58 protein-coding genes and 1 pseudogene (2 of these 59 only partly in view) are annotated in these 55,116 nt (G+C 70.1%); 35 read left to right on the forward strand and 24 right to left on the reverse strand.

Annotated elements, in window-relative coordinates:
- From FHX82_RS17775 to FHX82_RS17820, 10 genes are all read left to right on the forward strand, one after another.
- Window positions 1-115 carry the 3' end of a Zn-ribbon domain-containing OB-fold protein gene (locus tag FHX82_RS17775; RefSeq protein WP_145932905.1) on the forward strand. Its footprint begins 302 nt before the window's first position, so only the last 115 of its 417 coding nucleotides appear in the window; its start codon lies beyond the left edge, outside the window; its stop codon occupies window positions 113-115.
- Window positions 112-1,266 (forward strand): thiolase family protein, encoded by a 1,155-nt coding sequence (locus FHX82_RS17780; RefSeq protein WP_145932904.1) that lies wholly within the window; start codon window positions 112-114, stop codon window positions 1,264-1,266. The genes FHX82_RS17775 and FHX82_RS17780 overlap by 4 nt, the downstream gene beginning before the upstream one ends.
- Window positions 1,263-1,778, forward strand: coding sequence for a hypothetical protein (locus FHX82_RS17785; RefSeq protein ID WP_145932903.1), 516 nt, complete (start codon window positions 1,263-1,265; stop codon window positions 1,776-1,778). The genes FHX82_RS17780 and FHX82_RS17785 overlap by 4 nt, the downstream gene beginning before the upstream one ends.
- Entirely contained in the window at window positions 1,775-2,500 is a 726-nt protein-coding gene (locus FHX82_RS17790) for an SDR family NAD(P)-dependent oxidoreductase (RefSeq protein WP_145932902.1), read from the forward strand. Before FHX82_RS17785 ends, FHX82_RS17790 begins: the two co-directional genes overlap by 4 nt.
- Window positions 2,501-2,511: 11 nt before the next feature.
- Window positions 2,512-3,531 (forward strand): CaiB/BaiF CoA transferase family protein, encoded by a 1,020-nt coding sequence (locus FHX82_RS17795; RefSeq protein ID WP_145932901.1) that lies wholly within the window; start codon window positions 2,512-2,514, stop codon window positions 3,529-3,531.
- A gap of 47 nt (window positions 3,532-3,578) precedes the next feature.
- A complete protein-coding gene (locus FHX82_RS17800) occupies window positions 3,579-4,241 on the forward strand; it encodes a GntR family transcriptional regulator (RefSeq protein WP_229881077.1) in 663 nt (220 codons plus the stop codon).
- 84 nt (window positions 4,242-4,325) lie between these two features.
- The gene (locus FHX82_RS17805; protein WP_145932899.1) at window positions 4,326-5,474 is read left to right on the forward strand and encodes a thiolase family protein; all 1,149 of its coding nucleotides are present in this window, start codon (window positions 4,326-4,328) and stop codon (window positions 5,472-5,474) included.
- The gene (locus FHX82_RS17810) at window positions 5,471-5,845 is read left to right on the forward strand and encodes a Zn-ribbon domain-containing OB-fold protein (RefSeq protein WP_229881074.1); all 375 of its coding nucleotides are present in this window, start codon (window positions 5,471-5,473) and stop codon (window positions 5,843-5,845) included. Before FHX82_RS17805 ends, FHX82_RS17810 begins: the two co-directional genes overlap by 4 nt.
- A gap of 10 nt (window positions 5,846-5,855) precedes the next feature.
- Window positions 5,856-7,424: a class I adenylate-forming enzyme family protein gene (locus FHX82_RS17815; protein WP_145932898.1), complete on the forward strand. Its 1,569-nt coding sequence runs from the start codon at window positions 5,856-5,858 to the stop codon at window positions 7,422-7,424.
- The gene (locus tag FHX82_RS17820; protein ID WP_145932897.1) at window positions 7,417-8,289 is read left to right on the forward strand and encodes an SMP-30/gluconolactonase/LRE family protein; all 873 of its coding nucleotides are present in this window, start codon (window positions 7,417-7,419) and stop codon (window positions 8,287-8,289) included. The genes FHX82_RS17815 and FHX82_RS17820 overlap by 8 nt, the downstream gene beginning before the upstream one ends.
- Window positions 8,290-8,478: 189 nt before the next feature.
- Here the strand turns inward: FHX82_RS17820 and FHX82_RS17825 are convergent, their stop codons facing one another.
- Genes FHX82_RS17825 through FHX82_RS17845 form a run of 5 tightly spaced genes read right to left on the reverse strand, consistent with a single transcriptional unit; the run spans window position 8,479 to window position 13,693 of the window.
- Window positions 8,479-10,008 (reverse strand): long-chain-fatty-acid--CoA ligase, encoded by a 1,530-nt coding sequence (locus FHX82_RS17825; RefSeq protein ID WP_308431596.1) that lies wholly within the window; start codon window positions 10,006-10,008, stop codon window positions 8,479-8,481.
- 37 nt (window positions 10,009-10,045) lie between these two features.
- A complete protein-coding gene (locus FHX82_RS17830; protein WP_145932896.1) occupies window positions 10,046-10,894 on the reverse strand; it encodes an isocitrate lyase/PEP mutase family protein in 849 nt (282 codons plus the stop codon).
- 20 nt (window positions 10,895-10,914) lie between these two features.
- A complete protein-coding gene (gene leuD / locus FHX82_RS17835) occupies window positions 10,915-11,499 on the reverse strand; it encodes a 3-isopropylmalate dehydratase small subunit (RefSeq protein ID WP_145932895.1) in 585 nt (194 codons plus the stop codon).
- The gene (gene leuC, locus FHX82_RS17840) at window positions 11,496-12,896 is read right to left on the reverse strand and encodes a 3-isopropylmalate dehydratase large subunit (RefSeq protein ID WP_145932894.1); all 1,401 of its coding nucleotides are present in this window, start codon (window positions 12,894-12,896) and stop codon (window positions 11,496-11,498) included. The genes leuD and leuC overlap by 4 nt, the downstream gene beginning before the upstream one ends.
- 2 nt (window positions 12,897-12,898) lie before the next feature.
- Complete coding sequence (locus FHX82_RS17845; RefSeq protein ID WP_145932893.1) at window positions 12,899-13,693, reverse strand: IclR family transcriptional regulator; 795 nt, start codon at window positions 13,691-13,693, stop codon at window positions 12,899-12,901.
- A 224-nt stretch (window positions 13,694-13,917) separates the two neighbouring features.
- On the opposite strand from FHX82_RS17845, the gene FHX82_RS17850 reads away from it, so the two are divergent.
- From FHX82_RS17850 to FHX82_RS17860, 3 genes are all read left to right on the forward strand, one after another.
- Window positions 13,918-14,649 carry a Sua5/YciO/YrdC/YwlC family protein gene (locus FHX82_RS17850; RefSeq protein ID WP_145932892.1) on the forward strand — a complete coding sequence of 244 codons (732 nt, stop codon included), beginning with the start codon at window positions 13,918-13,920 and terminating at the stop codon, window positions 14,647-14,649.
- A 74-nt stretch (window positions 14,650-14,723) separates the two neighbouring features.
- The gene (locus FHX82_RS17855) at window positions 14,724-16,100 is read left to right on the forward strand and encodes an MFS transporter (RefSeq protein ID WP_145932891.1); all 1,377 of its coding nucleotides are present in this window, start codon (window positions 14,724-14,726) and stop codon (window positions 16,098-16,100) included.
- A 34-nt stretch (window positions 16,101-16,134) separates the two neighbouring features.
- Window positions 16,135-16,953, forward strand: a complete 819-nt coding sequence (locus FHX82_RS17860; protein ID WP_145932890.1) for an alpha/beta fold hydrolase — start codon at window positions 16,135-16,137, stop codon at window positions 16,951-16,953.
- A gap of 47 nt (window positions 16,954-17,000) precedes the next feature.
- On the opposite strand, the gene FHX82_RS17865 is transcribed toward FHX82_RS17860, so the two are convergent.
- A complete protein-coding gene (locus tag FHX82_RS17865) occupies window positions 17,001-17,351 on the reverse strand; it encodes a MerR family transcriptional regulator (protein WP_145932889.1) in 351 nt (116 codons plus the stop codon).
- A gap of 90 nt (window positions 17,352-17,441) precedes the next feature.
- On the opposite strand from FHX82_RS17865, the gene FHX82_RS17870 reads away from it, so the two are divergent.
- Window positions 17,442-18,341: an NAD-dependent epimerase/dehydratase family protein gene (locus tag FHX82_RS17870; RefSeq protein ID WP_145932888.1), complete on the forward strand. Its 900-nt coding sequence runs from the start codon at window positions 17,442-17,444 to the stop codon at window positions 18,339-18,341.
- A gap of 38 nt (window positions 18,342-18,379) precedes the next feature.
- On the opposite strand, the gene FHX82_RS17875 is transcribed toward FHX82_RS17870, so the two are convergent.
- Genes FHX82_RS17875 through FHX82_RS17895 form a run of 5 tightly spaced genes read right to left on the reverse strand, consistent with a single transcriptional unit; the run spans window position 18,380 to window position 23,457 of the window.
- Window positions 18,380-19,258, reverse strand: a complete 879-nt coding sequence (locus FHX82_RS17875; protein WP_221216146.1) for a LysR substrate-binding domain-containing protein — start codon at window positions 19,256-19,258, stop codon at window positions 18,380-18,382.
- A gap of 5 nt (window positions 19,259-19,263) precedes the next feature.
- Window positions 19,264-20,634, reverse strand: a complete 1,371-nt coding sequence (locus FHX82_RS17880) for an MFS transporter (protein WP_145932887.1) — start codon at window positions 20,632-20,634, stop codon at window positions 19,264-19,266.
- Between the two features lie 21 nt (window positions 20,635-20,655).
- Complete coding sequence (locus FHX82_RS17885; RefSeq protein ID WP_145932886.1) at window positions 20,656-21,444, reverse strand: enoyl-CoA hydratase-related protein; 789 nt, start codon at window positions 21,442-21,444, stop codon at window positions 20,656-20,658.
- 11 nt (window positions 21,445-21,455) lie between these two features.
- Window positions 21,456-22,238, reverse strand: a complete 783-nt coding sequence (locus tag FHX82_RS17890) for an enoyl-CoA hydratase-related protein (RefSeq protein WP_221216147.1) — start codon at window positions 22,236-22,238, stop codon at window positions 21,456-21,458.
- A gap of 10 nt (window positions 22,239-22,248) precedes the next feature.
- Window positions 22,249-23,457: a CaiB/BaiF CoA transferase family protein gene (locus FHX82_RS17895; RefSeq protein WP_183176687.1), complete on the reverse strand. Its 1,209-nt coding sequence runs from the start codon at window positions 23,455-23,457 to the stop codon at window positions 22,249-22,251.
- Between the two features lie 196 nt (window positions 23,458-23,653).
- On the opposite strand from FHX82_RS17895, the gene FHX82_RS17900 reads away from it, so the two are divergent.
- The 5 genes from FHX82_RS17900 to FHX82_RS17920 all read left to right on the forward strand — a co-directional run bounded on the left by FHX82_RS17900 (window position 23,654) and on the right by FHX82_RS17920 (window position 28,607).
- Window positions 23,654-24,511: an oxidoreductase gene (locus FHX82_RS17900; RefSeq protein ID WP_145932885.1), complete on the forward strand. Its 858-nt coding sequence runs from the start codon at window positions 23,654-23,656 to the stop codon at window positions 24,509-24,511.
- 6 nt (window positions 24,512-24,517) lie between these two features.
- A complete protein-coding gene (locus FHX82_RS17905) occupies window positions 24,518-25,120 on the forward strand; it encodes a TetR/AcrR family transcriptional regulator (RefSeq protein WP_145932884.1) in 603 nt (200 codons plus the stop codon).
- Window positions 25,121-25,328: 208 nt separating this feature from the next.
- Window positions 25,329-26,363 carry a terpene synthase family protein gene (locus tag FHX82_RS17910; protein WP_145932883.1) on the forward strand — a complete coding sequence of 345 codons (1,035 nt, stop codon included), beginning with the start codon at window positions 25,329-25,331 and terminating at the stop codon, window positions 26,361-26,363.
- A 13-nt stretch (window positions 26,364-26,376) separates the two neighbouring features.
- Window positions 26,377-27,732, forward strand: coding sequence for a cytochrome P450 (locus tag FHX82_RS17915; RefSeq protein WP_145932882.1), 1,356 nt, complete (start codon window positions 26,377-26,379; stop codon window positions 27,730-27,732).
- Window positions 27,729-28,607, forward strand: coding sequence for an SAM-dependent methyltransferase (locus FHX82_RS17920; RefSeq protein ID WP_229881071.1), 879 nt, complete (start codon window positions 27,729-27,731; stop codon window positions 28,605-28,607). The genes FHX82_RS17915 and FHX82_RS17920 overlap by 4 nt, the downstream gene beginning before the upstream one ends.
- A 114-nt stretch (window positions 28,608-28,721) precedes the next feature.
- Here the strand turns inward: FHX82_RS17920 and FHX82_RS17925 are convergent, their stop codons facing one another.
- Complete coding sequence (locus tag FHX82_RS17925) at window positions 28,722-29,525, reverse strand: SDR family oxidoreductase (RefSeq protein ID WP_145932881.1); 804 nt, start codon at window positions 29,523-29,525, stop codon at window positions 28,722-28,724.
- 158 nt (window positions 29,526-29,683) lie between these two features.
- Here FHX82_RS17925 and FHX82_RS17930 point away from each other — a divergent pair, with 158 nt between their 5' ends.
- Both FHX82_RS17930 and FHX82_RS17935 read left to right on the forward strand, forming a co-directional pair.
- Window positions 29,684-30,691, forward strand: coding sequence for an NAD-dependent epimerase/dehydratase family protein (locus FHX82_RS17930; protein ID WP_221216149.1), 1,008 nt, complete (start codon window positions 29,684-29,686; stop codon window positions 30,689-30,691).
- A 148-nt stretch (window positions 30,692-30,839) separates the two neighbouring features.
- Window positions 30,840-31,037, forward strand: a complete 198-nt coding sequence (locus tag FHX82_RS17935) for an MFS transporter (protein WP_145932880.1) — start codon at window positions 30,840-30,842, stop codon at window positions 31,035-31,037.
- A gap of 5 nt (window positions 31,038-31,042) precedes the next feature.
- On the opposite strand, the gene FHX82_RS17940 is transcribed toward FHX82_RS17935, so the two are convergent.
- Window positions 31,043-31,798 (reverse strand): MBL fold metallo-hydrolase, encoded by a 756-nt coding sequence (locus tag FHX82_RS17940; protein ID WP_145932879.1) that lies wholly within the window; start codon window positions 31,796-31,798, stop codon window positions 31,043-31,045.
- A 26-nt stretch (window positions 31,799-31,824) separates the two neighbouring features.
- The gene (locus tag FHX82_RS17945; RefSeq protein ID WP_183176688.1) at window positions 31,825-32,619 is read right to left on the reverse strand and encodes an alpha/beta fold hydrolase; all 795 of its coding nucleotides are present in this window, start codon (window positions 32,617-32,619) and stop codon (window positions 31,825-31,827) included.
- 99 nt (window positions 32,620-32,718) lie between these two features.
- Between FHX82_RS17945 and FHX82_RS17950 the strand changes: the two genes are divergently transcribed.
- The gene (locus FHX82_RS17950) at window positions 32,719-33,132 is read left to right on the forward strand and encodes a MarR family winged helix-turn-helix transcriptional regulator (protein WP_183176689.1); all 414 of its coding nucleotides are present in this window, start codon (window positions 32,719-32,721) and stop codon (window positions 33,130-33,132) included.
- Here the strand turns inward: FHX82_RS17950 and FHX82_RS38000 are convergent.
- The 3 genes and pseudogenes from FHX82_RS38000 to FHX82_RS17960 form a co-directional block, all read right to left on the reverse strand.
- Window positions 33,110-33,388 carry a tryptophan synthase subunit alpha gene (locus tag FHX82_RS38000; RefSeq protein ID WP_375791762.1) on the reverse strand — a complete coding sequence of 93 codons (279 nt, stop codon included), beginning with the start codon at window positions 33,386-33,388 and terminating at the stop codon, window positions 33,110-33,112. The two genes, FHX82_RS17950 and FHX82_RS38000, sit on opposite strands and share 23 nt — an antisense overlap.
- Window positions 33,389-33,399: 11 nt before the next feature.
- A pseudogene (locus FHX82_RS38005) lies at window positions 33,400-33,690 on the reverse strand (tryptophan synthase subunit alpha); the annotation flags it as partial.
- 7 nt (window positions 33,691-33,697) lie between these two features.
- Window positions 33,698-34,294, reverse strand: a complete 597-nt coding sequence (locus FHX82_RS17960; RefSeq protein WP_145933808.1) for a TetR/AcrR family transcriptional regulator — start codon at window positions 34,292-34,294, stop codon at window positions 33,698-33,700.
- A 90-nt stretch (window positions 34,295-34,384) separates the two neighbouring features.
- On the opposite strand from FHX82_RS17960, the gene FHX82_RS17965 reads away from it, so the two are divergent.
- Both FHX82_RS17965 and FHX82_RS17970 read left to right on the forward strand, forming a co-directional pair.
- On the forward strand, window positions 34,385-35,611 hold the full coding sequence (locus FHX82_RS17965; protein ID WP_145933807.1) for a metal-dependent hydrolase family protein: 1,227 nt from the start codon (window positions 34,385-34,387) through the stop codon (window positions 35,609-35,611).
- Window positions 35,608-36,462, forward strand: coding sequence for an alpha/beta hydrolase (locus FHX82_RS17970; RefSeq protein ID WP_145933806.1), 855 nt, complete (start codon window positions 35,608-35,610; stop codon window positions 36,460-36,462). The genes FHX82_RS17965 and FHX82_RS17970 overlap by 4 nt, the downstream gene beginning before the upstream one ends.
- A 539-nt stretch (window positions 36,463-37,001) precedes the next feature.
- On the opposite strand, the gene FHX82_RS17975 is transcribed toward FHX82_RS17970, so the two are convergent.
- Window positions 37,002-37,382 (reverse strand): winged helix-turn-helix transcriptional regulator, encoded by a 381-nt coding sequence (locus FHX82_RS17975; protein ID WP_145933805.1) that lies wholly within the window; start codon window positions 37,380-37,382, stop codon window positions 37,002-37,004.
- 225 nt (window positions 37,383-37,607) lie between these two features.
- On the opposite strand from FHX82_RS17975, the gene FHX82_RS17980 reads away from it, so the two are divergent.
- Window positions 37,608-38,672: an NADPH:quinone reductase gene (locus FHX82_RS17980; protein WP_260172205.1), complete on the forward strand. Its 1,065-nt coding sequence runs from the start codon at window positions 37,608-37,610 to the stop codon at window positions 38,670-38,672.
- A gap of 113 nt (window positions 38,673-38,785) precedes the next feature.
- On the opposite strand, the gene FHX82_RS17985 is transcribed toward FHX82_RS17980, so the two are convergent.
- Together FHX82_RS17985 and FHX82_RS17990 are read right to left on the reverse strand one after the other, a co-directional pair.
- Window positions 38,786-39,241 carry an HAD hydrolase-like protein gene (locus tag FHX82_RS17985; protein ID WP_260172206.1) on the reverse strand — a complete coding sequence of 152 codons (456 nt, stop codon included), beginning with the start codon at window positions 39,239-39,241 and terminating at the stop codon, window positions 38,786-38,788.
- 151 nt (window positions 39,242-39,392) lie between these two features.
- Window positions 39,393-39,899: a nuclear transport factor 2 family protein gene (locus FHX82_RS17990; protein WP_145933803.1), complete on the reverse strand. Its 507-nt coding sequence runs from the start codon at window positions 39,897-39,899 to the stop codon at window positions 39,393-39,395.
- A gap of 158 nt (window positions 39,900-40,057) precedes the next feature.
- Between FHX82_RS17990 and FHX82_RS17995 the strand changes: the two genes are divergently transcribed.
- A complete protein-coding gene (locus FHX82_RS17995) occupies window positions 40,058-41,371 on the forward strand; it encodes an MFS transporter (protein ID WP_145933802.1) in 1,314 nt (437 codons plus the stop codon).
- 6 nt (window positions 41,372-41,377) lie between these two features.
- On the opposite strand, the gene FHX82_RS18000 is transcribed toward FHX82_RS17995, so the two are convergent.
- A complete protein-coding gene (locus FHX82_RS18000; protein WP_145933801.1) occupies window positions 41,378-41,845 on the reverse strand; it encodes a MarR family winged helix-turn-helix transcriptional regulator in 468 nt (155 codons plus the stop codon).
- 42 nt (window positions 41,846-41,887) lie between these two features.
- Between FHX82_RS18000 and FHX82_RS18005 the strand changes: the two genes are divergently transcribed.
- From FHX82_RS18005 to FHX82_RS18035, 7 genes are all read left to right on the forward strand, one after another.
- Window positions 41,888-42,907, forward strand: a complete 1,020-nt coding sequence (locus tag FHX82_RS18005; RefSeq protein WP_145933800.1) for an Ldh family oxidoreductase — start codon at window positions 41,888-41,890, stop codon at window positions 42,905-42,907.
- A gap of 46 nt (window positions 42,908-42,953) precedes the next feature.
- On the forward strand, window positions 42,954-43,979 hold the full coding sequence (locus FHX82_RS18010; protein WP_145933799.1) for an LLM class flavin-dependent oxidoreductase: 1,026 nt from the start codon (window positions 42,954-42,956) through the stop codon (window positions 43,977-43,979).
- Window positions 43,980-43,981: 2 nt separating this feature from the next.
- Window positions 43,982-45,592, forward strand: a complete 1,611-nt coding sequence (locus tag FHX82_RS18015) for an AMP-binding protein (protein WP_145933798.1) — start codon at window positions 43,982-43,984, stop codon at window positions 45,590-45,592.
- A 23-nt stretch (window positions 45,593-45,615) separates the two neighbouring features.
- On the forward strand, window positions 45,616-46,617 hold the full coding sequence (locus FHX82_RS18020; protein WP_145933797.1) for a hydroxymethylglutaryl-CoA lyase-like TIM-barrel protein: 1,002 nt from the start codon (window positions 45,616-45,618) through the stop codon (window positions 46,615-46,617).
- A complete protein-coding gene (locus FHX82_RS18025; protein ID WP_221216153.1) occupies window positions 46,614-47,150 on the forward strand; it encodes a type II 3-dehydroquinate dehydratase in 537 nt (178 codons plus the stop codon). The genes FHX82_RS18020 and FHX82_RS18025 overlap by 4 nt, the downstream gene beginning before the upstream one ends.
- A gap of 49 nt (window positions 47,151-47,199) precedes the next feature.
- Window positions 47,200-47,697: a flavin reductase family protein gene (locus FHX82_RS18030; protein ID WP_145933796.1), complete on the forward strand. Its 498-nt coding sequence runs from the start codon at window positions 47,200-47,202 to the stop codon at window positions 47,695-47,697.
- A gap of 120 nt (window positions 47,698-47,817) precedes the next feature.
- Window positions 47,818-49,098: an NAD(P)/FAD-dependent oxidoreductase gene (locus tag FHX82_RS18035; RefSeq protein ID WP_145933795.1), complete on the forward strand. Its 1,281-nt coding sequence runs from the start codon at window positions 47,818-47,820 to the stop codon at window positions 49,096-49,098.
- Window positions 49,099-49,100: 2 nt separating this feature from the next.
- Here the strand turns inward: FHX82_RS18035 and FHX82_RS18040 are convergent, their stop codons facing one another.
- From FHX82_RS18040 to FHX82_RS18050, 3 genes are all read right to left on the reverse strand, one after another.
- Complete coding sequence (locus FHX82_RS18040) at window positions 49,101-50,300, reverse strand: PucR family transcriptional regulator (protein ID WP_183176690.1); 1,200 nt, start codon at window positions 50,298-50,300, stop codon at window positions 49,101-49,103.
- 99 nt (window positions 50,301-50,399) lie between these two features.
- Window positions 50,400-51,245, reverse strand: a complete 846-nt coding sequence (locus FHX82_RS18045; RefSeq protein ID WP_145933793.1) for a M55 family metallopeptidase — start codon at window positions 51,243-51,245, stop codon at window positions 50,400-50,402.
- A 7-nt stretch (window positions 51,246-51,252) separates the two neighbouring features.
- Window positions 51,253-53,199, reverse strand: a complete 1,947-nt coding sequence (locus FHX82_RS18050) for a S9 family peptidase (RefSeq protein ID WP_183176691.1) — start codon at window positions 53,197-53,199, stop codon at window positions 51,253-51,255.
- 235 nt (window positions 53,200-53,434) lie between these two features.
- On the opposite strand from FHX82_RS18050, the gene FHX82_RS18055 reads away from it, so the two are divergent.
- Entirely contained in the window at window positions 53,435-54,076 is a 642-nt protein-coding gene (locus FHX82_RS18055) for a TetR/AcrR family transcriptional regulator (RefSeq protein WP_183176692.1), read from the forward strand.
- Window positions 54,069-55,116, forward strand: partial view of a dipeptidase gene (locus FHX82_RS18060; RefSeq protein WP_145933790.1) — the 5' portion only. Its footprint extends 98 nt past the window's final position; 1,048 of the gene's 1,146 nt are visible here — the first part of the coding sequence; it begins with the start codon at window positions 54,069-54,071; its stop codon lies off the right edge, out of view. Before FHX82_RS18055 ends, FHX82_RS18060 begins: the two co-directional genes overlap by 8 nt.

Here is a 55,116-nt window from a genome sequence, read left to right on the forward strand (position 1 = left end):
GGAGGTCACCATCGGGCTGCCCGTGCACCTGGAACTGACGCCCTTCGGCCAGGACGCCGAGGGTGCCGACCTGGTCGGCTACCGGTTCCGCGCGGGGAATGAGGTGGCGGCATGAGTCTCGCCCCCGCTCACGTCGCCGGCGCCGGCATGATCCGGTTCGGCAAGCACCCGGTCGAGGTGACCCTCGAGCGCATGGCCGTGGGTGCCGCGCGCGCGGCGCTCACCGACGCCGGGGCCGAGCTGTCCCACATCGACGCGGTCTATGTCGGGCACGTCTTCGGTGGACCGGTCGCCGGCCAGCGCATCGCGGCGCAGCTCGGGCTGGACGGGCGCCCGGTGTCCAACCACGAGAACTACTGCGCCAGCGGCGCGACGGCACTGCGCGAGGCCTGGGTGGCGCTGGCCGCCGGGCTGCACGACGTCGCGCTCGTGGTCGGCGTCGAGAAGATGACCGACCGGGTGTCCGGCGGTGTCCGCCCCGACCCTGGCGACCTGGACGCGGCGGTCGGCTACGTCATGGCCGCCGGCCACGGGCTCAGTGCCCGCCGGTACCTGGCCGACCACGGCGCGACCCGCGAGCAGATCGCCGCCGTGGCGGTGAAGAATCACGCCCACTCGGTGCACAACCCGTTCGCCCACTACCAGCGCCCGGTCAGCCTCGACGAGGTCCTGTCCGCGCGTCCCATCGCGGAACCCCTCGGGCTGCTGGACTGCAGCCCGATCTCGGACGGGGCCGCGGCGATGGTGCTGTGCAGCCCGGCCGGGCTGCGCCGTCTCGGGCTGAGCACGTCCGTGCCCCGCATGCTGGGCTGCGCCCTTGTCAGCGGCAGCGTGCGGCCCGGCACCGGCGACGTGAACGAGGAGGACGTCTCCCGGCGCGCGGCCGAGGAGGCCTGGAAGCTCACCGCCGTCGGCCCGGAGGACATCGACCTGGTGGAGATGCACGACTGCTTCACCATCGCGGAAATCGTCCGGATGGAAGGGCTCGGCCTGATCCCGCGCGGCGAAGGCGCGTCCTGGACCGAGGCCGGGCACACCGCGCTCGGCGGGAAGCTGCCGGTCAACCCCAGCGGGGGGTTGCTGTCCCGCGGTCACCCCGTCGGCGCGACCGGCGTCGCCCAGGCGTGCGAGCTGACCTGGCAGCTGCGGGGGAGCGCCGGCGCCCGCCAGGTGGAGGGCGCTCGTGTCGGCCTGAGCTACTGCAAGGGCGGCACGGTCAACGGTACGGACGGAGGATCGGTGACGACACTGGTGATGGCTCGATGACCGGTCAGGTGACCACCGGCGTGCACGTGTGGGGCGGCCACGGTGCTCAGGCACTCGTGGCCGCACTGTCCACCGTGGACTCGGCGGTGCCCGCCGCGTGCCTGGTGCCGGACTTGCCAGGGGACCGCGATCTGGAAGCGCTTTCCGACGAGCTGCTCGACACCGGGATCGGGGACGTGCTCGGCGACGTACTGGCGGAGGTGCAGCGGCTGCTGCCCGGACTGACCGGATCCGGGAGGCTGCTGTTCCTGCTGCCGGCCGAGGCCGCACTGGGCCGCCCGCACGCCACCGCCGCCGGCGCGGTCGCCGGGGGGATCCTGTCGATGGCGCGGACGCTGGCCATCGAACTCGCCCGGGACGACATCGCCGTGAACACGGTGCTGTACGCGGACGGCGCCGAAACCGCGGTCGCGCACCAGGTTGCCGCGTTGCTCGCGATCGAGGCGGCCGCCGTGACGGGACAGGAGATCTACGTGACCGCGGGCAGCGGTTTGGGGAGGTTGCGGCCATGAAGATCGCGCTCGTGACCGGCGGCGCCGGCGGCATCGGCAAGGGCATCTGTGCGCGGCTCGCCCGGGACGCCGACATGGTGGTCGTCGCGGACCTCGACCCCGCCGCGGCGGCGGCCGAGATCGGGCCGAAAGCGCGGCCGATGGTCCTGGACGTCAGCTCCGCGGCCTCCCGCACCGCGGTGGCCGCGGCCTGCGTCGAGGAGTTCGGCGGCGTGGATATCCTGGTCAACTGCGCCGGCGTGCTCGAAGATGCCCGCATCGGCAGGCTCGACCCGGCGTTGTTCCGCCGCCTGCTCGCGATCAACCTGCTGGGACCGCTGGCCCTGACCCGGCTGCTGCTCGGGCCCATGGCGCACCGTGGTGGGGGCGCGCTGATCAACATCGCCTCCCGCGCCTGGCTGGGCACCTTCGGGTCCACCGCCTATTCGACCGCCAAGGGCGGCCTTGTCGGTGCCACTCGTGCGCTCGCGCTCGAGGTCGCCCGCCAGGGCATCACCGCCAACTGCGTCGCGCCCGGATTCGTCGCCACCCGGATGACCGACGGCCTGCCGGACCGGATCCGCGAGCGCACCCTGGAGGCCATCCCGGTCGGCCGCGCCGGGCGTCCCGACGACGTCGCGGACGCGGTCGCCTACCTCGCCGGTGCCTCTTACGTCACCGGACAGGTGCTCGTCGTGTGCGGCGGCCGCAGCATCGGCGATCCCTACCGGCAACCGGCGTGAGAGGAACGCAGATGGGACCACTCAAGGGGCTGCGTGTCGTCGAGTTCGCCGGGCTCGGCCCGGCGCCCTTCGCCGCGATGATGCTCGCCGACGGCGGTGCCGACGTCGTCCGCGTCGACCGGCCGGGAGCCGAGCGGACCGGCGGGATCCTCGACCGCGGGCGCACTGCCGTCGGCCTCGACCTGAAATCCGGCGACGGTCTCGCGAGGGCCCGTGAACTGATCGACGCCGCCGACGTGCTCATCGAAGGCTTCCGGCCGGGCGTCATGGAACGACTGGGCCTCGGACCACAGGTGTGCCTCGATCTCAATCCGCGCCTGGTCTACGGGCGCATGACAGGCTGGGGACAGACCGGACCGCTGGCCGCCAAGGCCGGGCACGACATCAACTACCTCGCCCTCACCGGCGCCCTGCGTGCCATCGCCCGCCGGGGACAGGCACCCGTCCCACCGCTCAACCTCGTCGGGGACTACGGCGGCGGCGGGATGCTGCTGGCCTTCGGTGTGCTGGCGGCGCTGCGTGAGCGCGATGCCACCGGTCGCGGTCAGGTCGTCGACGCCGCCATGATCGACGGGGTCAGCCTGCTGATGTCGGGCATCTGGCAGCGCGTCGCCGACGGCCGGTGGCAGCCCGAGCCGGGTACCAACGACATCGACACCGGTGCACCCTTCTACGACGTCTACGAAACCGCCGATGGCGAGTACGTCGCGGTGGGCAGCATGGAACCGCAGTTCTACGACCGGCTCGTCCGGGCGCTCGGTCTCGATCCCGTCCAGCTGCCCGATCAGTGGGACCGAACCTCCTGGCCGGCCACGAAGAAGCTGTTCGCCGGGATATTCGCCGGCCGGACCCGGGACGAGTGGGCGGAGACCTTCGCACCTCTCGACGCCTGTGTCACCCCGGTGCTCAGCATGGCCGAGGCGAGCGCCGACCCGCACCTGATGGCGCGTGCGACGCTGCGGACGCGTGCCGGCCGGGTGGAGCCCGGGCCTGGTCCCCGCTTCAGCCTCACCACGGAGGGAGAGGCTTGATAAAGTATTCGGTGACGGCGACGCGAGGACGGGGTGACATGGCCAGGGTGGCGCGACCGAGGCGGCGGAACACCAGCGACGAAGTCGCCGCCCACATCCGCGAGCGCATCTTCGACGGCACCCTCGAACGGGGGCAGCGCGTGCCGCAGGACGCGATCGCCGCCGAGCTCGGCGTCAGCCGGCTGCCGGTCCGCGAAGCCCTCATCACCCTCGAAACCGAAGGCCTGGTGGACACCGAGGCCCACCGCGGCACGTTCATCGTGCCGATCCGCCAGGAGGACATCGAGGACCACTACCGCATCTACGGGATGGTCCAGGGTCTCGCGACCGCGCGCGCGGCCACCCGCATCACCGAGCCCGTGCTGCGCAAGCTCGACGAACTGCACGAGCAGATGCTGCACAGCACTGATGCCGATGAGCTCCACGACCTGAACTGGGAGTTCCACACCCTGATCAACAAGACGGGAGGCAGCAGGAGACTGCTGTCGGTGCTGCGGCAGCTGTCGCGCAACCTCCCTCGCTCGGTCTACGAGGCGCCCTCCGGCGGCGGACCCGAAGCGAACGCGGGGCACGCCCGGATCCTGGAGGCGCTGCGGTCGGGAGATGCCGCGGCAGCCGATGCCGCCAGCCGCGAGCACGTCCGCGGCGAAGGTGACTACGTCGTGCGGACACTGCGCACCAAGGGCGTCCTCGCCGACGACGCGTTCTGAGGCGCCACTCGTGTGGGCAGCGAAAGCCGAACCTGACCTTCGTACATATATATGATAAAATATCCAATCGACGAAGGAGTCGGCATGGGCAGGCCACTGGCGGCCGTCGCCGGAGTAGGGACGACCCGGTTCGGGAAAATGCCCGGTCTCTCCGCGGATGACCTTGCCGGCTGGGCGCTGCGGGAGGCGTTGCAGGACGCCGGCCTCACCGTGCGCGACATCGACGGGCTGGTCGCGATCCGGGTCAGCGGCTATGAGCAGTTCGCCTCGGCGTACGGCCTGCAGCCGCAGTGGTCCGTGCAACTGCCCGCCGAGGGACGGATGTGCGGCGCGGCGATCGCGCTGGCCGTCAACGCCGTCCGGACGGGGGAGTGCCGCACCGTGGCCCTCGTTTACGGCAACAACGGCCGCTCGGGTGGAGCCACGTACGGCGCCGGCGGCGCGGGGTACACCGCCGCGGGGGAGGGCTATGGCACGGCGCCCGAGCTGACCCGGCCCTACGGAATGACCTCGCCGGGGGCGTTCTCGGCGCTGATGTTCCAACGGCACCGCCACCTGTACGGCACCACCGAGGAACAGCTGGCCGAGGTCGCGCTGACCTTCCGCAAGCACGCCGCCCACAACGCCGCGGCCGTCCTGCGCCGGCCGCTGGACCTGGAGACCTACCTGGCGTCTCGCTACATCGTCGAACCGCTGCGCCTGTTCGACTACTGCCTGATCAACGATGGAGGTGTGGCGGTGATCCTCACGACGGCCGAGGCCGCTGTAGATCTGCCGAATCCTCCGGTCTATGTCCTCGGTGTCGCCCAGCGAGCGCAGTTCCTCGGTTCCGATTTCCCGCCCGAGGATTTCTGGGCCGGGGCGATCGGCGAGGCCGGAGCCGCCGCGTTGCGCCAGGCCGGCCGCGACCGCGCCGACATCGACGGTCTGATGCTCTACGACAATTTCAGCCCCACCGTGCTGTTCACCTTGGAGGGGCTTGGCTACTGCCCGCCGGGCGAGTCCGGGCGCTGGATCCAGGACGGCCGGATCGGCCTGGGCGGCGAACTTCCGGTCAACACCTCCGGCGGGCACCTGTCGGAGAGCTACCTTCAGGGATGGGGCCTCACCGTCGAAGCCGTCCGTCAGCTGCGTGGCGACTGCGGGGCCCGGCAGATCCCGGGAGCGACTCACATCCAGTACGCCTGCGCCGCGCCGCTGGTGTCCTCCGTCGTGTACGGGAACCGGCCGTGACCGCCGACACCGGCCTGGGAACGCATTTCGCCGGGCTCGAAGCCGGAGAGTTGCGCGTGGCGCGCTGCCGGGTGTGCGGTGGGTCCCGGTTTCCGCCCAAACCGGTGTGCCCCCACTGCCGCGTGTCCGGCGGTATCGACTGGTTCACCGCAGCGGGCACCGGGACCGTGTGGTCGTTCGCGGTGTTCCGCAAAGCGTATTTCCCGCCACCGGGGCCACAACCGCCGTACACGGTGGCGGTCGTGCAGCTGACCGAAGGCGTCAAGATCATCAGCACTGTCACCGGTGGCGACGTGCACGTCGGCATGCCGGTCCGAGCGAGGTTCGAGCGCGCGAACGGCGTTGCGCTGGTGCGCTTCGACCCGGCCTGAGGAGTCCATTGTGGAGCATTACCGACTACTGAACCAGAACACCCTTCCGGGCGTGCTGCGCGCGCTGGGCGCGCATTTCGGCGACAACGAGGCGGTCGTCGCCGCCGACGGCCGCGCCACCTTCGCCGCCCTGCTCGACTCCTGCGAGCGGATGGCGGCGGGTTACGCCGCCGCGGGCCTGCGGCCGGGGGATCGCGTGGGCGTGCTGCTGCCCAACGGACTGCGCTGGCTCACCGCGACGCTCGGCGCCCAGCTGGCCGGGCTCGTCGCGGTCCCGATCAACACGTGGTACCGGTCGTCCGAGTACGCGTACGTCATCGAACGCGCCCGCCTGCGCACCGTGGTGACCGATGCCAAGCTGTTCGGCCGTGACGTTCTCGCCGACCTCGCCGACGCCGGTTACGGCGAGATCTTCGGCGAGTCGCGTCGCGACTACCTGGGCGCGCTCACCTGGCCGCCGGGCGCCGGACTGCCTCCGGCGCTGCCCGCGGGCGCACCCGTGGAGGTGCCGATCGGGCCGGACGACCTGGCCGCGATCCTGTTCACCAGCGGCAGCACCGCCAAACCCAAACCGGTCCCGCTGCGGCACGGTCCGCTGGTCGCCAACCCCCGGGAGATCGGCCGCCGCCAGCACCTGCGCCCCGGCGACCGGCTGTGGATCTCCGCCCCGTTCTTCTTCGGCCTGGGCACGGCCAACGCCCTGCCCGTTGCCCTCACCCACGCCACGACCCTGTGCCTGCAGGAGCGGCTCGACGGTGAAGCCGCGCTGGAGTTCATCGAACGCGAGCGCTGCACTGTCTACTGCGGACTGGCGCCGACGACCCGCGCGCTGCTGTCGGCGCCCTCGTTCGGCAAACGGGACATCTCGTCGTTGCGCACCGGAACCACCGGTTTCACCGCGGAGGACAAGCGTCTCGTCCTGGAGGAACTCGGGGTCAGCCAGATCTGCAGCATGTACGGGCTCACCGAGGCCTACGGCCACTCCGCGGTCAGCGACGCGCTGGACCCCGTCGAGGTCAAGCTGCACACCTGTGGCACCGCGTTGCCCACACAGCGGATCCGGATCGTCAGCGACACGGGCACACCGTGCCCCGCCGGCGTTACCGGTGAAATCGAACTGTCCGGCGCGGTCATCGACGGTTACCTCGACGCGCCCGACCTCGACGCCGAGGCGTTCCGGCCCGGCGGCTGGTTCCGCACCGGAGACCTCGGATCGCTCGACGAGCACGGCCGGCTGCACTTCGCGGGCCGCCGCAAGGAGATGATGAAGATCAAGGGGATCAACATCGCTCCGGCCGAGGTCGAGGACGTTCTCGTCGATCATCCCGCGGTGGATCAGGCGTTCGTCATGGGCGTGCCCGGTACCGGCGGCGACGAGGTGATGGCCTGTGTTCTGGTGCCGCGCGACCCCGGCGCCGATCGGGACGGTCTCATCGCCGACGTGACCGCCCACATCCGGGCCAACGCGGCCAGCTACAAGGTGCCGGCCCGGTTCGTGCTGATGGCAGGGCCCGACCTGCCGCTCACCGACACCGGCAAGGTCAGCAAGCTCAAGCTGCGGGAGGTGTTCGATGCCTGAGATCCGGTTGCTGGCAAGCGGTATCGGCTTCACCGAGGGACCTTTGTGGACAAGCGACGGACGCCTGCTGGTCACGAGTGTGTCCCGAGGCCAGGTCCTCGAACTCGACCACCGGACCGGGGCCGTCGTGCGCCGGATCGAAACCGGCGGAGGTCCCAACGGCCTGGCAGCGGACGAGCACGGCAGGGTGTGGGTCGCCCAGAACGGCGGATCGGTGCGGCGCAGCAGTTCGCGGCGAGCTGCCGCCCCCGGACTGCAGACCCTCCTCGGTGACACGGTCCTCGACGCGGTCGGCACCGGTCTGCGTGCTCCCAACGACCTTGTGTGCGGACCGGACGGGCGGATCTGGTTCACCGATCCCGGCAGCCCGCACGAGGAAGGCCCCGGGCAGGTGTACGCCTACGATCCGCGCGGCGGCGGCCTCGAGGTGCTGGCCGACGGCATCGACTTCCCCAACGGACTGGCCTTCGACCTCGACGGCGTCCAGCTGTTCGTTGCCGCCACCCGGGAACGCCGTCTGTTGCGCTACCGCTGGGACGGGCGTGCGTTGCGCCGTGCCGGTGTCTTCGCCGAACTCCCGGGCGGGCCCGACGGGCTCGCCTTCGACGCCGAGGGGCGGCTTTACGCGGCCCTGCCCGATGCGGACCAGATCGCCGTGACCGACGCTGACGGCGGCCCCCTCACCCCCATCCGGTTTCCGGAGGGCACCTTCCCCACCAATCTCTGTTTCGCCGGACCGGCACGCGACACCCTCGTCGTCACCGCGGCGAAGGGAGGCCGGGTGCTGGCCTTGGATGACGTCGCCAACGGTCCTCGGCACCTCGTGCCCGCCGCGTCGAGGAGCTTCGAAGCCCGGCGGGCCTGAGCGGGTGACCGGCCGGAGTGGTCCGCCACGGCCGCGGTGGCCGGTGCCGAGCACACGATCGAAAACCCGGCCGAGCTCATCGACGAGATGAAGAAGCTCGGGTTCTTCGGTCTGCTCGCGCCGGCGGAGACGCCGCGGCGCGATACGCGCTGGAAGCACCAGCCGGTGGGCCGCGCACCCGGTATTCGGCTACGTTCCCCGGAATTCGTCCGACGTGGGTTTTGCCGGGGCGGCCTCTTCTCCCGGGGCTTCGACAGAGCGGCGGAGGATCTTGCCAGTGGGTCCCTTGGGGAGCGCGTCGACGAGCCAGATCGACCGGGGGTACTTGTAGGCGGCCAGACGGTCGCGCACGAAGTCCCGGAGCTCTGCCGGGTCCGCGGTAGCGCCGGGCTTGAGCGCCACCGCGGCGCCGATCTCCTCGCCCAGATCGGGGTGCTCGATCCCGATCACCGCGGCCTCGGCCACCGCGGGGTGCTCGTAGAGGGCTTCCTCGACCTCGCGTGGGTAGACGTTGTAGCCGCCGCGGATGATGAGGTCCTTCTTGCGATCGACGATCGTGTAGTAGCCGTCGGCGTCGACGGTGGCGAGGTCGCCGGTGCGAAACCAGCCGTCGGGGATGGCCTCGGCCGTGGCCTGGGACCGGTTCCAGTAGCCCTTCATCACGTTCTCGCCGCGGATCGCGATCTCCCCGGGTTCACCAACAGCGACGTCCGCGCCGTCGTCGTCCACCACGCGCATCTCGCAGCCGCGCACCGGGAAGCCGATGGTGCCGGGTTTGCGCGGGGAGCCGGGCTGATTGAACGAGGCCACCGGGGAGGTCTCCGAGAGCCCGTACCCCTCGAACACCGCGCACTCGAACCGTTCCTCGAAGGCGCGCAGGATCTCCACCGGCATCGCCGAGCCGCCGGTGACGCAGGCACGCAACGACGACAGGTCGGCGTCCGCCGCACCAGGGCTGTGCAGCATCGCGGCGTACATGGTGGGGACGCCCTCGAACACGGTCACCCGGTCCCTGGCCACCACGGCCAGGGCTTTCGCCGGGTCGAACCGCGGGATCAGGGTCAAGGTCGCGCCGGCGCGCACGGCGGCGTTGAGCCCGCAGGTCAAGCCGAAGACGTGGAACAGCGGCAGGCAGCCCATGATCACGTCGTCGGCGGTGATCTCGATCAACGTCTCCGCCGTGGTCGCGGCGTTCGACGCCAGGTTGTGGTGGGTCAGCTCGGCGCCCTTGGGCTGCCCGGTGGTGCCGGAGGTGTAGAGGATCACGGCGGTGTCGTCGCCGGCGCGCTCGACCGGCTCGGTGAGTGGCGTGCCGCCGAGACCTTCGGGTCCGGTCGCGGGCACGGCGATTCCGGTGATCCCCATGGCCTTCGCGACCTCGGGCACGACTTCACCGGCTCCGTCCCAGCTGTAGACGATCTTCGTCCCGGAATCGCGCAGGTAGTACTCGACCTCGCGGGACTTCAGCAACGGGTTCATCGGGACGACGATCGCCCCCGCCAGCAGCGCGCCGTAGAACAGGACCGGGAAGGCGGGCACGTTCGGCACCATCAGCCCGACCCGGTCGCCCGGCTCGACCCCACGTTCGCGCAGGTCCCCGGCCACGGCCGCGGCGGCGGCGTGCAGTGCGGCGTAGTCCAGTACGTGGTCGTCCAGCTTGATCGCCGGATGCCGCGGCTGCGAGCGGGCGATCGCCACCAGGTTCATGGCGAGGTTCACGGTCGGTCCTTTCCATCGGGGTCGGCGAGGTGGCGGATCAGCGGTACCGGTCGCCGAGAGCGGCCCAGTCGTCGAATCCGACCGCGCGGAAGATTCCGAGCGGGCCCTCCGCGACGTCCGGGTCCTCCCCGCCCAGGTCGACCAGCGCGGCGGCCATCGCGAGGGTGGCGGGCTGCAGCAGCGCCCCGGGGTAGATCGCCATCCGGAACCCGATCTTCTCCAGGTCGGCATCCGGGACGGCCGGGGTCCGCCCCGCGGGGACGACGTTGAACACCAGCGGGGCCTGGACCTCGGCGGCGATGCGTTCGATCTCCGCCACCGACTGCGGGGCCTCGACGAAGATCATGTCCGCGCCCTCGGCCGCGTACCGGTGGGCGCGGGTGATCGCCTCGTCCAGTCCGAGGGGCCCGCGCGCATCGGTCCGGGCGATGACGAGGGTGTCGTTCTCCCTGGCGTCGAGTGCGGCCGCGAGCTTGCGCACGAAGTCGTCCGCGCTGATCACCGACTTGTCGGTGAGATGCCCGCAGCGCTTCGGGAAGTCCTGGTCCTCGAGCTGGATCGCCGCGACACCGGCGCGCTCGTAGGCCCGCACCGTCCGCACGACGTGCATCGGGTTGCCGTAGCCGGTGTCGGCGTCCGCGACCACGGGGAGCCCGCTCGCCTCGACCACGAGCGCCGCGCGGTCGGCCATCTCGGTCGCGGTGGCTAGGCCGATGTCCGGCAGTCCGTAGCCGGACGCCACCGCGCCGGCGCCGGTCAGGTAGGCGGCCCGGAAGCCCGCACGGCGGACGAGATGCGCACTGATCCCGTCGTACACACCGGGCGCGCGGACCATGCCCGGTCCGGACAGGAGCCTGCGCAGCTCGGCGGGGGCAGTGGTCGTCATCGAGGTCACCTCTCGGGCGGTCACGACGCCCTGGTCATCGGGGCGTGGGCGAGTTCGTACGCGCGGATGGCCGCCTCGTGCTGCAACGTCACGTCAATGCCGTCGCGGCCGTCGAGGAACCGTTGCCGGGTGTCGGCGTCCATCCGGATCGGGGATTCCGTCCCGGGTGTGCGGACCGTCAGCGTCACGAGGTCCACCGTGACGGGGGTCGCCGGGTCGGCCTCGACGGTGTCCATCAGCCGGCTGACCTCGTCCTCCGCCAGCACGGCGGGGACGAGTCCGGACCGGACGGCGTTGTCGGCGAAGATGTCGCCGAAGCGGGAGGCGACGACGACCGCGAACCCGTGGTCCTGCAGCGCCCACACGGCGTGCTCGCGCGACGAGCCGGACCCGAAGTTCGCACCCGCGAGCAGGATCGTGGCTCCGGCGTGTGCCGGGTCGGACAGCGGGAACCCCGGCTCGGCCCGCCACGCGGCGAAGAGGTGCTCGGCGAAGCCCGTGCGTGTCGTCCGCAGGCAGTGCCGTGCGGCGATGATCTGGTCGGTGTCGATGTTCGTGCGGCGGATCGCCACCGCGCGCCCCGTGACCGAGGTGATCGGTTTCATCGTCGTGCTCCCAGGGTCGACGGTGCGGTGAGGCGGCCGGTCAGTGCCGTGGCGGCCGCGGTGCTGGGCGAGACCAGGTGGGTGCGGCCCCCGCGACCCTGGCGGCCCTCGAAATTCCGGTTGGAGGTCGAGGCGCAGCGTTCGCCCGCGGCCAGGGAGTCGTCGTTCATCGCGACACACAGCGAGCAGCCTGCCGTGCGCCACTGCGCCCCGGCCTTGCGGAACACCTCGTCGAGACCCTCGGCCTCGGCGGCCCGCCTGACCGCGGCCGAACCGGGGACGACGAGCATCCGCACGCCCGGCGCGATCCGATGGCCGTCGAGGAGCTCTGCAGCGGCCCGCAGATCCTCGATGCGCCCGTTCGTGCAGGATCCCAGGAACACCACGTCGATCGGGATCTCCCGCATCGGGGTTCCCGGCGTGAGATCCAGATAGGTCAGGGCGCGCTCGGCAGCGCGCCGATCGGCCGGATCGGTCATGCCGGCCGGGTCCGGGACGACTCCGCTCAGCTCGACGACCTGGCTCGGGTTCGTCCCCCAGGTGACGAACGGAGACAGGTCGGTCACGTCGATGTCGACGCTGCGGTCGAACTCGGCGTCGTCGTCGCTGCGCAACGATGCCCAGCGCGCGACGGCGTCGTCCCAGGCCTTTCCCGCCGGGGCGTACGGCCTGCCGCGGACGTAGTCGAGGGTGACGGCGTCCGGAGCGATCATGCCCGCCTTCGCGCCGGACTCGATCGACATGTTGCACAGCGTCAGCCGCGACTCCATCGACATCGCCTCGACAGCGGGCCCGCGGTACTCGATCACGTGGCCCTGCGCGCCGCCGGTGCCGATCCGGCCGATGATGGCCAGCGCCACGTCCTTCGCCGAGACTCCTGGTGGCAGCACGCCGTGCAGCGTCACCGCCATCGATCGCGGCTTGGCGATCGCGATGGTCTGGGTCGCCAGCACGTGCTCGACCTGGCTGGTGCCGATGCCGAACGCGAGCGCGCCGAACGCGCCGTGGGTGCTCGTGTGGCTGTCGCCGCAGAGGATGGTGCGGCCTGGCTGGGAAATGCCGAGCTCCGGGCCGATCACGTGCACGATCCCCTGACCGTCCGTGCCCGATCGGTGCAGCGGGACCCCGAACTCCGCGCAGTTGCGGCGCAACGCCTCCACCATCGTCGCGGCCACTCCGGACGGGTCCAGCCGGCCCCGGGTGGGAACCACGTGGTCCTCGGTCGCGAGCGTGAGGTCGGGCCGGCGGACCCTCCGTCCGGCGAGGCGCAGGCCCTCGAACGCCTGCGGGCTCGACCCTTCGTGAAGCAGGTGGAAATCGACGTAGAGCAGATCGGTGCCCCCGGCGCCCCGGTGCACCAGGTGGGCGTCCCAGATCTTGTCCAGCAGCGTGGCCATCGCTACGCCGTCTCGCTGGTCGTGCTGCCCGGAGCCTGCCCAGCCGGGGAGCCGCCGTAGCCGAGGCGACGCGACAGGGCGCGGGCGGACTCGGAGATCAGCGGCCCGAACTTCTCGGCCGCCGCCCGGTCGAGCCGGGACGACGGGCCACCGACCGCAAGGGCCGCCACGACCGCGCCGCTCGCGTCGAACACCGGCGCGGCCATCGAGTTGAGGCCGGCTTCGCGCTCCTCTTCGGTCAGCAGCCAACCGTGCGCCCGCACGAATTCGAGCTGGCGGTCGAGCGCTCGCCGCGCTTCGCCCGGTGCCTGGTCGAGGGTGTCGACGAGGACCGCGTTGAGCACCCGCTCGTCGTGGGCCATGAACACCTTGCCCGCCGCGCCCAGGTGCATGGGCATCAGCTGGCCGACGTCACTGCGGTAGATGATCGACCGCGGGCTGAGCTTGACGATGACCGCCACCCGGGTGGTGGCGCGCCGGATGTAGAGCCCGGTCGTCTCGCCGGTCACGTCCCGCAGCTGGGCGGCCACGGGCTCGGCGGCGACCAGCAGGTCGGAGCCGGCCGAGGCGGCGGACGCCCAGCTCAGCACGCGGAGGCCGACGCAGTAGTCGTCGCCCGTGCGCTGCAGGAGCTCGCTGGCGACAAGGGTGCGGACCAGCCGGGCGACTGTCGAGTTGGGCATGCCCGTGAGCCGGCGGATGTCGCTCAGCGACAGCCGGGTGTGCTGCGGGGAGAAGCAGTCCAGGACGCGGACCGCCTTCTCCATGACGAGGATCGAGGACTGGCTCTCAGGCATCGTTTCGCTCTCCGTGGTCGTGGATCCGCGCGTCCTCGCGCAACGCGGTCGAGGATATGGGCCTCATGGACGGCTCCCGGCATCCCTTCGATGACTACATCGTGGTAGGTCTTGCCACATTGTGGTTCAAGCGTAGAAGATGCCTTTCGTAAGAGTCAACCGCGGAGCGGCGAGCCTGATCGCAATACGGTCAGGCAAGCCGCCCGGTGAACAAGGAGGTTCGGATGGGCAGGCACGACGTCAACGCCGACGCGAAGCGTGTGTTCGACACGATCACGGCCGGTGGCGCGGTCATCCTCCCCGGCGACATCGGCTACGGGGCGGGCGCGAGTTCATCGGAAGCGCTGCAGCGGTTGTTCGTCGCCAAGAAACGTGCTCCGCACAAGCGGCACGCGATGGTCGGCAACTACGAGCTGCACCGCGAGGTGCACGAGCTGGGCAGCCGCGAGCAGGAGATCGTGGACGCGATCACCCTCGACGCCGACCTGCCGCTCTGCGTCGTCGCCCCTTACCGGGCCGACCATCCGGTGGTCGCCGCGGTGGAGGCCGAGACGCTGGCCGCCAGCACGGTCGGGAACACCCTCGCGATGCTGGTGAACGGCGGCCGCCTCCAGGAGGAGGTGGTCCGGCTCTGCCATCAGGCGGGGGTGCCGTTCCTCGGCTCGTCGGCCAACCTCACCGGCACCGGCACCAAGTTCCGCGTCGAGGACATCCAGCAGCCCATCCTCGACGCCGTGGACCTGGTCATCGACTACGGGCTCCGCAAGTACCACCACTACCGCCGATCCTCGACCATCATCGACTTCAGCACCATGGAGGTCGTGCGCATCGGGTCGTGCTACGACCTGATCAGCGACATCATGGCCCGGCAGTTCGGTATCCGGCTCCCCGTCGATCCGGGGCGCGAAGCCCTGCCCTCCGGCCACCTTCGCGAGCAGACCGCCCCGGCGACCTGACTCTCCGGCTTCCACGCCACTGAGAGTCCATTGTGGACTGGCACACCCCTCCCACCGGCTCGAAGGAGAGCACGATGGACGACACCCTCAACCGCGCTTCCGCAGTGAACCAGGACATCGCAGGACGGCTTGCCGCCCGGCTCGAACGGCTGCCGAGGACCACCCGGTCCCACCGCGCCTGGATGGTCCTGCTCGGCATCCTGTTCATCTGCGACCTGATGGACTCCAACAGTCTCGCCTACGCCGCCCCGGCCATCCGGGTCGAGTGGGGGCTGTCCGTGGCGCAGATCGGTCAGCTGACCTCTTACACCTTCCTGGGTATGTTCGCCGGGGCGATCCTCGGTGGCCGGCTGTCGGATCGCGTGGGCCGCAAGCGCACCCTCGTGTGGGCCACGGTCGTGTATTCGGTCGCGTCGCTGCTGTGCGCCGTCGCGCCGAACCTGGCCGTGCTCGGCGTGCTGCGGGTGATCACCGGTGTCGGCATCCAGGCCGTGACGGGGGTGTTGATCGTCTATGTCGCCGAGATGTACCCGGGTGTGAGCCGCGGGCGCTGCCAGGCACTCATGCTGGGCATCGGCTTTCTCGGTGTCCCGCTGGTGGCGGTCGTGGCCCGGTCGATCGTGCCGCTGTCGCCGAGCGCGTGGCGCTGGCTGTTCGTCCTCGGCGCCATCGCCGTCATCCCGGCCTTGGTGGCCAAGTGGGTGCTTCCGGAGTCGGTCCGCTGGGCCGCGGTCAACGGCCGGTCGGCCGAGGCCACGAAGACGGTGGAGCGCCTGGAGGCCGAGGCGTCCGGCCCCCTGCCCGAGATCGTCGAACCCACCGCGCTTCACGAGCGGAAGAAGTCCTCGGACCTGTTCGCGCCGGACATGCGCAGGCGGACCATCGTCGCGACCCTGACGGTGACCTTCGGCGTCCTGGGCGTCTACGGGTTCACCTCGTGGGTTCCCACCCTGCTCGTCGAGCGCGGCTTCTCCACGCCCGAAGCGCTGACCATCACGACGATCTTCTCCGTCGGTCAGCCCGCCGGTGCGTTGTTCGGGATCCTGCTCAGTGACCGTTTCCAGCGGCGTAGCGCCTCGCTCGTGCTCACCACGATCATCGCCGCGCTGATGCTGGTGTTCGCGTTCACCGGCGCCTACTGGGTCCTGGTGACCAGCGGCCTCCTCGTGACCCTGTTGCTGCAGACCAACACCGCCGTCCTCTACGCCTACCTGCCCGAGGTCTTTCCGACCGTCCTGCGTGGACTCGGTGCGGGCTTCGCCAACGGTTTCGGGCGGCTCGCCGGGTTCGGCAACGCGTTCCTGATCGCCGCGATAGCGACCGGCCTCGGCTTCGGCGGCGTCTTCACGACCACCGCCGTGTTCACCCTGCTCGCCGGCCTGACCGTCGGACTGTTCGGTGAACGCACCCGGGGCCGCCGGCTCGAGGAGATCGGCGAGAACCTCTCCTGACCCTGATCGTCGAACACCGACCTGAGGAGTGCTCATGCCATTCGTGCCGGCGAACGACGGAGTTCTGCTGCACTTCCGTAGCGAAGGCCGGGGCCGTCCCATCGTCCTCGTCCACGGCTGGACGATGAGCGGGCGGTTGTTCGAGCCCAACATCGCCGAGCTCGCCCGCGACCACCGCGTCGTGACCGTGGACCTGCGTGGCCACGGCCGCTCCGGCCGGGATCTGCTCCACCTCACCATCGAACAGGCCGCGGCCGACCTCGAGACAGTCCTCGACCACCTCGACCTCCACGACGTCGTGCTCGCCGGCTGGTCGATGGGAGGCAGCGTCGTCTACAAGTACATCGAGGCTCTCGGCACCGGCCGGCTCGCCGCGGCGGTCGCCATCGACCTGACGCCGTACACCTTCACCGAGCCCGGCTGGGAGCACGGCTTGTTCGGTGGGTTCGACGCCGCCGCGTGCCTGGCCCTGCAGAACCAGCTCGTGTCGGAGCGGCAGCAGGTCGTGAACACCTTCGTCTCGACCATGTTCGCAGCGGGCGCCGAGGTGCCTGCGGCGGACGAGCGGGTGTGGCGCGACGAGAGCGCGACGGTGCACGACCTCGCCGCGCTCTCCCTGCTGGCCTCGTTGAGCGCCCAGGACTTCCGCCCGCTGCTGCCGAGCATCGATGTCCCCGTCCTGCTCGCCCACGGTGCCCGCAGCCAGATTTATCCGACGAAGGTGTGGGAGCCGGTTGCCGAAGCGATTCCGAGAACTGCGACGGTGATTTTCGAGAACAGCGGACACTCTCCGTTCTGGGAGGAGCGCGACCGTTTCAATGCCGAGCTACTCGCCTTCGTCGACCGCCTCTGAGAGTTCCAGCCCCGTCCGCAGGGCGGTGGCACGGCTTGACGTTTTGGTCAGGACGGCTGCTGGCTCAGGAACGCGGTGAGGGCATCCCGGGTCTCGAGAAGTCGATGAGCCTTGTCATCCATCTCGTCGCGGATCTCTGCCACCCGGGCCATGATCCCGGAACACTCCCCCTCGATCGGACCGGCATCGCCCGTGCACGGCAGGACGCGTTCGATCAGTGTCATGGGGAACCCCAGGTCGAGCAGCGACTTGATGGTCGAGACCACACCCACCGTTGCCTCGTCGTAGTCACGATACCCATTGGGCTGCCGGACGGACGAGATCAAGCCGAGCTCCTCGTAGTACCGCAGGGACCTCGGACTTGCTCCGGACGCCCGGCTCAGCTCGCCGATCTTCATGCCCCACGCTCGCTTCCGCTTGACATTGACACTGATGTAAGAGTTTAGCGTGATGATTCGAGAGCGAAATCGCTGAGGAACGGAATCATCATGAAGGTCTTCATCACCGGCGGGACGGGCTATCTCGGCACCGTCCTCGTCGAGCACCTCGTCACGGCCGGACACGACGTGGCCGCCCTTGCCCGCTCGGACGCCGGCGCCGCCCGCCTGCACGAGGCGGGTGCCACACCGGTGGCCGGGTCACTCAGCGACACCGCCGTCCTCACCGGCGCCGCGGCCACCGCCGATGCCGTCATTCACGCAGCGGTCGACTACACGATGACCGACGAATCGACGGCCAGGGAGCTGGCCGCGGTCACGGCGCTGGTCGAGGGCGCCGCGTCCGGGACTGTCCGGAAGCCGTTCGTCTTCACCAGCACCGGGCTGGTCTACGGGTTCGAGGAGGACCAGGACAGGTCGGAAGATGCTGTTCTGCCGCAGGTCAGCGCACAGCCGGTGAAGGTCGCCGCGGAACGCATCGTCCGCGGCGAGGCGGGCATCCGCGGCATCGTGTTCCGCGCCGGACTGATCTTCGGCCGCGGTGGCTCCGCGGTGCTGACCGGACTGATCCAGTCCGCCCAGCACACCGGCACATCAAGCTACGTCGGAGACGGGAAGAACGCATGGACCCCCGTCCACGTCGACGACCTCGCCGAGGTGTACGTCGCGGCGCTCGAACACCCGGTCGCCGGCATCTACAACGCTGTCGGCGCCGTGCCGTTCACGTTCCGGGCACTCGCCGAAGCGATCGCAGACCTGACCGGGACGCCGGTGGCATCCGTACCGCTCGAAGTCGCGGAACAAAACTTCGGACCCGCCGCCCGCATCCTGACGACCACGAGCCACCTCGATGCCTCCAAAGCCCGCGACACCTTCGGCTGGAGTCCCGCACCGCGATCACTGATCGACGATGTCCGTTCCGGCTCCTACACCAACGCCGCTGCGAAATGAGTCCGAGCCTGCAGCCGGTTACCGCTGGTGCCGGCTGATCACCGACCGACGACGGACGCCAGCCAGCTGCGGAAGGCGACGACCGCCGGGGACTGCGGCCGGTCCGCCCGCCACACGAAGTAGTAGGTGAACCGCCCGCGATCGAGGACGAAGTCGAAGGGAGTCACGAGCGAGCCGTCGGCCAGTTCCTTCTCGACGAGAGCCTTCTGGGCGACGGCGACACCGTGGCCTTCGAGCGCGGCTTGGTAGGCCAGCAGAGAAGTCTCGTACTTCATTCCACTGTAGGCGTTGCCGGTATTCAACCCCGCCGCTTCGAGCCACAGTGCCCAGTCGTCGAGCCGCGCCAGTGAGTGGAGCAGGGTGGCGTCGCCCGCCTTCGCGGCGGCTCGCAGCCGGGGTGCGACCACGGGCACCAGCTCGTTCGGGATGAGTCGCTGGCTGGACAGCTGTGGCCAGTCACCGTCGCCGAGCTGGATGCCGGCGTCGATGTCTTCGCGGTCGAGGTCGATCGGGGCCGGCGAAGTCGTCAGCTGGACGTCGATGTCGGGGTGGGCACGGTGGAAACTCGCGAACCGGGGGATCAGCCAGCGCACCGCGAAGGTGGCGGGAGACCGGATTTTGAGCGTGGCGCCCGGAAGCCCGGCGCGGACCGCTTCGGTGGCCTTCTCCAACGCGGTGAACAGCGGGCCGATGTCGGCCAGGTAGCGCGAACCCGCCGCGGTCAGCTCCAGGCCGCCGTGCACGCGGTGGAACAGGGACACCCCCAGGTAGTGCTCGAGCGCACGCACCTGGCGGCTGACCGCAGCGGGTGTCACCGAGAGCTCGGCCGCCGCCTTCGAAATGCTCAGCAGCCGTCCCGTCGTCGCGAACACCCGCGTGGGGTTCAGCGGCGGCAGCGGGTCGCGGCGGGCGGACACGCTCATCAGCGTAATAGGCGACCGGTGGTTTCCGCGCTCGCCGAGGGCACCGGTGACGCACCCGGCCGGGCGGTCCGCGCCCGTTCCGAGCGGACGCCCCAGAACAGGGTGACGGCCAGGCAGGGGAGCAGCGAGACGATCGAGTACCCGACTCCCGCCAGCTGGTTGCCCGTCCAGGAGACCAGGGACAAGCTGATCAACGGCAGGAACCCGCCGAAGAGGATGTTGCCGAGCTGCTGGGCGAAGCCGAACCCGGTCGTGCGGCTCTGGGGCGGGAACTGCTCGGTGATGAACGCCGGCAGCGGTGCCATCACCATGGCGGTCAGGATCGCCAGCACGGTGATGATCGCCGTGACCGCCGTCCAGGACGCGGAGTGGACCGCCGCGCGGATCCCGGCGAACGCCGGGTAGGCGGCGACCATCCACAGGAGAATGCCGAGCAGCATCACCCGGGAGCGGCCGACGCGATCGGACAGGGCGCCGAAGAGCGGGTAGCACGGTGCCGCGATGAGGATGGCGATCGCGAGGCAGACATTGGTGCGGGTCTCGTCGACTTTCAGCACGGTCTGCAGGAAGTAGAGCATGTAGACGATCGAGGTGTAGAGCGTCACCGAGGTGCCGCCCTGCGCGCCGAACGTGGCCAGCAGGATGGCTTTCCACGACTTCCACGTGCGCACCGTGTCCAGCAGCGGCGACTTCGCCAGCTGCCCGGAGTTCCGCAGTTCGGTGAAGACGGGGGTCTCACTCATCCGCAGCCGGACCAGGGTCGCGACGAGCACGATCGGCGCCGACAGCAGGAACGGCACCCGCCAGCCCCAGCCGGCGAAGGCCGCGGAGTCGAGGCTCACCTTGAGCAGGGAGACGAGGACCAGTGCGAGGAGCAGGCCGACGCTCGCGGTGCTCTGCAGGACGCTGGTGTAGCGTCCGCGCCGTCCGGCGGGAGCGTGCTCGGTGACGTAGACGACCGCGGAGCCGTACTCACCGCCGAGCCCGACGCCTTGGACGACGCGCAGGAACAGCAGCGCGGCCGGAGCGAAGCTGCCGGCGGCGGCGTAGGTCGGCAGGCAACCGATGGCGACGGTCGCGACCCCCATGACCCCGAGGGTCACCACGAAGGTCTTCTTCCGCCCGATGCGGTCGGCCATGGGGCTGAAGATGATCGTGCCCAGCGGCCGGGCCAGATAGGACACACCGAAGGTGGCGGCGGCGAGCAGCGTCGCGACGACCGGGTCACTCGCCGGCAGGAACAGCTTCGTGAGCGTGCCGGTGAGGGCGACGTAGGCGAAGAAGTCGTAGTACTCGAGCATCGTGCCGGCGCTCGAGGCGCCGACGATCCTCATCATCCCGGATGGGGACGTGGTGGTGCGGTTCTTCATGGCATCTCCTCGTCGAGATGGTTATCGCCGGTTCTCCAGGAACTGCTTGACGGTCGTGCGGTGCTCGTCGCCGGACAGGAGGATCGCCTGCATGGCGGCCGCCAGCTCCAAGGCGGCGGGCAGGGTGGTTTCCGCCGACTCCCGGACCAGTCGCTTGGCCATGCGCAGCGCGCGAGGTGGCTGGGCGGCGATCGTGCGCGCGAGCTCGGCGGCTTCGTCCCGCAGCCGGTCGTCGTCGACGACGCGCGAGACGATGCGCAGCTCGGCCGCGGTCTCGGCGGAGATGAACTCGCTGGTCAGGGTGAGTTCCATGGCCTTGGCGACGCCGACGGCCCTGGCGAGGAACCACGCGCCGCCGATGCCGGACACCAGGCCCAGCCGCAGGAAGCTCTCGGCGAACCGGGCGGACCGGGCCGCGATGCGCACGTCGCACATCAGGGCGAGGTCGAATCCGGCGCCGACGGCGGCGCCGTTGACCGCGGCGACCGAAGGGACTTCGAGGTCCCGCAGCGCGCGAGTGATCCGGTGCAGGCCGAGGCGCAGCCGGTCCTGAATGTCCGTGGTCGTCCCGGCCATCAGGTCGGCCCCGCGGGCCATGTCCTTGACGTTGCCACCGGTGCAGAAGTGCCGGCCCGAGGACCGCAGCAGCACGCAGTGCGCGTCCGGCGTGTTCTTCACGTCCTCGATCGCGCCGGCGAGCGCCTCCGTCATCGCGATGTCGAGGGCGTTGCCGGTGTGCGGGGCGTCGAGGGTGATCGTGAGGACACCGTCCGCGAGGCTGGTCGTCACGAGGGGGCGTTCGTCGTTCATCGGCTGTCCGTTCATTCGTCGGCGAAGGCGGGGTCGCGGCGTTCGCGGAACGCCGCGATGCCTTCTTTCTGGTCCTTCAGCGCGAACCCGGCGTGGAACTGGCGCCGCTCGAAGAGCAGTCCTTCGCTCAGGGAGGACTCGAACGAGCGGTTCACGGCCTCCTTGATCGCCAGCAGGACCGGCAGCGAGTGCGCGGCCATCGACCGGGCGAGCCGGGTGGCTTCGGCGAGCAGCCGGTCGGTGGGCACGACCTGGGACACCAGTCCCGCGGCCAGTGCGTCCGCGGCGCTGATCGACGTCCCGGTCAGGCACATCTGCATCGCCAGCGACTTGCCGACCGCGCGGGGGAGCCGCTGCGTCCCGCCGGCGCCGGGGACGATGCCGAGGACGACTTCCGGCTGGCCGAACCGCGCGTCTTCGGCGGCGATGACGACGTCGCACAGCATGGCGAGTTCGCAGCCGCCGCCCAGCGCGTACCCCCGCACGGCGGCGATCAGGGGCTTGCGGTGGGCGCGGATGGCGTCCCAGTTGCGGCCGATGACGTCCTGCCGGAAAGCGGCGGCGTAGTCCAGTGGCGCCATGGCCTTGACGTCCGCGCCCGCGGCGAAGGCTTTCGAGGATCCGGTGAGGACGGTGGCCCGGATCGCGGGATCGGCGTCGATGCGGCGCAGTTCGGCCACGAGGGCGTCGACGAGGTCATCGGCCAGTGGGTTCAGGGGGTTTTCCGAGGCCAGGGTGACCACGGCGACCCGGTCCTCGTACACGGCCCGGACGGGTGGGTGTCGGTCGTTCACGAATTGCTCCTCAGCTCGCGGCGGCGTCGGGCCACCGGTGGTCGCCGCCGATCACGCCGTGCTCGGCCAGGCGGGCGATCTCGGCTTCGGACAGCCCGTATTCGGCGAGGACGGCCGACGAGTGCTGGCCCGGCTGTGGCGGGGGCCGGTCCGGCGCACCGTCCGGTTGGGACGGACCGAGCACGAACCCCGGCATCCGGACCGATCCCGCCGTCGTTTCGACGCCGCTCGCGCGGTACTCCTCGGATTCGACGACCTCCCGGTACCCGGCGACGGGTGCGCACAGGATGTCCTGCGCGGACAGGGTTTCCAGCCACGACGCGGTGGTGCGGCGGGAGAACAGGCGGTTCAGTTCGGCTCGCAGCGCCGGCCGGTGGGCGACGCGGTCGGTGTTGGTGGCGAACCGGGGATCCGACGGCAGTCCGGGGGCGTCGAGCGCCCGGCACAGCGCGGCCCACCGCCTGGGGTCGTACGCGGCAACCATGATCCAGCCGTCGGCGGTGCGCAGCGCCTCGTTCGGCGCGGCGTACGGCGCGGCACTGCCCAGCCGCTCCGGCTCGGCCCCGGAGGCCAGGAACGACGCGAAGCTGACCTGCTGGAGCATGATCGTCGCGTTGTACAGGCTGACGTCCAGGTGCTGGCCGCGTTTCCCGTCACGGACTTCGCGCAGGGCCGCGAGGACCGCGATCGACGCGAGGTAGCCGGTCACCATGTCGGCCACCGGGACCTGCACCTTCGCCGGCCCGGAATCCGGATGGCCCAGCGTGCTCATCAGCCCGGTGACGGCCTGCATCACCCCGTCGACGCCGGGGCGGTCACGGGCCGGGCTCTCCTGGCCGAACGCGGAGATCGAACAGTAGACGAGCGCGGGGTTGGTGCCGGAGAGGGTGGCGTGGTCGAGTCCGAGCGCGCGCATGGCGCCGGGCCGGAAACTTTCGACCAGAACGTCCGCTCGCGAAATCATCTGTCGTACCGCCCGGTTCCCCTCGGGTGTTTTCAGGTCGATGGCGAGACTGCGTTTGTTCCGGTTGACGCCGAGGGAGATGACGCTCTGGCCGTCGAGCCACGGCGGTCCCACCCGGCGGCCGATCTCGCCGGTCAGCGGCTCGACCTTCACGACGTCCGCGCCGAGGTCCGCCAGCGTCATCGTGCAGACGGGCCCGGCCACGACGTGCGTGAAGTCGAGCACGCGAATCCCTCGCAGGCTTTCTCGGAACATGTCCCCGCATTTCTTCTTCGGTGTTCTTCCGGCTGAAACCCGAATGGGTGTGATCAGGTTAAGGACGTGATCCCGCCGAGGGCAAACAACACTTTTTGCGGTCACCTTTGACTATTTGTTCAAGCCGCTGTGGTGGCGCCGGGCGAGACCGTCGACACAGTGTCGAGTTTTCTCGACGTGGTGTAGAGTCGAGGGCATGACGAAGCGAACCTTCCTGATCACCGGAGCCAGCAGCGGCCTCGGCCGCGCCTTCGCCCAGGGCGCGCTGGCGGCCGGGCACACCGTCGTCGGCACCGTGCGCAAGCCCGAAGACCTGGCGAAGTTCGAGGCGCTCGCGCCCGGCCGCGCCCACGCGCGTCAGCTCGACGTGACCGACGACGAGGCGGTCTTCGCCGTGGTCGGCGAGGTCGAGCGCAGCGTCGGCCCCATCGACGTGCTGATCGCGAACGCCGGCTACGGGCACGAGGGCGTGTTCGAGGAGTCCCCCATGGCCGAACTGCGCAGGCAGTTCGACGTCAACGTCTTCGGCGTGGCGGCCACCGTCCACGCGGTCCTGCCGGGCATGCGGAAGCGGCGCTCGGGGCACATCTTCGCCGTCAGCTCGATGGGCGGGCTGATGACCGTCCCGGGGCTGTCGTATTACCACGGCAGCAAGTACGCGGTGGAGGGCATGCTCGAAACCGTGGCCAAGGAGGTCGCGGGCTTCGGAGTGCGGGTGACGATCATCGAGCCCGGTTCGTTCCGGACGGACTGGGCGGGCCGGTCGATGATCCGCAGCGAGCGGTCGATCGCGGACTACGACGAGCTCTTCGAGCCGATCCGGGCGGCCCGGCAGGCCGCCAGTGGCAACCAGCTGGGCAACCCGGCCAAGGCCGCAGAAGCCGTGCTCGCCGTCATCGAGGCGGAGAAGCCGCCGGTGCACCTCGTGCTCGGTTCGGACGCACTGCGGCTCGTCGCGGCCGGACGCGACGCGGTGGCCGCCGACATCGAGGCGTGGGAAGAGCTGTCGCGATCGACGGACTTCCCGGACGGGCACCAGATCGCGTCGAACTGACCGCCGGTGGCCCGGCGGCGGTCCGGTGCGCCGTCCAAAGGCGACCTGCGGGAGCTGAAGATCCTCGGAGTGCTCGGGGAGCTGTTGGCAACCAAGAGCTTCGACGCGCTCACGACCAACGACATCGCCGAACGCGCCGGGCTTTCCCGCGCGTCGATGTACTTCTACTTCAGCTCCAAGCAGGAAGCGCTGGTCGCTCTCTTCGCCAAGACGGTCGAGGCACTGCGCGAGAAGTCCCGCGCGGCGGCCGACGACCCCGCGGCACCCCGTGACGCGATCGCGACGGCGATGCGCCACACCCGAGACCGCTGGCGCGAGCACGGCCTGATCATGCGCGTCGCGATCGACCAGGCTTCGGCCATCCCCGAGATCGGAGCACTGTGGACGGAGACCGCCGAGATCTTCATCGACGCGATCACGGCGATCCTGGTCCGCGCCGGCGTGAAGTCCCACGACGGGCCCGACGGCGCCCGGGCCCTCGCGGGCGCGGTGTGCTGGATGATCGAGCGGACGTTCTACCACGCGTCGGCGGTCTCCCTCGAGGCACTCGACCAGGCCGCCGAGACCTGCGAAGCGGTGTGGCTGCGCGTCGCGGCGATCGAACCCTGACCGCCCCAGCCGTCGTCAACGAGACGCCGGACGCGATGTGGTGTCCCTGCTCCTGCCGCGTCCGCGCATTGCCTTTTTACGAGCCCGCACGACCGAGAAGCCGGCCTGGTCCGTGGCGCCGACGCAGCGATCCGCAGGCCGGCGGGTATAGTGGTCATTACATACAGAGAGAGAACGTTCTGTACCGACGGCAGTGAGGGAGTCCACCATGCACGCGTCTGCGGTGCAGGACATCGACCCGCGGCACCGCGAAATCCCGCTTCCGTTCCGGGCGCGCCGGCACCCGCGCGGCGATGAGGCCCAACGGAAAACGCGGCAGTGGGCCCACCGGCTCGGGCTGATCCGGAGTGAGAGTGCGCTGGAGAAGTTCGACGCGCTGGGCTACGGCCGCCTGATGTCCTATGCGGCCCCGGACGCGCAGGACGACGACCTGCAGCTGCTGGTCGACTGGAACACCCTCTTCTTCGCGTTCGACGACATCCAGGACGACGCACTGCTGAGCGGAAAACGGGTCGAGTACGAACGGCTCCGGCGCCAGGTGCTCGAAACGATCGACCAGCGTGGGCGACGGCCGTCCTGGCACCCGGTCGTCGCAGGGGTCTCGGACCTGTGCGACCGCACCTTCCCCGGGCGAGGTGCGGACTGGACCAAGCGGTTCGCGCTCAACCTCGAAATCTGGCTCACGGGGCACGCGCGAGAAAGCGCCTTCCGATCGGCGGCCGTGTCGCCCGGTCTCGCCGAGTACGCCCGGCTGCGGCGTGACGCTTCGACCGTGCTGCCCAACTGCGACCTGGTCGAACTGGCCACCGGGGCCGAACTGCCGGACGCGCTCTACTTCCGGGGCGCGTACCAGGAAATCGTGGCCGCGACCGCGGACATCATGTGCTGGACCAACGACGTCCACTCGCTGGCCGCCGAGCTGGCGGCGGGTGACCCGATCAACCTCGTCGTCGTCCTCGTCCGGGAACAGGGGCTCGGCTGGGCGGACGCAGTGCAGCGCGTTTGCGACATGATCGCGGACCGCGTCGCCCAAAGGGGTGGCGCGGAACGTCGTCTCGCCGCCGACCTGGCTGAACTGGGCCTGCCGGAGGCCATCAAGAGCGCGGCGCGCCGGAGCGTCGGGAACCAGGGGTCCTGGGCCGCCGGGATGGAGCGGTGGGACCGGACGGACACGATCCGGCACGTCGCTCCGAAGTTCGCCGACGACCACGGCCACACGGGATACGCGGAAAACCTGATCTGAAACGGAGTTCGACATGGCTGCTTCCGAACTGCCGGGCAATATCGTCGAACCCGCGGTCGCGCCGGGACGAGTCGCGGGACTGGGACACCTGCCGCGGCTGGTCCGCGACCCGTTCGGCTTCTTCCTCTCGCTCGCCGAACTCGGGGATGTCGTGACCATCCTGATCGGACGGAAGCCGGTGCACCTCATCACCACGCCCCGGCTGGTGCGTTCGGTGCTGCTCGCGGGTGGCGAGGTGTACCGCCGCGGCCGGGTCTTCGAGAAGGCGACCAAGACGTTCGGCGGCGGGGTCATCGTGGCGGAGGGGGAGGCACACCGGCGGCAGCGTCGGCTGATGCAGCCCGCTTTCGGCCGCCACCGCATCGCCTCGTACGTGCCCGAAATGCGTGCCGCCGTCGAACGGGGGGTGGCGAAGTGGCGGCCGGGCATGGTGCTCGACATCCCGCGGGTCACCCATGAGATGGCGGTGGACTCGCTGGTCCATTCGCTGTTCAAGGCGGATCTGGGGACCGGGGCCGCCGAGCGGATCATGGGTGCGTTCCCGGGCGTGGTCTCGGGGATCATGGCGCACACGCTCTACCCGGCGGACTGGATGGAGCGGTTGCCGCTCGGGGTGAACCGCCGGTACCAGAAGTCGTCCGACGAGGTCAGGGCCGTGGTCGACGACGTCGTCGCGCGCAGCGCGGGTTCGGATTCGGCTGAGGCGAGCCTGCTGAACGTGCTCCTCAAGGCGCACGAACAAGGCGACGGTTACGACGAGGCCTTGTTGCGGGACGAGATCGTCACCTTGCTGATCGCCGGCTCGGAGACGGTCGCGACCACCCTCGCCTGGGTGCTGCACGAGATCGCCGGTCATCCGGCGGTCGAACGGGAGGTGGTGGACGAGCTCACCGCGGAACTGGACGACGCCCCCGTGCAGCCCAGCGACTTGGCCAGGCTTCCTGTGCTGGACCGGGTGATCAAGGAAGCGCTGCGGCTGCACACGCCGAACTGGCTGCTGACCCGGCGGACCACCGAGCCGACCACCCTGGGCGGCTACCGGATCCCGGCGGGCGCCGAGGTCGGGTTCAGCCTCACCGCGCTGCACCGGGACCCGCGGGTGTTCGACTCCCCGCAGGCGTTCGAGCCGGACCGGTGGCTCGACGACAACCTCGCCGGGTTCTCCTCTGACGCCTTCCTTCCGTTCGGTGTGGGCAGGCACCGGTGTCCTGGTGACACCTTTGCCTGGGCGGAGCTGGGCGTCGCGGTGGCCACGATCCTGCGGGACTGGCGTCTCGCGCACAAGCCGGGGGCCAAAGTCCGCGAGTTGCCGATGGTCACCGTGCAGCCGTCCGGGCTGCGGATGGTCGTGCAGCGGAGGCCGCTGTGAGCAGTGCCGAACTGGCCGAGGGGGTGAGCACCACCGCCCTCATGATCGCCGCGACCCGGGCCATCGAGTCCCATCGTCCGGACGGGCTCGTGCGGGACGAGTACGCCGAGCATTTCGTCCGTCGCGCGCGTTCGTCGGTCGCGATGCCCACTCGCATCGAAGACGTCGACGGCGGCGACGCCCACCCGGTATGGGGCCGGGTGGGGGCCTATTGCGCGCTGCGTACCAGGGTCTTCGACGACGCGGTGCGCGCGGCCTCGAGCCCGCAGGTCGTGCTTCTCGGGGCTGGTCTGGACACCCGCGCGCTGCGGCTCGACCTGCCGGAGACGGCACGGGTCTTCGAAATCGACCGGGCGGACGTACTGGCGTTCAAGCTCGCGGTTCTCGACGCGGTCGGAGCGACCGCGCGGGTGCGGTGCGACCGGCTGGTCGCCGACCTCGCCGACGCTTGGGACGTCGCGCTGCTCGACGCTGGATTCTCGGTGGCCCAGCCCACGACGTGGATCGCCGAGGGGGTGCTGCCCTACCTCCCGCCTCCGGTGGAGATGCGGGTTCTCGGCCTGGTCGATCGGCTGTCGGCGCCCGGCAGCCACATCGGCTACGAGGTCGTGCCCGGCCAGGAGTCCGCCGAGTTTCGCGACCATGAACTGTATGCGGGCACGGGCGACGCGATCGGCTCGCACCTGCCCAGCCTGCTCGATGACAAGGCCCGGCCCGACTCCGCGGGTGTGCTGCGCGCAGCGGGTTGGGAGATCACCGAACGACCGGTCGCCGACTACACCGTGCGCTATGGCCGGGGCCCCGACCCGTCCGTCGACGACCCGATCCAGCTGGCCCGCTGGGGCTTCGGGCAGAAGAAGAGCCGCAGTTCCTGACTCCGCGCGCATCGGTCTCCGCGACGCGGAGCGAGCGGTGCGCGATCACCCGCCGGGGCGGTGCGTCGTCGACGGGACCGCCGGGTGGGGCCGGACCGACTTTCGAGGGCGCGCTCATCGTAGGGGTATCCCGAAGGCCGTCCCTCCCGCAGCCGACCACTGACCGCTCAAGATATCGAGATAGGTTTCCCGATCAGCGGCCCGTCCCACCGACAGCTCCTGGAACTCCGGTTGGCTCAAGATCAGGAACTGCTCCTTGCGAAGGCCCTCGACCACGGCGTCGGCGACTACGTCAGGTTCGACCGAGGGGCCACCGGCCCGCACGGCCCGGCCTACGGGGTCGTCGTCGATCGTCGCCATCATCGGCGTCTCGACAACGCCCGGACACAAACACGAGAAGCGCACGCCGCTGCCCTTGTACAGCACCGCAAGGGATTCGGCCAACGCGACGGCGGCATGCTTGGTGACCGTGTAAGGCACATCGCCCGGAACCATCAGCAGGCCGCCGACGGAGGCGGTGTTCAGAAGGTAACCCTCCCCGCGCGCCGCCATGGCCGGCACCAGCGCCCGTGCCGCCCACACGTGTGCCATGACATGAATGTTCCAGCGGTGGAGCCAATCCTCATCGGGCGACTCCAGGCCGGCGGGCTGGGCGAACCCGGCGTTCGAACAGAACAGGTCGATGGGACCGAATCGTGCCTCCGTCTCCGCGATGACCCGCTGGACCTCCGCCTCGCTGGTCAGGTCGGCAGTGATCGCCACACCCCCCACCTGCTCGGCGATCGCGACGGCCGCCTCGGTGTTGCGGCCGACCACGGCAATGCCGCGCGGCCGCTCCTTCGCGAAGCGCTCGACCATGGCACGGCCGATACCGCTCGTACCGCCCGTCACCACGATGGTTTTGTCTTGGAGATCCATGATTTTCCCTCAACCGGCGGATGTTTGCGTCGGGGCTCGATCATGGACCGCCGCCCCTCTGTGTGTAACGATCACTATAATCATCCGCGACGTCCGCTGTAGCGGGCGTGCGTTCGTCTCGGCAGGAGGGCGAGACCAATCATCCGATGTGACAGGAGTTGACCATCAAGATCTTCGTGACGGGCGGCAGCGGGTTCGTCGGTCAGCACTTGGTGCGCCGCCTCGTCGGCGAGGGGCACACGGTGCTGGCGCTGGCGCGGTCCGGCCGTGCCGCCGAGCTGGCCAGGGCTGCCGATGGGGACGTGGTGAAGGGTGATCTGGCCGACTTGACGCCCGGCGGTACACCGCCCGAGTGGACATCCGTCCTGGCCGGCTGTGACGCTGTCATTCACGCGGCGGCTCGGATGGAGTTCTGGGGTCCCGATGCCGGCTTCCACCGTGACAACTTCGTCCCCGCTGTGGCGCTGCACGAGACTGCTGCCGCGGCTGGGGTCGGCCGGTTCGTGGCGATCAGCGCGGCGAGTGTCTCCACCGGCAGTCAGCGCGCCGCGGTGGTGGACGAACGCACCGACAATGGGCGGCCCAACATCGCCTACAGTCGCGTCAAGCTCACGACCGAGCAGGCCTTGCTGTCCGCGGACGCACCGGCCATGGACACCGTGGTGCTGCGCCCGCCGTTCGTCTGGGGTGCCGGGATGGCCACGGCGTCCGAGCTGGCAGATCTCGCGCGGGCCGGCGGATGGACGTGGATCGATCAGGGCCGCCACATCATGGACTTCATTCATGTCCGCAACTTGGCCGTGGCCGCCGAGCTCGCACTGACCCGGGGCCGGCCCGGTGGCGTCTACTACGTCACCGACGCCACTCCGATGCCGATACGCGACTTCATGACCCGGCTTCTGGCCACTCAGGGCGTCGACGTGAGCGGGGCGCGCAGTGTGCCACTCTGGGTCGCCGCACCGCTGGGAGCTGTGCTCGATGGTGGCGCCCGGTTACTGCGCCGGCCCAAGCCGCCGATGCTGACCAACTGGCTGGTCGCGTTCTTGGGCCGCGACCGCAGTTACGACATCACAGCCGCGCGCCGCGACCTCGGCTACACCCCTGGCGTGGACATGGCTCAGGGACTCGCGGAAATGACCCCCGCGCCACCTCTGATGTGGTCGTGACATCGACTTCGACGACCGTGGAATCGGCGGCAGCGAGCCCGGCGATGGCCTGATCAGCGCGCGATGGGGCTGGGGCACGGGCTTCCGTACGCCACCGGCGGCATGGCGGCGTTGGCGGTGCCCGGGCTGGTGTTCTCCCCTTCCCCGGTTGGCGGACGTCGCCGGACGGCGCCGGGTCCTGTGTGGCGCACTGCTGCTGATGGTCGCCGGGTGCGCAGTCGCCGCGCTCGCATCGAACATCGAAATGCCTTTTGCCGGCCGGGTCAACGCCGGGATCGCCGGGTTCCGGCAGGTCTCCGGACGTCAGGAGAAGCCGACGCCCGGAGACCCGTTGATCGCCTCGTAGGCCGGCTACGGGACGACCACCCGGGCGCCGGACAGCGCGATGCGCACCTCGACGTCCGGCGCGAGGCGGGCGACGGCGTCGGCGTAGTGGCGCGGATCCCGGTCGGCTTTGGTGATCATGCGGTCGCCGAGGTAGCCGCTGTGGAACGCGTAGTGGTGGGGGATCGCGAGGGCCGGGCGCAGCACGGCGGTCAGCTCGGCCGCTTGCTCGGCGTCCATCACCACTTGGCGCAGGTTCGCCGGCCGCACGCAGAGGCCGTTGGTGGGCAGGATCGTCAGGTCGACCGGTCCGAGGCGATCGGGGATCTCGTCGAGTTCGGGCACGCGCAGCGAGTCGCCGCCGAAGAACACGGTCCGGCCGCCTGCCTGAAGCACGAACGTCACCTCGTGGACACCGTGCTCGCCGGGTGTGGCGGTGACCGTGAGGTCGCCGACCTGTGCCGACTCCCATGCCTCGATGGTGTGCAGGGTGGTGAAGCCCTTGTCCTTCGCGATGGCGGTGACGGTACCGGGCCCGATGACCGGGGTGTCCGGGTTGAGGCCGCCGGCGAGGAGGGCGTCGAGGTCGCAGTGGTCGTAGTGCTCGTGGCTGATCACGACCGCGTCGAGCCGGCCCAGTGCGGACACGGGCGCCGCGAGCTGCTCGCCTTGGTGGTAGGTAGCCGTTTCGGTGAACCACGGGTCGGTGAGGACCCGCAGGTCGCCGAGCTCGATCAGCTGGCATGCGTGGGCGATCCGGGTGACCGCGAGGGAGGTACTCATGTCCTGGTGCTCCTTTCCGGGAACGGTCAGTTGCTGCCGAGGTCGGTGATGGCGCCGAGGAGTTCCTCGGGCGTCTCGATCTGCGGCAGGTGGCCGGACCGGGGCAGCACGGTGAACTCCGCCGTCGGGATGGCCGCGGCGTAGGCCTTGCCGTACTCGGTGCTGACGATCCCGTCGCTCTCACCCCAGATGACGTGGACGGGCAGGTGGCCGAGCGTGTGGAGCCGCTCCAGCAGGGTCGGGTCGGACATGGCCGGGCCGGTGTAGGAGAGCAGCGCCTGGATGTCCGGGCTCGGCCCGGTCCCACCGGCCGCGGGCGGCGCCGGCGCCTTGCTCGGGTCGTGGAAAGACAGCTTGCGCAGGTCGGCGGGCGCGAGGCCGGCGACGCTGGTCGCGGGGTGCCCCTCGACCTCGATCCCGACGCCGTCGACGATCACCGCGCCGCTGACCCGTGGGCTGCCCAGCAGTGCGATCTCGGCGGCCAGCCAGCCGCCGAACGAGTTGCCGATCACGGTGACGTCGCTGAGGCCGAGCTCGTCGAGCAGGCCGACGTAGGCCGCGGCGAGCGCACGCGTGGAGTCCAGGTCCGGTACCCGCGGGGTGCCCGCGAAACCGGGGTGGGTGGGGGTGAGCACGCGGGAGTGCGTGCGCTGGGCGAGCAGGTCGGCGAAACCGGTCACGGTCGCCGGGCCACCGCCGCCGTGCAGGAGGAGGAAGGGCCGGGTGTGGTCGCGGTCTTCGACGGTCACCACACCGCCGCCGACCGGCGTGCCGAGGGTGCGGGTGGGCCGGAGGCTCCCGGCGGGGACGGAGTTGCTCATGCTGTCGCTCCTTCTGGACCAAGCTATATAAACAACCTTATACAAACATCCTTAGTTTGCCAAGTGTGAGGGTCGCGAGTGGTGGGTTACGCTGCGTCGGTGTCACCGTCGCTTCAGGAGATCGGGCTCGCCGTGAAGCGGCTGCAGTGGGTCCACCACCGCGAAGCCAACCGCCGGCTGGCCCGGCACGGGCTTTCCCTGGTGCAGTGGGACGTTCTCCGGCACCTGCACCAGCAGCCGGACGCCACGCTGCACATGCTGGCGGAACTGACCTTCCAGACCGACCAGTCGATGGGCGCCCTCGCCAAGCGCATGATCGAGCGCGGCTTGCTGAAGCGGGTGGACGGCCCTGGCCGCGCCACCCGCCACCAACTGACCGTCGAAGGCGAGCGCGCCTTCGAGGCCGGAGCGCTCGTCGTCGAATCCGTCCTGGCCGAAACCGTCGGCACGCTGACCGAAGCCGAACGGGCTGTCCTGCACGAACTGCTGATCAAGGCCGCCGGCGCGCCTTGAAGTGGTTCGGCTGCGCACCCCGGCCGTGAGCCGTTCGAGCCCGGCCCGCCGCCAGAGCGTCCACAGAGGACCGGGCGCCGGTGACACCCATCAGCGCGGACGTGTAGCCGAACCCGGTCCCGGCCGCAACGGTCTCCGCCAGCTGCTCGTCCGTGCTGCTAGGCGCGACCACGAAAACGGTGGCCAGGTCGGGTGCCTCGGCGTGCCCAGCTCGCGCGCGAACCGCTCGACGCCGTAGCAGGACACCGGGTTCCAGTAGGACATCACCAGCACCGGCTTGCCCGTGGCGGCGTGTACTTCGCGGACCGTGCGCAGGACGTCGGCGATCCGGACCCCGCCGCGCAGCGCGATGGCGTCGGCGGTCTGGATGACCGGGCCGTCCAGCAGCGGGTCGCTGTGGGGCCCATGTCCTTGTCGCCGCGGCCGGAAAGGTTCACCAGAAGGACGGCGTCCGGGCCGAGTTCGGCTCGCGTGTTCCTCGGCTATGGCCGCCGCCCCCGTCCGGACATCACACCTGGAGCAGGCGTCGAGAGGGCTGATGCGGTGGTGAAAGGCCACTCCCTGCTCAAGGTCCCGGAGGTGTCCGTGGAACGGATTGGCCCTTGCTCATGCGCAGGATCAAGGCGACGGCGTCCTCCGAGTGGCCTGCCGGAGCCAGCACCTCCTGTAGGAGCAGGCCACGAATCGCGGCAATGGTGACGGTGGCCATGGTCAGCGCTTCCTGGGTGTCGAGCCCTTCGCGTTCCGCGAGCGAGGCGAGCATCTTGGTCAGATCGTCGAGCGAGTCGATGAACTCGCGAAAGTCCTCTGGCCGGTAGGCGGCCAGTCCTGCGACGTGAAAGAAGCCGCGGACACGCGACAGCTGCTCCGGGCGGGTGTAGGTCCGCCAGATCGCCACGACGAGGTCGTCAAAGGTGCCCTGCTGAGCGGCCTCGAAAAGCGCTTCGTTGTCGCGAGATCGCTGTGCCTTGAGCATGGCCGCCAAGACGCCCGAAAGCGACCCGAAGTGGTACCGCAGGAGGGCGTGGCTGGTCTCGGTCCTGGCGGCGATCTCGCGGAGCGATACCTCCGGTGAGGGAAGAGCCTCGCCGAAGGCGTCGAGAAGCCGAGCCAGGAGACGCTCGCGGGCGTCGCCTTTGCGTTCCGTGCTTGACAGGATCACTCCCACAGTTTATCCATTGGAAAAGACCGACGGCGCCATGCTGCGTCACACATGGTCGCAGCCGGCTCGCAACAGCGGAGGGAACGACTCGTGGGAAGTTTTCAGGTCGTCGGCGCCGCGGTCGTCGACGGGTCGGGTCGCGATCCCGTCGACGTCAACGTCACTGTCGAAGACGGGCATATCACCCAGGTCGGCGCCTCCGGTGCACGCGGCGAGCGCCTGGATGCCGGAGGCCTGACGATGACGCCCGGCCTGATCGACGCTCACGTCCACTTCGGCTTGTCGAGCCCGATCCAGCCGCAGTTCTCGTTTCAGATCAGCGTCGCCGAGATCGCGGCCGACATCTTCGCCACGGCTGGTGCGGCGCTCGATGCCGGCTTCACGACCGTTCGGGACACCGGCGGGATCGACGGCGGCGTGGTCACCACGATCGCGAAGGGCAAGGTCAGGGGGCCGCGCGTCCTGTCGTGCGGACCTGTTCAGTGCCAGATCGGCGGGCATGGCTACTACGGAGCCGACTGGGAACCCACCGAGCTGTGGAGGAGCCATCACGTTCCCGGTCTGTGCGCCCTGTCCATGATGTCGGGCAACGCAGACGAGCTGCGAGGCAACGTGCGCGAGGCATTCCGTCGGGGAGCCTCCTTTCTGAAGCTCTGTGTGACCGGCGGAGTGGTCGGCGCTCACGACCGGCTGGCCGACACCCAGTTCACCGTGGACGAGATCGCCGTCGCTGTTCAAGAAGCTGCGGCACGGGGCACGTACGTGACGGTTCACGCCCACAACAACGAAGGCATTCGGAACGCGGTCGAGGCGGGGGTGCGCTGTGTCGAGCACGGCACTGACCTCGATGAGTCCACGGCCGCCCTGATGGCTGCGCGCGGGGTTTCCCTTGTGCCCACGTTCGCCGTCGTGGAGCAACTGCTGCATAACACCGCCGGGGCCGGCCTCGGCGAATCGAGCCGTGATCGGGTGTGGGGTGTTCGTGAGCGGATGACCGAGGCGCTCGCTGTCGCCAAGGAGGCCGGAGTACGGATCGGGCTGGGTTCTGATCTCATCGGCCCGGCTCAGGACCGCCGAGGCGACGAGCTCAGGTTGCGCGCAGAGCTGGAGACGCCGATGGAAGCGCTCGTGGCGGCCACGAAGACGAACGCCGAGATCCTTGGCCTGTCCGGGCAGGTGGGCGTCATCGCTCCCGGCATGCAGGCGGATTTCGTGCTCTGGAACGGCAACCCGCTCGAAGATCCGAAGCTGTTCGCCGACCCGGCCAACGCCATCCTCGTCGTCCAGGCCGGACGCATTGTGAAGGACGTGCGATGAGTGCCATGTGGCAGGGCTGCCTCGCCGACACCGACTACTTCGAGCTGCGTTCCAGCGGCGGGCACGACTACGGCGTCTGGGTCACCACGCCACCGGGCTACGACCCCGCTACGACGCAAGCGCCTGTCGTCTATGTGCTCGACGGCAACTGGGCCGTGGGCATGACGGCTCCGCTCATCGTCACCCAGGCGGACCCCATGCACAAGATCCAGCCCTACGTCCAAGTCAGCGTCGGCTACGCAGGCGAGGAAGCACAGCACTGGGCACGGCTGCGCAACAGGGACCTCGTGCCGCCCGGCGAGCCCGTCGCCAAGGAGTTCATCGACGCCGTGGAGATGGGATTTCAAACGGGCGCGATGACACGCGAGGAAGCCGACGCCTACCTGGCCGAATTACGCGACACGCACGCCGATGCCTTTCTGAGCTTCCTTACCGCGGAACTGCACCCGCGGATCGAACGCGACTACGGCACAGCCACGAGCGGCCACGGCCTTTACGGCTACTCCTACGGTGGGCTTTTCAGTCTCTACACCTGGCTCACCGGCTGCCCGCTCTTCGAGAGCGTTGGAGCGGGCAGCCCCGGCATCGCCAGTGAAGACAGTCAGGTCTTCGCCCAGCTCCAAGAAATGGGTGACAGCCAGCATGCCGCCACGCTGCACGTGACCTTCAACGAGCGAGAGCTTCTCGGAGACCTGGCCGTCTACCAGAGCGTCACGAAGAACACCGCCACCCTCCTTCACCGCCTCACCTCACGCGGCGGAGCCGTGACCAGCGCGGTCCTGCGTGAAACGCACGTGACCGGCCTGCAGGCCTCGTTCCTCAGCTACCTCAGGACCTGCCGGGCCCGGTAAGCGCAAACGCCGCGCCGGGTGGCCGCACTCGGTTGCCCAGGGAACGGTGACGCAACCACTTCTGCAACCTCATCGGAGGGACACCGAAGCCGCCGGCGACCTGCTCGATCGGCACACCCGGCTCACGGCTTCGGTGACCCGCACAACGTCCTCACGGAACTCAGGGGGCAGCGAAACCGCGTGAGGTGAAGCCGAGCTTGATCCTTCCGACTGACCACCCAGTGTCACCTCGGTGTGTGTCGGCATTGGACAGTCCTCGTCGGGGCCGATAGGCAACCAAGGGGAGAAGGCGCAGCATGGCCGGCACTTCCGCTGCGCGACCGTCTGTAATGGACGGTCATGACCGCCTCGGGCTGGAGGGAGTCCCGTTTGTCAGTGAGGGGCCATTCGGGACGTCGTCCTGGATATCGAAGGCACGTCGTCTCAAGGATGGCTGTCTCTCGGCCCCGGACCACGAGCGAGTGACGCGAGGGTTGCGGCCCGGGGTCGCTCAGCCTCGACGGGGCTCCGAGCCGGGGGCAACTCATCCGTTTCCCGCCTCAGCGGGCTGATGACCGCTCGTCGTACTCGTGTTGCGCGGCGATGACCTCGCCGCTGTGCTCGATCGTCCACCTGTGCAGGCAGATGAACGGTCCGCGGAAAGATTCGCCCAGAGGCGTGAGGGAATACTCGACGCCGATCGGCGAGGTCTCGAGCACCCGGCGCTGGATCAGGCCGTTGCGTTCCAGTCGGCGCAGCGTCTGGGTCAGCACCCGCTGCGTCACGCCATCCAGCTGCCGTTTGATCTCGTTGAACCGTGTCGGTTCTTCCAGAACCTGCATCGCCATCATCGACCACTTGTCAGCAACCTGATCGAGGATCGGGCGGCTCGGGCAGTCGGCGCTGAACCGCGGAGCCTCGGCGGGCGGGGTGGTGTCCATCAGGATCCTTAGTGCTCGGAAAGTGCGTATTGATCATTCATGGCGCGGGGACCAGGGTAGGTATACATCGCAAACCTACCGGCTCCTCGACAACCTTGGGAAACCCGTGAATCTGGATGCGGACACGACACTCGGCGTCGACATCGACGCGGGAATGGCACGGATCACCCTGAACAGGAGCACGGCGCGCAGACGCCGGAGGGCGAGCGCGACCTGGAGTCGGTCATGCGCAACATCGCAGCCACTCTCCAACGCCAGGTCGGCAAGCTCGGCACCACATCAGAACCACTGGAGAATACGACGATGAAGGCAGCTTTCTTCAACACCAACGGGCCAGCGAAGTCCGTGCTACAGGTGCTCGACGTCGCGCGACCGGAACCCGACCCCGGCCAGGTACGCGTTCGCGTCGCGCTTTCCGCGATCAACCCCGGCGACATGTGGATGAGGACGAACTCGTCACCGGGGGACTTCGGACCCGTCGGCGGGCACAACGGGCGCATCCCGCATCAGGACGGCACGGGCGTGATCGATGCGGTCGGCGCGGGCGTCGACGCGAGCCGGCTCGGCGAACGCGTGTGGATCTGGATGGCCGGCTCCGGCACGCCGTGGGGGACCGCCGCCCAATGGACCGTGGTGCCGTCCGAACAAGCGGTCCGGCTGCCGGAAGGGGCGTCCGACGAACTGGGTGCCGGCCTGGGCATTCCCGCGATGACCGCGCATTGGTGCCTGCACGCCGACGGCTCACCGAAGGATCGCACGGTGCTCGTCGCGGCCGGAGCGGGCGCCGTCGGCCACTACGCGATCGAACTCGGCAAGATCGCCGGCGCGCGAATCGTGACCACTGTCAGCGGGCCGGAGAAGGCGGAGCTCGCTCATGCCGCCGGTGCGGACCTCGTGGTGAACTACCGCGACGCCGACGCCGCGCGGCAGATCCTCGACGGAGCCGGCCCCGTCGACCGGATCATCGAGGTCGCGCTGACCGACAACCTCGAACTGAACCTGGCCGTCGCCGCCCGGGGGGCAACGATCGTGACGTACGCGGCGCAGCCGGTGGACCCGACGCTGCCGGTGTTCCGGCTGATGTGGCCCAACCTCGTGCTGAGGTTCGCGCTGTTCCTCACCGAACCCCGGGACGCGCTCCTGCGCGCGGCTGCGGAGATCACCTCAGCGCTGGAGCAGAACCGGCTCTCACCTCTGCCCGTGCACTCCTTCGCCCTCGAAGACGTGGCGGCCGCACACGAAGCAGTCGAGGACGGTATCACCGGCAAGGTCGTGCTCGACCTGCGCTGACGAATGACGCCGGTGTGTGCCGCCGGGTGGGCCATCCCGTCACCGAGAGAATTCGAACGCTTGGCCGTACAGCTGCGAGGTTGGCACACACGCTCCTGGAGTGAAACGGGCGTTCAGACCGCGGCAACAGCTAGCGGGGGAGTGGCCATCCACGCCCAGGGCCCGAGTAGCGCTGCCTCCAGAGCGGCGATTTCCGGGACGACGAGCGCGGCGCCGGCGAGCTCGTCGGGTAGTCCGTAGCCCCACCCGACGCCGATGGTCGGTATGCGGTGCGCAGCGGCTCCGTCGACGTCGTGGTGTCGGTCACCGACCATCACCACGGAGGCGATGACGTCGGCTTTCGTGCTGCGGTCGGCCGCCTCGTCGGCGCCGCCGGCAAGGGTCAGGAACTCCATGAGGCCCAGCCCGGCCGCGATGTGCCTCGCCAGGGAGTCCGGCTTGGACATTGTAGGTGGCCTTATGGCGAGGTGCTCCGTGATCAGTGCAGCGGAGTCGACGAGCGTGCCGTCGAGGTCGAGCAACACCGTGCGCGGATCGATGGTTGGACGGTACCGCACCACCGCGATCATGGCTTGTCGCCGAGGAATCAACCGGGGCTTCGAGTCCGGCCATCCCGTCGTCGCAGCCGTTGGGGACGGGGCGCAGACCGTCGGCATCGTCGGGGACGCGCTCGCGCTGCTCGTCGACGGTCGCCGTTTCCGGCGAGTCGGAATGCGTCCCCTAGGAAGGACCGACGGCGTTCGGGTCCCTGCCGCCGACGCCCGGGAAATCGATCGCGGTCGTGGTTGCCTCGTACTGCGCCACCGGAACGTGGCGGCGCTCGGCGATCCGCCACCCGGAGGAGCCCCGGACGAGCTTGTCGGACACCTCGACCCATCGGATCAGGACCGCGGGCTTTTCCTTGAGGGCCATGGTTGCGCAGAGGTGCATGTCCGCCGCCGCGACGTCACCGTCCACTGTGATCCGCAGACTGCTGATGCTGTGGTCGATGAACCCGAACGGCTCGAGTGAGGACACGAACGTATCCGCGAAGCCGGTGCCGGTGAAGCGGCGCAGGCCCCCGAAGTAGGACAGGTCGGCGCCGGGGGTGAAGCAACTGCGCATGAGCGCCTCGTCCCGGCGGTCCATCGCATAGGTGTAGCGCTCGAGGACGTCCCGGACGGCGAACCGGTCCGCGGCGTCACCGTCCCGCACCGAACTCGTCGACGGCGACGGAGTGACAGCCATCAAGCCTCCTTCCCTGGGGGGGCGACAGCCATGACGGTAGCTCAGCTACCGAATACATTACAAGCATGCTTGCATTATCGGTGCCTGCTCGGTTAGCGTCTCTGCGACCTTGGAGCCGCGCACATTGCCTGCTTCATCGCCTCGAAGGGGAGGCCACTATGACAGCGCTGTCCGAAGCGGAACCCTCAAGTGCCAGCATCCTGCGGCGGACCACGTTGGCCGCCGCGATCGGCAACACCGTCGAGAACTACGACTACGCCGTGTACGGCTTCGTGGCCGCAGTGCTGGGTAAGAACTTCTTCCCCCACGCGACTCCCGGTGCCGCGTTGCTGTCGACGTTCGCGGTGTTCGGTGCCGCGTTCGTCGTCCGGCCGCTCGGCGGCCTGCTCCTCGGCCCCGTAGCCGACCGGCTCGGCCGCAAGCCCACGCTCGTGGTGACGCTGATCGGCATGGCGGTGGTCAGCACGCTGATCGGGCTGCTGCCCACCGCGGAGACGATCGGGATCGCCGCCCCGATCCTGTTGGTGGTCCTGCGCATGCTGCAGGGCCTCGCGGCGGGCGGGGAGTACGGCACCGCGATCATCTACGCCGCCGAATTCGCGCCCGCGAACCGGAAGGGCGAGATGGCCGGCCGCGTCCAGATGGGCAGCCTCGCCGGCCTGCTCATCGGCGCGTTCGTCGTCGTGGGACTGAACCTGTCCCTGAGCCCCGCGGCGATGCAGTCCTGGGGCTGGCGGGTGCCGTTCCTGCTGGCACTCCCGCTGGGGGCGATCGGGCTCTACCTGCGCAGCCGGCTGGGTGAAACCCCCGAGTTCGTCGCGGCCCGGGACCACACGCGGGACGCGCCACCGCTGGACCGCAGGGTGTGGCGCGGCCTGCTGCTGATCGGGGTGGCGGCCACCCATGCCGTGGGCTTCTACCTGGCGTTCACCTACGTGCAGAACCTGATCATTCAGCTTCACTTCTCCACGGTGACGGCGACGGCCGTGGTCGGGTGCGCCCTGGCCGTCGGCATCGGCCTGGTCGTCGCCGGCGGGCGCCTGTCGGACCGGATCGGGCGGCACCCGGCGCTGCTCATCGCGACAGCGGTGATCCTGATCGCCTCGTATCCGCTGATGGCGGGACTGACCGCCGCGTCGAACCCCTGGCTGCTCGCCGTGTGCGCGGTGCTCCTGGCCGCCGGACCGTCGTTCTACTCGGGCGTCGCCCCGATCACCTACGTCGAGTTGTTCCCGGTGCACGCGCGCGGCACCGGCGTGGCACTGGCCTTCAACGTGGCTGTCGCGATCTTCGGCGGATTCATCATCTACGTGACACAGTGGCTGGTCCAGGCGACGGGAGACAACCGTGCCGGCGCGTTCGTCCTCATGGGCTCCGCCGTGCTGAGCGGGCTGACCGCCCTCTGCCTGCACTCCGTACTGACGCCCCGCACCCCGCGGCACGGCGCGCCGCTCGCACCCGAGCCGGCCTGAGCGAGATCAGTGCCGGCGCGCTTGGCGAGCGTCTTTGATCTCGGTCTCGACCGCGACGGCGCACCGCCGGAGGGTGGCCACGAGTTGCGGGAACTGGCCGGGCTCGAGCATGGCCTCCAGCGTCGACTCGATCTTGTCGACCTCGGCTGCCATCTCGGCCAGGCTGGCCCGGCCCGCCGGGGTCAGCGCCAGCGACATGGCTCGTTCGCTCTCCGGGTGCGGGCTCCGGTCCACCCATTCCCTGCGCTCGAGTTCGGCGACGATCCTGGTCATCGTCTGAGGCTTCACGAAGCAGCGGCGGGACAGCTGGGCCAGGGACAGATTGGGCTGCCGTTCCAGGATCTTGAGGGCCGCGTAGCCGGAGAGCGTCATCCGCCACGGCTTGAGCCTCATCGCCCCGATGTTCGCCACGGCACGTTCGAGGCGCGTGACCGCATCGGTGAGGTAGTCCGGCTGGCCCGTAGCTGAATCCACGCTCCAATTTTAGACAGCATCCTTACAACGGGAGGTTCTGACATGCCCGGCTCGACCACCACGTCCGCACCGACGGTCGGTCTGCCCCTGGGTGATGCCCGGCGCATCGTGAACGATGCGCTGGTCGCCGTGGGCTACACACCGGAGGAAGCCGAGGTCATCGCGGACCACCTGATGGACTGCGAGCTGCGCGGACTGTCCTACGCGGGGCTGGCCCGCGCGGTGTCGATCATCGAGCGGATCCGTGCCACGGCGCCGCCACAGCCGATCCGGGTCGATCGTGAGACCCCGGTGTCCGCGGCCCTGGACGGTGGGGACCAGGTTGGCTACCTCGTCGCCGCCCGCGCCACGGAGATCGGCTTGGCGAAGGCGCGCGCCCAGGGCGTGGCGGTGGTCAGCGCCCGCCGGACCTGGTACACGGGGATGTTCTCGTATTACCTGGAGCGCATCGTCGACGCCGGGTTCGTCGGCATGATCGCGGGCAGCGCACCCGCGCTCGTCGCTCCACACGGGGGTACCGAGGCCCGGTTCGGGACCAACCCGATCGCGTTCGGCTTCCCGACCTCCGACGGCCCGCTGATCTGGGACATCGGCACCTCGTCCATCACCCACGCCGAGGTCACCCTCGCGGCCCGGCTCGGCGAGCCCCTGCCCGAGGGGAAGGCCTACGACGCGGCGGGACGGCCGACCACCGACGCGGGCGCGGCCTTGGCAGGCGCCTTCACCGTGTGGGGTGGGCACAAGGGCTCCGGGCTCGCCCTCGTGGTGCACCTGCTCGGCATGCTCTCCGGCGCTTCGGCCACCCCGGTCGGCGTCTCCGACTGCGGCTTCCTGGCCATCGTCATGGACCCGTCGGCGCTCGGTGACGCCGCCGACTTCCGTGCTCGCGCGGCCGACTTCGCCGAGTCGGTCCGCGCCACCCGCCCTGTCAACAGTGGCGCCCCGGTCCGGGTCCCCTTCGATCGCTCGGCGGCTCTGCGCGCGGAGACCCTTCGTCGCGGAACCATCGAGGTCACGGTCCCGGTGGTGGAGACCCTCAAACAGATCACCCTGGTCAAATAGACAGCATGCTTATATTATGTGAGCATCCTAAAGAGGAGAGTGAGTAATGGTCGACTTCTTCACCGGGCTCCAACCACTCGAGCCGGGCGAGACCGATCCCGCCCGGCTCGTCGAGCGGGTGCGTGAGCTGGACGCGTCGGAGGCGATCGATCGAGTGCTCGTGGGGTACTCGTCGATCTGGCCGCACAATCACGCGACCGCGCCGTACATGCTGGCCATGACCGAGAAGTTCTCCCCGATCGTGGCCCACCGCCCCGGCGTGATGGCCCCCACGGCGGCGGCGCGGTACTTCGCCACCCTGGACGTCCTGGCCGGCGGACGGTTGGCGATCAACGTGGTGGTCGGGGGCTCGGACAAGGACCTGCACCGCGAGAGCGACAACACCCCGAAAGCGCAGCGCTACGAGCGGGCGATCGAGTACCTCGACCTCGTCCGCCGGACCTGGACCGAGCCCACGTCGTTCGACCACCAGGGCCGGTTCTACGCCGCGGAGAACGTCAAGATCCTCACCCGCCCGGTGCGGGGTGAGGTCCCGATCTTCATGGGTGGCGAGAGCGACGCCGCGGTCGACTTCGGTGCCCGGCACGCCGACCTCTACATGCTCTGGGGTGAGCCGTTCGCGGGAACGCGAGAGCGCATCGCCCGGGTGCGGGCCGCCGCGGAGGGCTACGGCCGGCCAATGGAGTTCTCGCTGAGTTTGCGCCTGTTCCTCGGCGAGACCGAGGACGACGCCTGGGCGAAGGCCCGCTCGGTCGAGCGGCAGATCGCGCAGGCCCAGGGCAGCCACGCCTTCCTGCGCTCGTCCGCCACGGACAACTCGGTCGGGCGGCAGCGCGCGCTGGCGTTGACCGACGAGGAACTCCACGACACCTGCTTCTGGACCGGGCTGACGAAGCTGCTGGGCGGGTTCGCGAACTCACAAGCGCTGGTCGGGACCGAGGAGCAGGTCATGGACACCCTCGGCACCTACCACGACCTGGGGATCGGGACCTTCCTGGTCACCACCGGGGCCGAGGCCGGCTGGGACCCCGCTCTGGAGGACTTCCTGCTGCGCGCGAAGAAGGAGCTCTGATCGTGCTCGACCTGCGGTCGCTGGGCGGCGGCACGGTCGGTGGACTGCTCGCCGACCGTGCCGGCCGTACTCCCGGCAAACCGGCTCTGCTGTTCGAGGACGAGCGGCTCAGCTACGCCGAACTGGATGCCATGGCGTCGGCTGTGGCGCGGGGTCTGCTCGGCCTCGGGGTCGCCCCCGGCTCGTCAGTGGGGGTGTTCCTGCCGAATCGCACGGAAGTCCTCGGCGCCTTCTTCGGGATCGCCAGGGCGGGCCTGGTCGAGGTGCCGGTGAACACCGCCTACAAGGGCGCCTTCCTCGACCACGCGCTGGGGCACACGGACGTGCAGGTCCTGCTCACCGAGCCCGGGCTGCTCGACCTGGTCGCCGCGCTGCCCGAACGCCCTCACGCGCTGCGGACGGTCGTGCTGCTGGCCGACGAGGTCCCCGGCGGCGTGTCGCTGCCCGGTGTCGAGATCCTCACCTGGCACTCCATGCTCGCCCGCGGCGACGCGGAGCAGGCGTTCCCCAAGGTCGGCCTGGCTGACCCGGTGGGGATCATGCTGACCTCCGGGACGACCGGGCGCAGCAAGGGGGCGGTCTACCCGGCGCTGATGCCCGTGGTCGCCGCGCACGAGTTCGCCGTGGCCATGGAGACCACCGCCGACGAGCGGCTCTACACCTGCCTGCCGTTGTTCCACGGCGCCGCGAAGTTCAACATCTCCCTGCACGCCGTCGCCGCGGGCGCCACCATCGTGCTCGGGCGGCGCTTCAGCGCGAGCCGGTTCTGGGACGAGATCCGCCGCCACGAGGTCACGCAGTTCAACGCCCTGGGTTCGGTGCTGCCGATGCTCCTCGCCCAGCCCCCCTCGGATCGCGACCGGGATCACCCCGCCCGCAAGGTCTTCGCCGCGCCCGCACCACCGCCCGTGCTGACCGCGGTCGAGGAGCGCTTCGGTGTGCACGTCGTGGAGGGCTACGGCCTGACCGAGATCAAGACGATCGTCTGGAACCCCATCCGGCGACGCAAGATCGGCTCCATGGGCGTCCCTTCCGCCACGACGCTGCTCGAGGTCCACGACGACCTGGGCTTCCCGGTCGCGCCGGGGGAGGTCGGGGAGATCGTGTACCGGCCCCGCGTCCCGCACATCATGTTCTCCGGGTACTACCACCAGCCCGAGGCCACGGTGGAGACTTCCCGCGATCTCTGGTGGCACACCGGAGACCTCGGCTTCATCGACGAGGACGGCTACTTCTACTTCGTCGACCGCAAGAAGGACGCCCTGCGGCGCCGCGGCGAGAACGTGTCCTCCCAGGAGGTCGAGGCCGTCCTGCTCGCCCATCCCGCCGTGGCCGACGCCGCCGCGATCGGCGTCGCGTCCGACCTCGGCGAGCAGGAGGTCATGGCTGTCGTCCAGGTCGCCGACGGCGCCGAACTCGACCTGAAGGACCTCTTCGCGCACTGCGACCGGTCCATGCCGCACTTCATGGTGCCCCGCTACTACCGCCTCGTCGAGGAATTCCCCACCACCCCCACCGGCAAGATCCGCAAGGCGGCGCTCCGGGAGACCGGACTCACCCACGACGCCTGGGACGCCGAAGCCGCCGGCCTGACTCCCACCCGCCACCGCTGACCCCGGCCGTAGGAGAGAAGCCGATGACCCCACCTCTTCCCACGACGCCCGGTACCGCGCCCCGGGCCGTCGTCCGGCTACGCGAGATCGCGCCGCGGCTCACCTTCCAGGCGCACCGGGCACCGACCGACCTGAAGATCGAGCTCGTGCAGCGGCTCGTCCGCGCCGGGTTGCGGGACTTCGAGCTGTCGTCGTTCGTGCGCCCCGACCTCGTCCCCGGCCTCGCCGACGCCGCCGAGGTGTTCGGCGCGGTGCGTGCGGTTCCCGGCCTGACCCTGGGCTGTTGCATCGGCAACGAGCGAGGCCTGCGTGCCGCTGCCGACGCCGGCGCCGACTCCGCCACCTTCCTGCTCTCGGCCGACGACGCCTTCGCCCGGGCCAACATCGGGCGCAGCACCACCGAATCCCTGGTGGAGCTCGAGCGCCTCGCCGCCGTCGCGGCGGACCTGGGGATCGCGCTGGGCTCCTACGTCATCTTCGCCTGGGGCGGGCCCACCGGACCCGCCCGCGGCCCGGCCGAGCTCGAACCACTGGCCCGCCGGCTCGTCGACATCGGCGTCACCGAGTGGGTCCTGGCCGACTCCGTCGGCTACGCCGCACCGCCCCAGATCCGCGAGCTGATCGAGGCCGCCGCCCGGCACGTGCCCCTCGGGTCGCTGACCGTCCAGGTCCACGACAACCGCGGACTCGGCGTCGCGAACGTCCTCGAACTCGCGGCCCTCGGGGTCGGCACCATCGACGTCTCCCTCGCCGGCAGCGGTGGCCACCCCGCGATGCCGGGCCAGCGCGGTGGCGGGGTCTGCACCGAGGATGCCGCCCAGGCCCTCGAACTCGCCGGCTACGACACCGGAACCGACCTCGCCGCCCTCGTCGACACGGCCAACTGGCTGGAGCGCGAAGGCGTGCCCGGCCTGGGATTCGTCCGGCACGTCGGCGCCGTGCCCGAAGCCGCGCAGGCACCGGCCGCACTGACCTTCACCTGGCAGACCAAGACCGCGACACACGAAAGCGAGCACGCACAATGACCACGACCGGCGCAGCCGTCACCGGGCTTCGAACGAGCGACCAGCGCTACACGATCGCCGTGATCGACGGACCGAACGTCTCCAATCTCGCGCGGCGGAGCAAGCGGATGTACGGCCCCAACGCGTCCGCCGAGGGCCTCGGGAAGTTCGTCCTGGAGTGGGGCGGCCGGCTCGGGGTGGACGTGGAGCGGTTCCTGTCGAACCACGAGGGCGCGATCCTCGAGTACATCCACGAATCGAGTGATCGCGTGGACGGTTACCTCGTCAATCCGGCGGGGCTGACCACCACCAGCCACTCGGTCCCGTTCGCCCTCTACGACACCGGCAGACCGGTGGTCGAGGTGCACTTCGCCAACATCAGCGCATCGGCGGCGACGGCACGCGGCCCGGTCATCGGCCCGGGCGTGTCCACCTTCACGCCGCTGGTTTCCGGCCAGGTCATGGGAATGCGCGAGTACAGCTACGCGGGCGCGCTCCTGTCCCTGGTACTCGCGTTGGATGACGTGACCTTCTTCGGCGCCGATCCCGAGTAGACGGATTCGCTCGGTTGCCGCCGCACGTCTGAAGAGGAGGAAACCCGTCTTGATCATCCCCGACCTCGCCGACACCGGCGCGCTGCGGCGAGCCTACGGCACCTTTCCCAGCGGTGTGACCGCCGTCTGCGCGCTGCGCGACGCCGCTCCCGTCGGCATTGTCGCGAGCTCGTTCGTCGCGGTCTCGATGAACCCTCCCTTGGTATCGGTGTGCGTCCAGCACACCTCGACGACCTGGCCGCTACTGGCCGACCGGCCACGGCTCGGGTTGTCGCTGCTCGGAGAGACTCACGAGGAGGCCTGCTGGCAGCTCGCGTCGAAGACCGGGGACCGGTTCGCGGGAATCGGCTACACGGTGACCGATGAGGGCGCGGTACTGCTGCACGACGCGGCCGCCTGGCTCGACTGCTCCATCGACACCGTCGTCACGGCCGGGGATCACGACGTGGTGCTGCTGCGCGTGCAGGCTCTGCAGACTCACCCCGACGTCGCCCCGCTGGTCTATCAAGGCAGCCGGGTCCGCTCCCTGTCCGCGCCGGCATCCTGAATGCCCGCCCGGCACAGGTGTCGTGTGGTGCACTGGGAATCTTCGACAATGGTCGCCTGCATCGGGACCCCACGGTAAGCAAGACTGGAGCGACGGTTTCCGCTCGGCGAAGGGCAGCGCATGGTCGACGTGGTGGTGATCGGGGCCGGGGTGATCGGGTCGTCGATCGCGCTCGAGCTCGCGCGGGCCGGGCGGAAGGTCGTCGTGCTCGACCGCGCGGCCGGGGCTGGCCAGGGGTCGACGTCGGCGTCGAGTGCGATCGTGCGCTACAACTTCTCGACCGCGGCGGGCGTCGCGATGGCGTGGGAGGCGCACTTCGGCTGGCGGGACTGGGCCGGGCACCTCGGGCACGATGTCGGCGACCTGGCGGAGTTCCGCCAGTGCGGGTTGGTCATGCTGGATGTCGACGCGGCCCCGCGCGCGTCGTGGCTTCCCCTGTTCGACGAGATCGGCATCCCCTATGAGGAATGGGACAGTGCGGCGCTGGCCGAGCGGATCGCGGGGATCGACACCGGCCGCTACTGGCCGCCGAAACGCCTGGAGGACGACGCGTTCTGGGCGGATGTGCCGGGCACGCTCGGCGGGGTGTACACCCCGGACGCGGGGTACGTCTCGGATCCGGCGCTGGCCGCGGTCAACCTGGCCGCCGCGGCGGCTGCCGAAGGTGCGCAGTTCCGCTTCCGCAGCACGGTGGCAGCGGTGGAAAAGGGGGGTGGACGCGTTACCGCGGTCCGGCTGGCGGACGGCACCCTCATCTCCGGCGATGTGGTCGTGAACGCAGCGGGTCCCTGGTCGGGATCGGTCAACCGGCTGGCGGGGGTGGGTGCCGACTTCACTGTCGGCGTGCGCCCCCTGCGGCAGGAGGTCGCACACGTTCCGGTCCGGTCGGGTTACCGCGGGCCCGCGGTGGCGGACATGGATCTCGGCACCTACTTCCGGGGTGAGGTCGGCGGGGACCTGCTCGTCGGCGGTACGGAACCGGAGTGCGACCCGTTGCAGTGGATCGACGAGCCCGACACCGTCGACGTGCACCCGACGGCGGCGGTGTTCGAGGCGCAGGTGACCCGGGCCGCGCGCCGGCTGCCGGATCTCGCGGTGCCGAACCGGGCTCGTGGTGTGGTGGGCGTCTATGACGTGGCCGACGACTGGACCCCGATCTACGACCGCACGGACCTCGGTGGCTTCTACGTCGCGATCGGGACCAGTGGCAACCAGTTCAAGAACGCCCCGGTGGTCGGCCAGGTGCTGGCGGAGCTCATCGACCGGGTCGAGAACGGCGCCGACCACGACGCGTCGCCGGTGCGATTCCGGGCGCCGCACACGGGACTGGAGATCGATCTCGGGGCGTTCTCCCGCCGGCGCCGCCGGAACGCGGCGAACTCCGGCACGGTGATGGGCTGAACTCAGACGAGGCGCTGCATGCGGGCGGCCTTGATCCCCAGGTGCAGCGCCAGGCGCTGTTCTCCGTCGGCGAGGTCCACTCCGGTGACCTGTTCGATGCGCCGGAGCCGCTGGTAGACGCTGGCCCGGTGCACCGAGAGGAGCTCCGCGACCGTGCGCGCGTCGCCGGCGTGGTCGAGGAACAGCTCTGCCGTGGCGAAGAGCGTCGGGTCGGCTTCGAGCAGCCGGTTGACCGTCGAGTCGGGCCCGTCGGTCAGGCCGTCGAGGGGGAGGCCGGCGAGGAGTCCGTAGACCCCGAGTTCGCCGGACTTCGCGACCGGGCGGAAGCGCGGCACGGCGTCCGCGACCCGGGCCGCCTGGAGCGCGCCCCGGTACGACGTCACGACGTCGGCCAGGGTGGGCACGGCCGGCCCGACGCCCACGACGACGCTGCGCCACCGGCCGGCCTTGCCCAGCAGCCGGCAGGCTGCCTCGTGCACCGCGGTCGCCAGCTTCGGTGAGTGCCGCTGGGCCGGTTCGGTGGTGACCAGCACGCCGTGCGTGGGACGCACCATGCGCAGGCACTCCCGTTCGGGCACCGAGTGAGCCGCCTGGTCCAGCGCCATCGACAACGCCAGACGATCGTCCTCGCCGAGGTCCGAGCCATCCGCGGGGGCGGCGAGCACGACGAGGACGACGGTGGCGCCGCGCGAGGCGAACAGGCCGTTTTCGGTCAGCTGTGCGGCGGCGCAGCCGCGCTTCTCCAGGTCGTCGGAGACGAGGTCCCGCAGCAGTTCACCGGCGCGTGCGTTCTGCAGCTCGGACAGGATCCGTTCGCGGAACAGCAGCTCCCCGGCCTGGCCGGCGAACGACACCGCGACGGCCAGCTCGGTGTCGGCGATCGGCTCGTGCTCGATCAGCCAGAGACAGCCGAAGTGCATGCCCTGGCAGCGCACCGGGATCGCGATCCGGGGGTCCGTCTGCAGGGCCGGATTCGCGGGCAGCCGCACCGGTTGAGCGGCCTTCGACAGGGCGAAGCCCTGGAGCCAGGCGAGGCCCTCGGGTGGCACCTCTCGGGTGAGGACGACCGCCTTCCGCATGTCGTCGACGTCCTCGCCGTGTCCGCTGTAGGCGAGCAGCCGGAAGGCCGTGTCGTCGATGGCGACCGGCTGCCGCAGCCGCTGGGCGAGTGCGTCGACGAGGTGCTGCAGTTCGTTGCTCATGGTCCCGTGCCCCTGGTCAAGGCGCCTCTGGTGAGACTGGAAGCCATTCATGCTACACCGTAGCGAGATAGCGGCAAGGGGCTTCGCGGCGCGGGGCGGTCACCGCCGGAGGGCCTGGGCGGCCGACTGCTGTGCGGCCAGGGCGGCCAGGTAGTACCAGGCCATGATCGCCCGCAGCAACTCGTCGACGCTCGACGTGGAGTACCGCAGGGTGTGCGCGGCCGGGCGCCCGGTGCCCGGTGTGGTCGCGGCGAGGTCGGCGCCCAGTGCGGTGGCGAAGTCGACCTCCAGCTCCAGGCGCTCGGGGACGGGCGGGACGGACAGCCGCGGCCCCTCGGTGACCGCGTGGGCCACGACGTCTTCGATCATCGCACCCGCGGCCGCCGGCGACAGCGAGTTCGTCGCCGACCAGCCGATCGCCTGCTTCGTCTCGACCGTCCGCACCCCGGGGAAGGCCTCCCGGGCCACTGCGCAGATCCGGTCGTCACCGGTGAGCACGCCGACCGGAACCGCCCGGTCGGCGGCGTACAACGCGTTGACCTCGGCCTCGGACACCGGCTCCCCGTTGATGCGGACCTGGGTGAAGTTGGCGGAGAAGGTGTGCGAGAGCACGCCCGGCGCGCCGGCCGCGGCGTGGTAGCCGAGGAAGATCGCGACGACTGCCTCCCGGCTGAGTCCCTGGGCCATGCACGCGGGACGGGGACCGCCGGTGACGATCCGCGCGCGTGGATCGAGCTCGGCCACCAGGAGGTTGTCCATCGTGCCGTGGCTGTCGCTGACGACGACCTCGGTCGCACCGCCCGCGAAGGCTCCGCGGATGGCGGCGTTCGCCTCGGCGGTCATCAGCGCCTGGGCCCGGGGATAGCCGGAGCCGCCGCGCAGGATCTGGTCGAAGGTCGCGACGCCGGCGACGCCTTCGAGGTCGACGGAGAGGTAGACCTGCATGGGACGGTCACCTCCCGGCCGGCATGAACCGGCCGAACCAGTCGAGGACACGCGTGCAGTAGTCGAGAATGGCGGGGAAGGTGCGGACGCCGTGGCCCTCGGCGGGGTAGACGACCAGCGTGGACTCCACGCCGTTGTCCAGCAGTGCCCGGTGGAACTGCTCGGCTTCGGCGGCCGGCGTGCAGAGGTCCCGGGCGCCGGCGATGCTCAGGCACGGCGTCCGGACGCTGCCCACCCAGGTGAGCGGGCTGCGGGCGTCGTACACATCACCGGCCTCGAACGGCTCGGCCCGGAGGATGTTCGGGACGAACTGCCGGATGTTCGTCGTGTGGTACAGCGTCCGCCAGTGGGTCACCGGGGCAACGGGGACCGCGGCCTTGAACCGGTCGTCCTGCGTCACGAGCCAGGCGGACAGGTAGCCGCCGTAGCTGCCGCCCATGACGCCGATCCGCGCCGAGTCCACCGCGCCCGTGTCGACGAGGTGGTCGATGCCGGACAGGATGTCGCCGCAGTCGCCCCCGCCGACGTCCCCGAGCACCTGGGCCGCGAACTTCGGCCCCCGTCCCGACGAGCCGCGCGGGTTGGGGCACAGCACCGCGTAGCCCTGGCTGGCGAGCAGCCCGATGAGGGGGTTGCTGCCGAGCCATCGATCGCGGAACGCCCAGATCGGGCCGCCGTGCAGATAGGCGACCAGCGGATGCGGGCCCGGCCCGGCCGGCGTCACGAGCAGCCCTTCGATCCGTTGCCCGTCCGGGGCCGCCCAGGACAGCGTGCGGCAGTCGCCGATCCGGGAGCGCAGCGCCTCGGTGCCGGGGTGGTCCGTGGTCGCCAGGACGATGGTCCCGCTGCCCGCGCGGTGCACGATGGCCGGTGGTTCCCGGTACCGCTGGACGGTGGCGACGACGGATTCGTCGGAACGCACGTACGCCTCGGGCTTGTGCGTGTCGCCGAGGCCGGCTTCGGTCGCCCACAGCTCGCGGGTCTCGCCGCTGGCGGCGTCGTGGACGCCCACGACGCTGCCGACTCCGCGGATCCCGCTGAACGCCACGCGGTGGTCGTCGAGCCACTGAACGCCCGTGACGTCGACGTCCTCCGTGTCGACGGGACGGCATTGTCCATTGTGGTCGAACAGCAGCAGCGTCCCGGCCACGATGCCGCGGTCCGAGCAGTCCGCTTCGATCACCGCGATCCAGGTCCCGGCGGGGGAGCCGGCCGGCCGGCCCAGCTGCCGGTCGGAGCGGTGGAGCGGGGCGGCCACCCCGGTGGCCAGGTCGATCAAGGCCAGGTGGGCGCCGTACCAGTCACTCTCGTCGGGTCCTTCGGACAAGACGGCGACCGCACGACCGGGGCCCGCGGCCCCGGCCTCCCAGACGGTGCGGCCGGCCGAGACGGGCCGCAGGGCACCCGATGCGGGGTCCACGAGCCAGAGTGACCGTCCCGGGCGTCTCGTCGCGGCGGTTTCGACGGTGGGAAGCCAGTTTCCGGTGGCCGAGGGCCCCGAGCGACGGCCGGACCCCTCCGCTCCCGCTTTGTCGGCACCCGCGTCGGCCACGGAAACCAGGAGCGAGTCGCCGCCAGGCGTCCAGACGCAACTCTCGCCCGTGCCCGGCAGCGGGATCTCGCGGTCACCCTCCGGGCCGCGCACGCACACCCGGTTCCGGTCGTGGGCGTCCGAAACAGCCAGATAGGCGAGCCGGGTGCCGTCGGGAGACCAGCTCGGCGCGTGACTGCTGACCCGGCCGTCGTCCACCGGGGTGATCTTGCCGTCGTGCACTCGCACGACGACCCGGCGCAGCGGGGCGTCGAGGGAGTCGCACACCGTGGCGGTGGCGACGAGCTCGCTGGTCCCCGGACGCCCGGAGACCTCGGTGAGGTCCGTGGCGCGGGACGCTCCGGGGGAGTGCACCAGGTCGAAGAACTCGGTGACGCGGTGCCAGGTGGCCCCGAATCGCACGTCGGTTTCCATGGATCTCCCGGAGACGAGGGACGGGGTTTCCGGTCGAATCTAGGGGCGTGCCGGACGGTCGGGCAGGTGACAGCTGTCGCATCGTGGCTGTCGTCCGGTTGACAGCTGTCGCGAGCGCCGGCGGGGGAACAGAGCCCATGCTTTGGCGATCGCGGCGGCCTTGACCCAAAATATGCTACGCCGTAGCGTATTTCGGATCTTCCCGTCCAGGAGGGAGTCGACCGTGAGTTCTGAACAGGACCGGGCGCCGCGACGCCGCGGACCCGCGCGCGGCCTCAGCCGTGAGCAGGTGGTGCGCGCCGCACTCGACGAGTTCCGGGAGAACGGCATCGCCGCGGTGTCGTTCCGGAGCGTGAGCCGCAGGCTGGGGGTGAATCCGATGGCGCTCTACACCTACATCGCCGACAAGAACGAGCTGCTCTCGACGATGTACGACCACCTCTTCCGAGCGATCGGCGAGATGCTCCCGGACGAGCCCGGCGACCCGAGGCAGGCGCTCGTCGCGTTCTTCACCGCCGCGCACCGGCTGATGGTGGAGTACGCGGACCTGTCGCGGCTGGTGCGGCCGACCGCCGCGGGGATGGATCGCGACCTCGCCGAGCGCATTTACCGCTTGTTCGCCGAGCTCGGGGTGGCGCGGGAGCGGATCGCGGACGTCCACCTGGCGCTTCTCGAACTGACCATCGGCAGCGCGGCCGCTGTGCACGTGCGCTTCCCGCCGGCGCAAGCGCCAGACGGCGGTGCCGAGCGTCCGCTGCTGTCGGCGGTCGTGCGCCGTATCGAAGACCTGGACATGGAGGACCACTTCGTGCGCACCCTCGGACTGCTCCTGGACGCACTCGTGGCCGGAGGTGGCGATGCCTGAGTACGGAAACTTCCCTTTCGGACTGTCCCAAAAGGACGAAGCGCGGGCCGCCCGGCTGCACCGCGACTCGATCGTCGTCGACATGGTCCACCAGGGCCCGTTTTCGCCGGACGTGTGGACCGATGAGCTGCGGGCCGAGCTGCCCGACGGCGCCGGCTACCTGGAGGCGAGCGGTTTCCTGATGGAGAAGGCCCTCCGCGGCGAGTTCGACGAGTTCCACTGCCTGGCCGATGCTTCGGGTGCGACAACCATGCTCACCGGCTGTGTTCTGGAGAACGCGCAGGGCGTGCTCGAAGCCGCCGCGGACACGGCACGCATGCTCGCGGCGTTCGATTGGCTGCGCCCGGCCCGCCGCGCGGACGACATCCGCGCGGCCCACGCCGAGGGGGGACACGCGCTGGTCGGCCAGTGTCAGCTGAACCTGGTGCGCCCCGGCGATATCGACCTGCTCGACCAAGCCGCGGCACTGGGGGTGGCCCACACCGTCGACTGCGCCTACAACACCGCGACGTTCATCGGATCCGGGTGCACCGAGAAGAACGATGCCGGGCTGAGCGCGTTCGGCAACACCTTTGTGGACAGGTGCAACAAGATCGGCGTCATCGTCGACACCGCGCACTCGGGTCCTCGCACGACGATCGACGCGTGTGCCCGCTCGAAGGCGCCGGTCGTCGCCACGCACACCTCGGCCGCGGCCCTGTACGACTGCGATCGCGCGAAAAGTGATGAGGAGCTGCAGGCTATCGCGGCGACCGGCGGGGTGATCGGCGTTTTCTGCATGCCTTTCTTCCTGGCCGGCATCGGTACCGAGCCGGCCCCGACGATAGAGCTTGCCCTCGACCACATCGACTACGTGGTGCGGCTCGTCGGGGTCGAGCACGTCGGCATCGGTACCGACTGGCCGCTCGCGTTGCCTGCCGACGTCCTGGCACAGACCTTACTGCCGATGGCGATGTCCACCATGGGGTTCCGGCCCGAGCACCAGCTCGACGTCGCGTCCACATTGGAGGGATTCCGGGATCCGCGGGATCTGATCAACA

It is taken from the genome of Amycolatopsis bartoniae, from assembly GCF_014191255.1.
In the GTDB taxonomy this organism is placed as follows: domain Bacteria; phylum Actinomycetota; class Actinomycetes; order Mycobacteriales; family Pseudonocardiaceae; genus Amycolatopsis_E; species Amycolatopsis_E bartoniae.

What these genes read in the sequence shown, in the direction of transcription:
- FHX82_RS17780 (WP_145932904.1), top strand. Translation starts at nt 112, where the DNA reads ATGAGTCTCGCCCCCGCTCACGTCGCCGGCGCCGGCATGATCCGGTTC.
- FHX82_RS17785 (WP_145932903.1), top strand. Translation starts at nt 1,263, where the DNA reads ATGACCGGTCAGGTGACCACCGGCGTGCACGTGTGGGGCGGCCACGGT.
- FHX82_RS17790 (WP_145932902.1), top strand. Translation starts at nt 1,775, where the DNA reads ATGAAGATCGCGCTCGTGACCGGCGGCGCCGGCGGCATCGGCAAGGGC.
- FHX82_RS17795 (WP_145932901.1), top strand. Translation starts at nt 2,512, where the DNA reads ATGGGACCACTCAAGGGGCTGCGTGTCGTCGAGTTCGCCGGGCTCGGC.
- FHX82_RS17805 (WP_145932899.1), top strand. Translation starts at nt 4,326, where the DNA reads ATGGGCAGGCCACTGGCGGCCGTCGCCGGAGTAGGGACGACCCGGTTC.
- FHX82_RS17820 (WP_145932897.1), top strand. Translation starts at nt 7,417, where the DNA reads ATGCCTGAGATCCGGTTGCTGGCAAGCGGTATCGGCTTCACCGAGGGA.
- FHX82_RS17830 (WP_145932896.1), bottom strand. Translation starts at nt 10,894, where the DNA reads ATGACGACCACTGCCCCCGCCGAGCTGCGCAGGCTCCTGTCCGGACCG.
- leuD (WP_145932895.1), bottom strand. Translation starts at nt 11,499, where the DNA reads ATGAAACCGATCACCTCGGTCACGGGGCGCGCGGTGGCGATCCGCCGC.
- leuC (WP_145932894.1), bottom strand. Translation starts at nt 12,896, where the DNA reads ATGGCCACGCTGCTGGACAAGATCTGGGACGCCCACCTGGTGCACCGG.
- FHX82_RS17845 (WP_145932893.1), bottom strand. Translation starts at nt 13,693, where the DNA reads ATGCCTGAGAGCCAGTCCTCGATCCTCGTCATGGAGAAGGCGGTCCGC.
- FHX82_RS17850 (WP_145932892.1), top strand. Translation starts at nt 13,918, where the DNA reads ATGGGCAGGCACGACGTCAACGCCGACGCGAAGCGTGTGTTCGACACG.
- FHX82_RS17855 (WP_145932891.1), top strand. Translation starts at nt 14,724, where the DNA reads ATGGACGACACCCTCAACCGCGCTTCCGCAGTGAACCAGGACATCGCA.
- FHX82_RS17860 (WP_145932890.1), top strand. Translation starts at nt 16,135, where the DNA reads ATGCCATTCGTGCCGGCGAACGACGGAGTTCTGCTGCACTTCCGTAGC.
- FHX82_RS17865 (WP_145932889.1), bottom strand. Translation starts at nt 17,351, where the DNA reads ATGAAGATCGGCGAGCTGAGCCGGGCGTCCGGAGCAAGTCCGAGGTCC.
- FHX82_RS17870 (WP_145932888.1), top strand. Translation starts at nt 17,442, where the DNA reads ATGAAGGTCTTCATCACCGGCGGGACGGGCTATCTCGGCACCGTCCTC.
- FHX82_RS17880 (WP_145932887.1), bottom strand. Translation starts at nt 20,634, where the DNA reads ATGAAGAACCGCACCACCACGTCCCCATCCGGGATGATGAGGATCGTC.
- FHX82_RS17885 (WP_145932886.1), bottom strand. Translation starts at nt 21,444, where the DNA reads ATGAACGACGAACGCCCCCTCGTGACGACCAGCCTCGCGGACGGTGTC.
- FHX82_RS17895 (WP_183176687.1), bottom strand. Translation starts at nt 23,457, where the DNA reads ATGTTCCGAGAAAGCCTGCGAGGGATTCGCGTGCTCGACTTCACGCAC.
- FHX82_RS17900 (WP_145932885.1), top strand. Translation starts at nt 23,654, where the DNA reads ATGACGAAGCGAACCTTCCTGATCACCGGAGCCAGCAGCGGCCTCGGC.
- FHX82_RS17910 (WP_145932883.1), top strand. Translation starts at nt 25,329, where the DNA reads ATGCACGCGTCTGCGGTGCAGGACATCGACCCGCGGCACCGCGAAATC.
- FHX82_RS17915 (WP_145932882.1), top strand. Translation starts at nt 26,377, where the DNA reads ATGGCTGCTTCCGAACTGCCGGGCAATATCGTCGAACCCGCGGTCGCG.
- FHX82_RS17925 (WP_145932881.1), bottom strand. Translation starts at nt 29,525, where the DNA reads ATGGATCTCCAAGACAAAACCATCGTGGTGACGGGCGGTACGAGCGGT.
- FHX82_RS17940 (WP_145932879.1), bottom strand. Translation starts at nt 31,798, where the DNA reads ATGAGTACCTCCCTCGCGGTCACCCGGATCGCCCACGCATGCCAGCTG.
- FHX82_RS17945 (WP_183176688.1), bottom strand. Translation starts at nt 32,619, where the DNA reads ATGAGCAACTCCGTCCCCGCCGGGAGCCTCCGGCCCACCCGCACCCTC.
- FHX82_RS17970 (WP_145933806.1), top strand. Translation starts at nt 35,608, where the DNA reads ATGAGTGCCATGTGGCAGGGCTGCCTCGCCGACACCGACTACTTCGAG.
- FHX82_RS17975 (WP_145933805.1), bottom strand. Translation starts at nt 37,382, where the DNA reads ATGGACACCACCCCGCCCGCCGAGGCTCCGCGGTTCAGCGCCGACTGC.
- FHX82_RS17980 (WP_260172205.1), top strand. Translation starts at nt 37,608, where the DNA reads ATGCGCAACATCGCAGCCACTCTCCAACGCCAGGTCGGCAAGCTCGGC.
- FHX82_RS17985 (WP_260172206.1), bottom strand. Translation starts at nt 39,241, where the DNA reads ATGATCGCGGTGGTGCGGTACCGTCCAACCATCGATCCGCGCACGGTG.
- FHX82_RS17990 (WP_145933803.1), bottom strand. Translation starts at nt 39,899, where the DNA reads ATGGCTGTCACTCCGTCGCCGTCGACGAGTTCGGTGCGGGACGGTGAC.
- FHX82_RS17995 (WP_145933802.1), top strand. Translation starts at nt 40,058, where the DNA reads ATGACAGCGCTGTCCGAAGCGGAACCCTCAAGTGCCAGCATCCTGCGG.
- FHX82_RS18005 (WP_145933800.1), top strand. Translation starts at nt 41,888, where the DNA reads ATGCCCGGCTCGACCACCACGTCCGCACCGACGGTCGGTCTGCCCCTG.
- FHX82_RS18010 (WP_145933799.1), top strand. Translation starts at nt 42,954, where the DNA reads ATGGTCGACTTCTTCACCGGGCTCCAACCACTCGAGCCGGGCGAGACC.
- FHX82_RS18020 (WP_145933797.1), top strand. Translation starts at nt 45,616, where the DNA reads ATGACCCCACCTCTTCCCACGACGCCCGGTACCGCGCCCCGGGCCGTC.
- FHX82_RS18025 (WP_221216153.1), top strand. Translation starts at nt 46,614, where the DNA reads ATGACCACGACCGGCGCAGCCGTCACCGGGCTTCGAACGAGCGACCAG.
- FHX82_RS18035 (WP_145933795.1), top strand. Translation starts at nt 47,818, where the DNA reads ATGGTCGACGTGGTGGTGATCGGGGCCGGGGTGATCGGGTCGTCGATC.
- FHX82_RS18040 (WP_183176690.1), bottom strand. Translation starts at nt 50,300, where the DNA reads ATGAGCAACGAACTGCAGCACCTCGTCGACGCACTCGCCCAGCGGCTG.
- FHX82_RS18045 (WP_145933793.1), bottom strand. Translation starts at nt 51,245, where the DNA reads ATGCAGGTCTACCTCTCCGTCGACCTCGAAGGCGTCGCCGGCGTCGCG.